This is a genomic window from Enterobacter sp. HMSC16D10, assembly GCF_001807145.1.
GTDB lineage: Bacteria > Pseudomonadota > Gammaproteobacteria > Enterobacterales > Enterobacteriaceae > Enterobacter > Enterobacter roggenkampii.
This window is the reverse complement of record NZ_KV787833.1, coordinates 1-41,879: the sequence shown is the minus strand read 5'-3', so window position 1 is coordinate 41,879 and position 41,879 is coordinate 1. Positions and strand designations below refer to the sequence as shown.

Sequence of the window (41,879 nt, the reverse complement as noted above, 5' to 3'; positions counted from 1 at the left end):
GGGTAAGGCGAAGCCGCCACCCGGCTTTTTTTATTCCGGTGTCCCCGAATAAATATCAAACCGGTGCCCTTTGGTGGTCACCGCGTTGGTCGTGGCAACGTCCGCCAGGGGCGGCGCATAGTCAGGGCGCTTCACCACCACCCGCTTCGTCGCCAGCTGACGAGCCGGTTCCAGCAGGCCATCCGCATCCAGATCAGGCCCCACCAGAGACTGAAACACCCGCATCTCTTTCTTCACCAGCGCGCTTTTCTGCTTGTGCGGGAACATCGGGTCGAGATAGACGACCTGCGGGCGCGGGGTGATATCGGTCAGCGCCGTCAGGCTCGAGGCATGAATCAGCTGCAAACGCTCCTGCAACCACGGGCCGATTTCCGGATCCGCGTAGCCACGCGTCAGACCATCATCCAGCAACGCGGCCACCACCGGATTACGCTCCAGCATCCGCACATGACAGCCGACAGACGCCAGCACAAACGCATCGCGCCCCAGCCCCGCCGTGGCATCCACCACGTCCGGCAGATAGCTTCCTTTAATCCCAACCGCTTTCGCCACCGCTTCGCCGCGACCGCCGCCGAACTTGCGCCGGTGCGCCATTGCCCCGCCGACAAAATCGACAAAAATCCCGCCGAGCTTCGGTTCGTCGCGCTTACGTAATTCGAGATGTTCTGGTGTCATCACCAGCGCCATCAGGTTATCTTCATCATGTTCCAGCCCCCAGCGGGCGGCCAGAACAGATAAGGCGCCGTCTCCGGCGCCTGTTTCATCCACTAAGCAGATCTTCACGTAACAATCAGCCTTTGATTCCGTAATGCTCAAGCATCGCGTCCAGCTGCGGCTCGCGCCCGCGGAAGCGTTTGAACAGCACCATTGGCTCTTCGGAACCGCCGCGGGTCAGGATGTTATCGAGGAACGACTGGCCGGTTTCGCGGTTAAAAATCCCCTCTTCTTCGAAACGAGAGAAGGCATCCGCCGCCAGCACGTCGGCCCACAGGTAGCTGTAGTACCCCGCCGCATAGCCGCCCGCGAAGATGTGGCTGAACGCGTGCGGGAAACGACCCCAGGTTGGCCCTGGAATAACCGCGACCTGCTTTTTAATCTCGGCCAGGGTTTCAAGGATTTTCGCTCCCTGCTCCGGGCTGAACTCGGCGTGCAGGCGGAAGTCGAACAGGCCGAACTCCAGCTGGCGCAGGATAAACATCGCCGCCTGGTAGTTCTTCGCCGCCAGCATTTTATCCAGCAGTTCTTTCGGCAGCGGTTCACCGGTCTCGTAGTGGCCGGAGATAAACGCCAGCGCGTCCGGCTCCCAGCACCAGTTTTCCATAAACTGGCTTGGCAGCTCGACCGCATCCCACGGTACACCGCTGATGCCTGCCACGCCTGCGGTTTCGATGCGGGTCAGCATATGGTGCAGACCGTGACCGAACTCGTGGAACAGGGTGATCACTTCGTCGTGGGTAAAGAGCGCAGGTTTGCCGTTCACCGGACGGTTGAAGTTACAGGTCAGGTAGGCGACCGGCTTCTGCAGGGAACCGTCTGCTTTACGCATCTGGCCCACGCAGTCGTCCATCCACGCCCCGCCGCGCTTGTTCTCACGCGCGTAGAGATCGAGGTAGAAGCTGCCGCGCAGTTCGTTTTTCTCGTCATACAGCTCGAAGAAGCGCACGTCCGGATGCCAGACGTCGATATCGGTACGCTCTTTGGCAGTGATGCCATAGATGCGCTTCACCACTTCAAACAGGCCGTTAACGGCTTTGTTTTCCGGGAAGTACGGGCGCAGCTGCTCGTCGCTGATGCTGTAGAGGTGCTGCTTCTGTTTTTCGCTGTAGTAAGCAATGTCCCACGGCTGCAGCTCGTCCACGCCGAACTCCGCTTTCGCGAAGGCGCGCAGCTGGGCCAGCTCTTTTTCACCCTGCGGACGGGCGCGTTTCGCCAGATCGGTCAGGAAGTCGAGCACCTGCTGCGGGTTTTCCGCCATTTTGGTGGCGAGAGATTTGTCGGCGTAGTTTTCAAAGCCCAGCAGCTGGGCCAGCTCGTGGCGCAGGGCGAGGATTTCCGCCATCACCGGGCTGTTGTCCCACTTACCGGCATTCGGCCCCTGATCGGAAGCGCGGGTGCTGTAGGCGCGGTACATCTCTTCGCGAAGCGCCTGGTTGTCGCAGTAGGTCATCACCGGCAGATAGCTTGGGATATCCAGGGTTAACAGGTAGCCGTCCTGCTCTTTCGCTTCGGCCTGCGCTTTTGCCGCCGCCAGCGCGCTTTCCGGCATACCCGCCAGCTCTGCTTCGTCGGTAATCAGCTTCGTCCAGCCCATGGTGGCGTCAAGGACGTTGTTGCTGTACTGGTTGCCCAGCTCGGACAGGCGCGCGGCGATTTCACCGTAGCGGGTCTGCTTCTCTTTTGGCAGGCCAATCCCGGACAGCTCAAAATCACGCAGGGCGTTATCGACCGATTTTTTCTGCGCGGTATTCAGCTCGGCGTAGTGATCGCCGTCGCGCAGGTCGCGGTAGGCTTTGTAGAGCCCTTCGTGCTGGCCGACCCAGGTGCTGTACTCAGAGAGCAGCGGCAGGGTTTGCTCGTAGGCTTCACGCAGCTCCGGGCTGTTTTTTACCGAGTTCAGGTGGCTCACCGGGGAGAAGATGCGCCCCAGCACGTCGTCCACTTCGGCCAGCGGCTGACACAGATTTTCCCAGGTGTACGGCCCGCCCTGCGCGACCACGCTTTCTACCGCCGCGCGGCAGTTGTCCAGCGATTGTGTAACCGCTGGAACCACATGCTCGGGGAGGATTTTAGAAAACGGTGGCAACGAAAAAGGCGTCAGTAATGGATTGGTCATAAACGCTGTCCTGTTGAAAGAGGTGAATGAAGCGCGCATCCGGCGCTGTGCATATGCGATCTAGAATGGGGTTAAGTGTAGAGGATTTCAATGCCAGACGTGGCGGAAAAGAGCCCGGTGGCGCTGCGCTTACCGGGCCTGCGGGTAATCTGCGCCGTTCTGCTGTAAACTGTGGCAAATCGTCAATTCAGCGGAATATCATTACCCATGCTCAGTTATCGCCACAGCTTCCACGCAGGCAACCACGCCGACGTCCTTAAACACACCGTTCAGAGCCTGATCATCGAATCGCTCAAAGAGAAAGAAAAGCCGTTTCTCTATCTGGACACGCACGCGGGCGCGGGCCGTTATCAGCTGAGCGGCGAGCATGCCGAGCGTACCGGTGAATATCTGGAAGGGATCGCCCGCATCTGGCAGCAGGACGACCTGCCTGCCGAGCTGGAGCCGTACATCGGCGTGGTGAACCACTTCAACCGCAACGGCCAGCTGCGTTACTACCCGGGATCCCCGCTGATTGCCCGCCAGCTGCTGCGCGAGCAGGACAGCATCCAGCTGACCGAGCTGCACCCGAGCGACTTCCCGCTGCTGCGTTCTGAATTCCAGAAAGACGGCCGCGCCCGCGTGGAAAAAGCCGACGGCTATCAGCAGCTGAAAGCCAAGCTGCCGCCGGTTTCCCGTCGTGGCCTGATACTGATCGACCCGCCGTACGAAATCAAAACCGACTATCAGGCGGTGGTGACGGGTATTCACGAAGGCTACAAACGCTTCGCCACCGGGACATACGCCCTGTGGTATCCGGTGGTGCTGCGCGCGCAAATCAAGCGCATGATCAAAGACCTGGAAGCCACCGGCATCCGCAAAATCCTGCAGATCGAGCTGGCCGTGCGTCCGGACAGTGACCAGCGCGGCATGACCGCCTCGGGCATGATCGTCATTAACCCGCCGTGGAAGCTCGAAGCGCAGATGAACAACGTGCTGCCGTGGCTGCACAAAACGCTGGTGCCAGCCGGTACGGGTCATACCTCCGTCAGTTGGATCGTGCCGGAGTAATCGCAGCCATCGGTGGAAACTATTGATTTCAGGTATACAATCGCGGCAATTCACGATTAAGGACAAAAGCTATGACTAAGCATTATGACTACATCGCCATCGGCGGTGGCAGCGGCGGCATCGCCTCCATCAACCGCGCGGCCATGTACGGCCAGAAGTGTGCGCTGATTGAAGCCAAAGCGCTGGGCGGCACCTGCGTGAACGTGGGTTGTGTACCGAAAAAGGTGATGTGGCATGCGGCGCAAATCCGTGAAGCTATCCATATGTATGGCCCGGACTACGGCTTTGACACCACCATCAACCACTTCGACTGGGACAAACTGATCGCCAGCCGTACCGCCTACATCGACCGTATTCACACCTCGTACGACAACGTGCTGGGCAAAAATAACGTCGACGTTATCCACGGTTTCGCCCGCTTTGTGGACGCGAAAACGATCGAAGTGAACGGTGAGACGATCACCGCCGATCACATCCTGATCGCCACCGGCGGCCGTCCGAGCCACCCGAACATCCCGGGCGTGGAATACGGCATCGACTCCGACGGTTTCTTCGAACTGCCTGCCCTGCCTAAGCGCGTTGCCGTGGTGGGCGCGGGTTACATCGCAGTGGAGCTGGCTGGCGTGATTAACGGTCTGGGCGCTGAGGCGCACCTGTTCGTGCGCAAACACGCGCCGCTGCGCAGCTTCGATCCGCTGATCGTTGATACGCTGGTTGAAGTGATGAACACCGAAGGCCCAACCCTGCATACCAACGCCGTGCCAAAAGCGGTCGTGAAAAATGCAGACGGCAGCCTGACGCTGGAGCTGGAGGATGGACGCAGCCAGACCGTCGATTGCCTGATCTGGGCGATTGGCCGTGAACCGGCGAACGATAACTTCAACCTGGGCGTGACCGGCGTGAAAATCGACGAAAAAGGCTATATCGTCGTCGATAAATTCCAGAACACCAGCGTACCGGGCATTTATGCGGTCGGCGATAACACCGGTGCCGTTGAGCTTACCCCGGTGGCCGTTGCGGCGGGCCGCCGTCTCTCCGAGCGCCTGTTCAATAACAAGCCGGACGAGCATCTGGACTACAGCAACATCCCGACCGTGGTCTTCAGCCACCCGCCAATCGGCACCGTCGGCTTAACCGAGCCGCAGGCGCGCGAGCAGTATGGCGACGACCAGGTGAAAGTGTATAAATCCGCGTTTACCGCGATGTATACCGCCGTTACCTCCCACCGTCAGCCGTGCCGCATGAAGCTGGTCTGCGTCGGCCCGGACGAGAAGATTGTCGGTATCCACGGCATTGGCTTCGGCATGGATGAAATCCTGCAGGGCTTTGCGGTAGCGCTGAAGATGGGCGCGACCAAGAAAGACTTCGACAACACCGTGGCGATCCACCCTACGGCGGCGGAAGAGTTTGTCACCATGCGTTAATGCATAAGCCCCTCTCCGGAGGGGCTTTTTTTATTCACATTCATAAATCGTTGCAAAACGAATGCTCCGAAAAGAGTGATCTACCGCACATATCCCTCCACATCTACCGAAGCGAATGTCTACGCTTATAAGACGCCCGGATAAACCTGTCTTTTGAACACACAACCGGAGGTCCCTATCACCATGTTCAACCAGAAACTACAGGCTACCGAGAACATCGAATTCGAGATTGCAGAAGAGCTGCGCTACGAGACCGATCCCTGCGAGTTGAAACTGGATGAAATGATTGAGGCGGAGCCGGAACCCGAGATGATCGAGGGGCTACCCGCCTCCGATGCACTGACGCCCGCAGACCGCTATCTTGAACTGTTTGAGCACGTGCAGTCCTCGCGCCTGTTCACGGACAGCAAAACCTTTCCCGACTGCGCGCCGAAGATGGATCCGCTGGATATCCTGATCCGCTACCGCAAGGTCAGACGCCACCGGGATTTCGACCTGCGCCAGTTTGTGGAAAACCACTTCTGGCTGCCGGAGACCTACAGTACGGAATATGTCTCCGACCCCGGTCTGTCCCTCAAAGAGCACATTGACAGCCTGTGGCCGGTGCTGACGCGCGAGCCGCAGGATCATATTCCCTGGTCTTCCCTGCTGGCGCTGCCCCAAGCCTATATCGTTCCCGGCGGACGATTCAGCGAGACCTACTACTGGGATTCCTATTTCTCCATGCTGGGGCTGGCGGAGAGCGGTCGTAACGATCTGCTGAAATGTATGGCGGATAACTTCGCCTGGCTGATTGAACGCTACGGGCATATTCCCAACGGCAACCGTACCTATTATCTCAGCCGCTCCCAGCCGCCGGTCTTTGCGCTGATGGTGGAATTGTTTGAGGAGGACGGCGTGCGCGGTGCGAAACGCTATCTGGAACACCTCAAAATGGAGTACGCCTTCTGGATGGACGGCGCGGAGTCGCTCCTGCTTAACCAGGCCTACCGCAGCGCCGTGCGTATGCCGGACGGCTCGTTGCTCAACCGCTACTGGGATGACCGTGATACCCCGCGCGATGAATCGTGGATTGAGGACGTGGAAACTGCCCGCCATTCGGGCCGTCCGCCAAACGAGGTGTATCGCGACCTGCGCGCCGGGGCGGCGTCCGGCTGGGACTATTCGTCCCGCTGGCTGCGCGATCCGTCGCGGCTCGCCAGCATCCGCACGACGCAGTTTATCCCCATCGATCTGAACGCCTTCCTGTACAAGCTGGAAAGCGCCATCGCCAACATCTCGGCGTCGAAAGGGGATAAAGAGACGGCCGACCTGTTCCGCCAGAAAGCCAGCGATCGCCGCGAGGCGGTGAACCGCTATCTGTGGGACGAGGAGAGCGGCTGTTACCGCGACTACGACTGGCGACGCGAAGAGCTGGCGCTGTTTTCTGCCGCCAGCATTGTGCCGCTGTATGTCGGCATGGCGACCCATGAGCAGGCCGAGCGCCTGTCGGATGCGGTCAAGGCGCGACTGCTGACGCCGGGCGGGATTCTGGCGACCGAGTACGAAACCGGCGAGCAGTGGGATAAACCCAACGGCTGGGCGCCGCTGCAGTGGATGGCGATCCAGGGGTTCAAGCAGTATGGCAACGACTCGCTGGGGGATGAAATCGCCTGGAGCTGGCTGCATACGGTGAACCATTTTTATCAGACGCATCATAAGCTGATTGAGAAGTACCACATCGCCAGCAGCACGCCGCGCGAAGGGGGCGGGGGTGAGTATCCGCTGCAGGATGGTTTCGGCTGGACGAACGGCGTGGTGCGGCGGCTGATTGGGTTGTATGGGGAGCCTTGAATAGGGTGCGGTCTGGTGCCCTCTCCCACGGGGAGAGGGAGGAGAAATCAGCGAATCACCTCATAAATGGCGCTCTGAATAGACTGCCATTTTTTGGTGGTGGCATCCGGCTGTGACTTCGCACGGCGTGTGGCCATGTCGAGATCGTGCTGCTGGCGTTTCACCACCGCTGGCACGGTGCAGAAAGCTTTGAGGTACTCTTTACGTACCGAGGTCAGAGACTCGCCGTTCGACATCGCGTGGCTGAGCGTGTTGATGAAGCGCCGACACGGCTTCTCCTCCACCATGTTTTGCCGGTAGCGTAGCATCAGCTCCAGCACGTCGTCATAGCCTGCCGACATCGCCTCTTCGGTCCAGGACAGCTTCCAGTCCATACCGCCCTGCAAAAAGAGCTGGGTCACGCGGGTGTCGTTGCGGTTAATGGCCGAGCGGAAATTATTCTCGTCCCAGGTCACTCCCATGCGCGTGAGCGTTTCGCGCGAGGAAGGCGTCTCACGCATTTCCTGTGGCGGCGCCGCTTCAGCTGCGCTGACGGCCGCAGGCTGCGGTTTACTGCTGGTCACCAGCCAGAAGCCTCCCGCCACGATGGCAATCACCATAACGCCAACCGCCCCCCATAACGCACCGGAAATGAGCTGCTCGCGTTGTTCGGGGGTGCGCGGCGCGCGCTGGGTCGGCTTTTCAATGGTGTCACGGACTTCAAACAGATCCCCACCGGTGACCCGATCCATTTTCTGCGCCTTTTCCCAGAAGGTATGCAGTTCGCTGGCATCTACCGCCATGAATCCCGCCGGATTGACGCGCGTTCTCCCCTCTTCAAACGCGCGTTGAACGGGCCGCGCGATCTGCGCGTAGTAGTTATCCAGCAGCTGGATTTGCGCCGAGCTTAACGTTTTCTGGACGGTGATGTTGTTGCGAATTTGCCGAATGTCATCGAGGAAGGTTTGCAGCGTTTTACGCGGTTCAACCAGCAGCGTCAGCATGGACGGGTCGCTGAACAGCGAAGCGTAATAGCGGCTGAACTCTTTTTTATCCACCAGCATTTGCGCCAGTTCGCTGAACATCATGCCGCTCAGGACATCGTTGATCTCGCCCAACTTCAGCCAGCGCCGTACGCGGTCGGCGTTAAACAAAGTCTTGAGATGGTTATTCAGCCTTACCTGATCGGGCCAGGCCTGCTGGATGAGCCCTTTTATCATGAGCTCTATCGCCCGCACCTGCTTATGCGCCTGCTGCTGCTGAAGTTCGCTGCCCGGAGCCAGCTCCGTGCTGTAGGTCAACAGCGGCTGCTGCAGGCGAAGGTGCTCCAGCGCGGTGACAAAGCGCATCGCCGCAATCAGCTGGTTTTCACTCACATCCTGTCCGCTTTCATACTGCGGCACGCGCTGCTGCAGCAGGCGCAGCTGGAGCGTAAATTCCGACATCTCGGCATCATTCAGGTTGAGTTTTTTCGCCACGGCTCCCCAGCCGCCCAGGGCTAATCGCGCGCTGTCCAGTTGTTCCAGAAACCAGCGTGGATCTTTGCCCTCAGAAGCATGTACATTCAGAAGAAGCAAAATTTCCACCGACGCATGGCGAATGACCGCCAGACAGTGTTCGAACTGTTCGCGAATATGATGTGATGTGCTGAGAGTCATTGTTTTCCTTAAGCGACAACGAAGACATCCGGATTGGCACGTAACGGCCTTTTTTCTTTTTATTTATACGCGGTTAACCATACCTGACTTTCTGTTGAAATAAAGTGACAACCCTAAAATCATTTAAAATGTTTCAGGAGAATCTGAATGCCGGTTTTAATTACCCCTCGCCTGAACTGCTCGCCTTTACGAGAAGAAGACTGGCCCTTTTTTCTGGCGCTACAGCAGCATCCCGACGTCATGCGCTTTGTGGCGGAAGACCGCCCCGTCGCGGCGATCCGCGAGGCGTTTGATTCGCGCCTGACGCCCTGGACGCCAGGGAGCGCGCACTGGCTGTGCCTCGTCGTGCGTGACGCCGCTTCCAGGGCTCCGTTGGGCGTCACCGGGTATATTCATCGGGAGGAGGATTGCGCTGAGGTCGGTTTTCTTTTCGCTCCCGAGGCGCAGGGGAAAGGTTACGGCTTTGAATCCCTGAAAGCGCTTTGCGATTACGCTTTTCATCAGGGCGGTATACGTCGACTTACCGCCACCGTCACCGCCGGGAATATCGCCTCACGACGTCTGCTGGAAAAAGCCCGCTTTTGCCTGGAGGGCGAATTACGCGAGAGCTATTACCTTGCGGGACGTTGGCATAATGACTGGTTATTTGGTTTATTGCGGCAGGAATATCTGAATAACAATCCCTGATCAATAGCCATTTGGCGGATATTTCTCGTACCTCATTTCCTCTACAGTGTCGCCATTAAGAGGAAATGAATATGAAAGAGCATGCGCTGAAAATATCTTCTGCCGCCATCGCGTTAATAAAGAAACATCAGGGTCTTTCTCTGGAAAAATATCGTGACGAAAAAGGATTATGGGTTATCGGCTATGGCCACGTTATCCGCGATCAGGAGCATTTTCACGGCCCTGTCACACCTCTGGAGGCTGAGACTTTGTTGCGCGAAGATATCCGGTTGTGTGAAGCGCTGCTGCGGGAAAATATGACACGTCCATTAACCCAACAGCAGCATGATGCGCTGGTGATGATGATATTCAGTTTCGGAGAGATAACGTCGCTCCCAAACGCGCTTTTTCAGGCCGTCGCCCGGGTATAATACATGGCTGCCTGCGTTCTGTTTTTCACGTCCAGCCGCCGGAAAAGCGCCTCGAGGTGCGCTTTTACCGTGGCCGCACTGATGTTCAGATTGCGGCCAATCTCTTTATTCGACTCCCCCGCCGCCAGCAATTTCAAGACTTCGCGCTGGCGCTCGCTCAAGGATAATAATGCCTGAGGCGACGTTCGCTCTCTGACCCACTCTCCGGGAAAACAGACCATCCCTCTGGATACCGAATCCAGTACGGCGGAAAACCGTTCGGGATTGGCGTTTCGGGGAACAATGGCCATGACGTTTCGCTGCCGCAGCTGCTCAGCACATTTGGCCTCTTTTTTCGCCAAAATCAGAATCACACGTATCGCCGGAAAGCGATGCAGGATCGCTTCCAGCAAAGTGCTCCCTTCGTCCTGAATTAAATTCCCATCAATCATGACGATAGCCGACGGTGAAGCAGAAATCTGAGTCCATAAATCTTCTGCCTGACAGGTCCCAGTTATATTTATTTCCGGAATCAACCTCTGAAGACTGTGTATCGCTCCGTGAATAAAGAGTGACTGCCTGTCAAACATGATTACTCGCATCGTTTTTTCCCCTCTGAGAATAGCGAAGGGGGATTCTACAGAGGCATTATTTAAGAAAAAACTCAACGAATGGATACGTTACAAATCCCCGGTGTTCTTTATATCTGTCAGTATTTAGACACATTTATCTTAAGGATTTACTCAAGCGCATACCTCACAGGAACATACCGCCTGATACTTCAATACGTTGCGCATTCATCCAGCCCAGTTTGTCGCTGAGCAGTGCCGCAATGGCATCGCCGATATCGTCAGGCAGCCCCACCCGCCCCAGCGCCGTCTGGGACGCCAGCATCTGGTTGAGCTCCGCGTTGTCGCGCACGTGTCCGCCGCCAAAGTCGGTTTCTATCGCACCAGGCGCAATGATATTGACGGAGATGCCGCGCGCGCCCAGCTCTTTCGCCTGATAACGCGTCAACACTTCCATTGCTCCTTTCATCGCCGCGTAGGTCGCCGATCCCGGCTGGGTAAAACGGGCCAGCCCGCTGGAGACGTTGAGGATCCGTCCGCCGTCGTTAAGCAGCGGCAGCAGGCGCTGCGTCAGGAAGAAAGGTCCTTTGAAATGAATGTTCAGCGCCTCGTCAAACTGGGCTTCCGTCGTGTCGGTATAAGGCGCATATAAACCCGTCCCGGCATTGTTCAATAAATAGTCAAACGTTTCACGCTGCCAGACGCTCTTAAGGGTCTCCTGAAGCTGTTGGGCAAAATGCTCAAAACTCGTGATATCCCCGACGTTGAGCTGCAATGCCGCCGCGTTGACGCCTTTTTCCTGAATTTCATGCACAACGTCCAGCGCTTCCTGCTGGCTGCGGTTGTAGGTCAGCACAATTCCCGTGCCGTCTGCCGCCAGCTTTAAGGCAGCGTTTTTACCCAAACCACGGCTACCACCCGTCACTAATGCGATACGTTCAGTCATCATAAACCTCGTTTTGGCTGTTATGGAGATTGAGTAAGAGCTTATTAGGTGATAGAAAATCAATAAAGATGAGTTAAAACGCTTCACTGTTTCAGCACAAACAACAATGAGCTACATCTATGGATAAAATTCACGCAATGCAGCTGTTTGTTCGCGTCGCGGAACTGGAGAGTTTTTCCCGCGCGGCAGAAACATTAACGTTGCCGAAAGGCAGCGTGTCACGACAGATTCAGGCCCTCGAAAACCGGCTTGGCACCCAGCTATTGCACCGCACCACCCGCCGCGTCAGCCTGACGCAGGACGGTATGGTCTATTACGAACGGGCAAAAGATCTGCTGGCAAACCTCGATGAGCTGGACGGTATGTTTCTGCACGATCCCTCCAGCATCAGCGGACGGCTCCGCGTGGATATGCCCGTCGCCGTAGCTCGAAATTTAGTCATCCCCAAACTCCCTGCTTTTCTGCAGCATTATCCGGGCATCGAGCTGGAGCTCAGCAGCAGCGATCGTCTGGTGGATGTGATCCGCGAAGGGTTTGACTGCGTGGTACGCGTCGGCACCCTGAAAGATTCAGGGCTTATTGCCCGACCGTTGGGCAAGCTGTCGGTGATTAACTGCGCCAGCCCGGATTATCTGGCGCGTTTTGGCTACCCGGAAACGCTGGACGATTTAGGCTCGCACGCCGTCATTCACTACACCGCTACGCTGGGAACTCGCCCACAGGGCTTTGAGTTTTATAACGGCAGTACGACGCATTGGATAAAAACGGGAGGGGTGTTAACTGTTAACAGCACCGAAACTTACCAGGCTGCCTGCCTCGCCGGGCTGGGCATCATTCAGGTTCCGCGGGTTGGGGTGCGAGATTTACTGCGCGCGAAGAAACTGATTGAAATTCTCCCGCAATACCGGGCCGAACCAATGCCTGTCTCCCTGATTTATCCCCACCGGCGCAACCTCTCCCGCCGGGTACATCTGTTCATGGAGTGGCTGACCGAACTCACAAAAGCTTACGTGGACTAGTCGCAAGCTATAATTCAGTAACATCCAGCCAAACGAAAAGGAAAAGACGCGTGACGCCGGAAAATAACCCGCAACGACCCACCCAACATTTAGAGTATGAACCCATCAAGAAGATGGAGACCGAGCCGGAAGAGACCAGGTCTCCGGGTACCGCCAGCAAAGCGCTGGGGACCGTCACCGGCATTATCGCCAGAATTCAGCAGTTTCCCATGATTGCGCATCTGATACGTGCGACCGAACGCTTTAATGACCGTATGGGTAACCAGTTTGGTGCCGCCATCACCTATTTTTCCTTCCTGTCGATGATCCCGATCCTGATGGTGTCGTTTGCGGCGGCCGGTTTTGTGCTCGCCTCGCACCCGACGCTGTTGCAGGATATCTTTAACAAAATCCTGAATAATGTCAGTGATCCAACCCTTGCCAGCACGCTCAAAAGCACCATCAATACCGCCGTCCAGCAGCGCACCACCGTCGGTATCGTCGGTTTGCTGATTGCCCTTTACTCCGGCGTTAACTGGATGGGCAACCTGCGCGAGGCCATTCGCGCCCAGTCGCGCGATGTCTGGGAGCGTAAGCCGCAGGATCAGGAGAAAATTTGGGTGAAGTATCTCCGCGACTTTGTTTCGCTGATTGGCCTGCTCGTCGCGCTCATCGTGACGCTGTCCATTACCTCCGTGGCGGGCTCGGCGCAGCAGATGATCATCTCCGCGCTCTACCTTGATTATATCGAATGGCTGAAGCCCGCCTGGCGCAGCATTGGGCTGGCCATTTCCATCTTCGCCAACTACCTGCTGTTCTTCTGGATCTTCTGGCGCTTGCCGCGCCATCGCCCGCGCAAGAAGGCGCTGATCAGAGGGACACTGATCGCGGCGATAGGCTTTGAGGTGATTAAAATCGTGATGACCTACACCCTGCCGTCGCTGGTGAAATCCCCTTCCGGCGCGGCGTTCGGCTCGGTGCTGGGGTTAATGGCGTTCTTCTACTTCTTTGCACGTTTAACCCTGTTCTGCGCCGCGTGGATCGCCACTGCCGAGTACAAAGACGACCCGCGAATGCCGGGCAAAACGCACCGTTAACGCCTCTCCCGGGCTGAAATTTCAGCCCGATTCATCATTTCAGCATATAAATCCAGTCCGTAACTTTTATTTAACCGAAAACCAGTTTTATTGACTGATATTTAAAATCTGTGAAGCATTTCATAGACGTGTTTTGGCTGGCCTGAAAATTATCCGCTTTTTGTTGCTTTTATCACCAGGTCGCGGCTTTGTTACAGATTGAAATGTCGCTTTTGCTGTGCGTAATATGGCCTTTCGTTCGACAAAAATAAGAAAATATTATGCAAGCAACCGCCACCACACTCGACTCAGAAACGGAAAACGTTCCGGTAAATTCGCGCAATAAAGTTGTCGTCGCCTCGCTGATTGGCACCGCCATCGAGTTCTTCGACTTTTACATTTACGCCACCGCGGCGGTCATTGTCTTCCCGCACATTTTCTTCCCGCAGGGCGATCCGACGGCGGCCACGCTGCAGTCCCTGGCGACCTTTGCTATCGCGTTTGTTGCGCGTCCGATTGGCTCCGCGCTGTTTGGACACTTTGGCGATCGCATCGGACGCAAAGTCACGCTGGTGGCCTCGCTGCTGACGATGGGGATCTCCACCGTGGCCATCGGCCTGCTGCCGACGTATGAGACCATCGGCATTCTGGCGCCGGTCCTGCTGGCGCTGGCGCGTTTTGGTCAGGGTCTGGGACTGGGTGGTGAATGGGGTGGCGCGGCGCTGCTGGCCACCGAGAACGCCCCGGCGCGCAAGCGCGCGCTGTATGGTTCTTTCCCGCAGCTTGGCGCACCGATTGGCTTCTTCTTCGCCAACGGGACGTTCCTGCTGCTCTCCTGGCTGCTGACGGATGAACAGTTCATGAGCTGGGGCTGGCGTATCCCGTTTGTCTTCTCAGCCGTGCTGGTGCTGATTGGCCTGTACGTGCGTGTTTCTCTGCATGAGACCCCTGTTTTCGCGAAAGTGGCCGCGGCGAACAAGCAGGTGAAAGTGCCGCTGGGCACGCTGCTGACCAAACACGTCCGCGTGACCGTACTGGGCACGTTCATCATGCTGGCCACCTATACGCTGTTCTACATCATGACCGTCTACTCCATGACCTTCAGTACCGCCGCCGCGCCGGTTGGGCTGGGTCTGCCGCGTAACGAAGTGCTGTGGATGCTGATGATGGCGGTGATCGGGTTTGGCGTGATGGTTCCGATTGCGGGCCTGCTCGCGGATAAGTTCGGTCGTCGCGCAAGCATGATCACCATCACCACGCTGATCGTTCTGTTTGCTCTGTTCGTCTTCCCGCCGCTGCTGGGTTCAGGCAGCCCGGCGCTGGTGATGGCCTACCTGCTGATTGGCCTGAGCCTGATGGGGTTGACCTTCGGCCCGATGGGTGCGCTGCTGCCGGAGCTGTTCCCGACGGAAGTGCGTTATACCGGCGCGTCGTTCTCCTACAACGTCTCGTCTATTCTGGGCGCCTCCGTTGCGCCGTATATCGCCACCTGGCTGCAGGCAAACTACGGCCTGTTCTATGTGGGTGTTTATCTGGCGGCCATGGCGGCACTGACGCTGATTGCGCTGCTGCTGACGCACGAGACGAAGCACCAGGCTCTGTAAGCTAATGCCGGGTGGCGGCTACGCCTTACCCGGCCTACGATTCAAATGCAGGCCGGGTAAGCGCAGCGCCACCCGGCAAAAACAGGCCGCACCTTACTTCTTCATCTGTGACAAAATGGTCCGGCACTGATTCGCCTCGCCTTCTGACGGCGAAATCAACGCCAGCAGCGCTGCGGCGGGGGTAACCAGCGTCGCGAGGGCTGCGGCCACCGCGCCACGCGCAATCAGCGGTCCGGGCTTCACGCCCGCCTGCGGATTTTTGAAGGTTCCACGCACGTACAGCGGCGAGCGCAGGGTGATGATACGGATCCCCTTACTTTCCGGATCGATGGTCAAATCCAGCTGTTCGGACGCCATGCTGGCGGTACCGGTCACGTTAATCACCGCATTTTCCGTGTCGAAGGCAAAAATCTGCGGACGCGCCACGCCGTTAACCAGATCCAGATTGGCCGCCGCGCAGTTCACCCGCACCTCATCATCACCGAAGATTTGCCCGATGATGTAGTTCCCGACGTTCAGGCCCAGGATTTCCATCAGGTTGCGGCTCACCAGCCCGTCGTTCATCAGCAGCTTCAGGTTGCCATTACCGCTGCCCAGCAGCGCCGCCACGGAGTTCCCCACGCCGCGAATGTCGGCATCGCCGTTCATCTCGCCGAGGGTTTTCTGCATCAGCTCGACGTTCGGCATCAGCGCTTTCAGCTTAAGCCTGCGCGCCTGAATCTCCGCCCGGCCCTGCATCGGCTTTTTATCGCCTTCCAGGTGAATGTTGGAGGAAATCGTCCCGCCCGCCATGCCAAACTTCAGCGGCTGCAGGCGCAGATCGGCATTTTTCAGGATGATATGCGTCGAGAGATCGCTCAGCGGCAACGTGCTGCCATGCTCAATTTTACGCCCTTTGAAGCGCACATCCGCATCCATCACGTTCCACTTATCGGTTTCAAAGCGATCGTAAGGCAGCACTTTTCCCGCAGGCTGAATGTCCTTTTTCCCCTCTTTTGACTTCGTACCTTTACCGGAATCCACGCCGATCAGCGGGCCGAGATCGGCCAGACGCAGCTGGCGGGACTCAACGTCCCCTTCCAGCTTCGGCCTCGGTTTTCCGGTGGTGTAGGTCAGCGAGCCGTGGATATCGCTGTCGCCGATGCGGCCGTTAAAATCACGGTAGTCAAAAACCGACGCTTTTTCGCTGTCGATTTTGGCGACCAGATGCCCGTCCGTTTCGAACGGCGGGGTATCCGGCAGCAGCACGCCGGTCAGCTCATACAGCTCGCCCAGCGAATCACCGGCAAATTTAAGCTGAAGATCGACGCCGCCCATGTTCATCGGGTCGTTAACCGTTCCCACGAACGCCACGCGGGTGTTACCGGAGCGGAAGTCCGCCTGCACCGGGAACGGCGTGCCTTCGCTCCGGAGCGCCAGCATGCCGCCTATTTTCCCTTTGCCGCTGAGCGGCTGGTCGTTGTAGCGTCCTTTTGCCGTCAGGCCGAAGACATAGTCGCCCACGCTTGCCGTGTCACCTTTGGCTTTCGTCCCCGTGACCTCGCTAAACGGCAGCGGCTTGCCCAGCGGATCGACCAGGATCTCCACGTCGGCCTTGCTGACCTTATCGTCGATGGCGATCCGCCCGCGATCGAAGAGAATATTGTCGAGACGGAATGACCAGGAGGAAGGCTGGGCATTCGGATCCTTTTCGCCATCGCTGGCAAGGTTAAACGTCCAGTTGTTGTTTTTTTCTGAGAGGCGGATCAGGCGCGCGTCGGGCTGCTGAAGTTTGATCCACGGCAGATAGACCGTTTTGGTCAGCAGCGCGAGCGGGGCCAGCGTGGCCTCAACGCGCGGCAGGTGGATCATGGTGACGTCCGGGATATCCGGCGGGTTACCGAGAATGATGTCGTCGGCGTGGACGTGCGGCCAGGGGATCCAGCTTCGCCAGCCGGGCTCCTCTTTCTGACGCTCCCACACGACCCCTAAATCACCGCGTATGGCGAAGGGGCGGTTTAGTTCGGTTGAGACTTTCTGGTTGATGGTCGGCTTAAGACGGTTCCAGTCAAACGTCGCGATAATGATGGCGACGACCACGATCAACAACAAGAAAATCCCTGCTGTCCAGGAGATTACCCTGGTTGTTCTTGTCATTTTTATCCCCTTTCCTGATGACCTGTCCTGTAAAACTATAGTCCAGACAAAGGGAAGCGGGCTTATCAGAGGGTAGTTATCACGCTATCGAGGCGATCCATGGGTACCGGTCGGGAGAGGAAATAGCCTTGCGCCGCCGCGGCAGGCGAGCTTTGCACATCGCGCCACTCTTCCAGCGTTTCCACACCTTCAACAATCACGCCCTGGCAATAGCGGTTCATCAGCTGTAATAACAGCGTAAACAGGTTCCGCCCTTCCGGGGTCTGACGCAGCATAATGAACAGATCGCGGGCCACTTTAATGTAGTCATAACGCACTTCACTCAGAGCCGAAAAGTTCGCCATGCCGGTGCCAAAGTCATCCAGCCACAGCGGGCCGTATTCGCATATGGAGGCAAACGAGGAGTCCTGCGGCAGGCGGACATGCTCCACCAGCTCAAAGCGCACCCACGGCAGGGTGGCGATCAGCGCCTGCAATTTCGCGTTCTGACGCAGCGCCAGCAGAGTGGGGCCATCAACATTCACTGAGGCGAGGATATCGTGCTGTTCGAAAAAGGGCTGCTTCGTTGCAAGCATACGGAGCTGCTCTTCCAGCACGTCAAGACGCTGGCGAACGGCCACTTCGGCAAAATAGCGATCCGGTGCGATGCGCTGGGAAGGGTTTGAGGGATGCGTCACGACGGTCAAAATTTCAATGGCCATCAGTCGACCGTCTGTTCGGTATATCGGCTGATAGGTATACGCACGCTCACATTGCAGCCAGTAGCGATGCTCCTGCAAGTTCTCAATACTTGCCTCAGGCGTGGTGCTCAGCCGCTGGATAACCTGCTCTGACTTCATTTCAGATGTCCTGTTGTTGGGATGGCCTTTCTGGACTCGTCACAGGATTATCGGCGCGACAATTGAGAACTTTATGTTCAATTCACCGGGAAAATGAAATTAAGATGACAGAAATGCGCAGGAACACGCGCTGGCTCAAATAAAATAATGGAACGTTGTTTTAATATAGTTGACCTGTTAATTCACTCAGCGCACACTGCTGATCATTCTTCTGTTCAGGTTCACGATTATGTCTAAAAAAATTGCCGTGATTGGCGAATGCATGATTGAGCTGTCACAAAAAGGCGCGGAAGTGAGCCGCGGATTTGGTGGCGATACGTTAAACACCTCCGTTTATATTGCCCGCCAGGTTGCGCCTGAGGCGCTCACCGTGAACTACGTTACCGCCCTGGGGACGGACAGCTTCAGCCAGCAGATGCTGGAGGCCTGGCAAAGTGAACATATTGATACCTCGCTGATCCAGCGTATGGAAAACCGCCTGCCGGGTTTGTATTACATTGAGACCGACGACACCGGCGAACGCACGTTTTATTACTGGCGTAACGAAGCCGCGGCCAAATTCTGGCTGGAGAGCGAGGATGCCGCGGCCATCTGCGAAGCGCTGTCGACCTTCGACTATCTCTATCTGAGCGGGATCAGCCTGGCGATCCTGAGCCCCACCAGCCGTGAAAAGCTGCTCTCGCTGCTGCGTGAATGCCGTGCCAACGGCGGCAAGGTCATTTTCGATAACAACTACCGCCCGCGCCTGTGGGCCAGCCGTGAAGAGACGCAGCAGGTCTATCAGCAGATGCTGCAATGCACCGACATCGCCTTCCTGACGCTCGATGATGAAGACGCCCTCTGGGGGGAGAAACCGGTAGAGGACGTGATTGCACGCACGCAGGCGGCTGGCGTGAGCGAAGTGGTGATTAAGCGCGGTGCGGAGTCGTGCCTGGTCGCGATTACGGGTGAAGCGGCGATTGAGGTTCCGGCGGTGAAGCTTGCCAAAGAGAAAGTGATTGATACCACGGCGGCGGGTGATTCATTCAGCGCGGGCTATCTGGCAGTACGCCTGACGGGCGGAACGCCGGAAGCGGCGGCACAGCGTGGACATCTGACGGCCAGCACGGTGATTCAGTATCGCGGGGCGATTATTCCGCGTGAGGCGATGCCTGTTTAAGTAGGGTGCGGGCTGATGCCCTAACCCTCTCCCACAGGGAGAGGGTTAGTCTACGCATTACTGCCCTTGCGGGATATCCGTCGCGTCCGGGTGTAAATCATCAGCCGTCGCGGCCTGCGTCGGCTGCGGCGCGGTCGCCATGATGGAATCCCAGGTCTTCTGAAGTTCCTTCATGTCATATTCCGGTTCGCCCTTCGGCTGCAGAAGGATCAACGCCATCTCCTGCGACAGCTGCTGACGGAGATCCTGGTTGAGCATTTCGACGGTCAGACCGTTCAGGAAATCCTGACGAAGCTTCTGGTACTGTTCCGGCGCAATATCCACCACCTGATTCTGCAGGGAACGAATACGCTGGCTGATCAGAATATCGGTATCGGCGCGCGCGTAGGTCGCAAACAGCTTCTGCAGCTCGAGTTTTTTCTGTGCCACAAGCGCGTTGAATTCCTCTTCGGAAAGCCCCTCTTTACGCACTTTTGCCAACTCTTTCGCGACGACACCCAGATTGGCATTCAGCTTATCGCCCGGTGATTCAACGTTAATGGCGCATTGCGCACGCTGGAACAGCACGCGGCAGTCAAAGCCAAGACCGATATTCTTCACGTTATTCTTACTGAGCGTCTGCTGAACGTGCCAGAACAGCGCTTCACGCGCCAGGTCAGCACGCCAGTAGCGCAACAGCGCGGCGGACTCACGGATGGGCTGCCAGGCGTTATCCCACATCACGGAGAGTCGGTCCTGACGCACGGTGTCCGTCATAATGCTGACTGGCTCTGCACGCAGCGGGGAGAGTGTCGGAACAGGGGCAGGCGATTCACGCTTGCCTTTCAGATCGCCAAACGCTTTGTTGATCTGCTCCACCACCGCGCGGCTGTCCACGTTACCCACCACGATCAGCGTCATCGCGTCCGGGGTGTACCACTTCTGGTAGAACGATTTCACCTGTTCGGCGTCCACCGGCTGTTTTAGCGGCTCGGCAGGGTCATGTCCCAGCAACGTCGAGCCTTTCAGGCGGTAACGCCACCAGCCCTCTTTGGTATCACCAGGCCAGGTCGCCACCATGTCGCTGTTGCTCAACGCATAGTTGACGGTGTCCGGCGTAATCGCCAGATTGCCGGAGGCATCGGAGAGATACGTCAGGGCTTCTTTAAGCAGATCGTTGCGGTTATTAGGCAGGCTCAGGTTAAACATGGTGTAGTCATACGAGACCACAGCCGGAGGAAGCGGGCGTTTCGGATCGATGGCCTGTTGCCAGAGCGAACGCACCTGAACCGCTTGCAGGCTGCCGCTCTGCGTGAGCGCCAGCCGGGGAATAAAGTGGCTGAAACCGGTTTGCTGAGTGCTTTCCGTAAGGGAACCGGTATTAACAGACAGACGGATTTCAATACGGTCACTGGGACGTTGCGGCGTGGCTAACACCTGCCACTGAAAACCGTTCGCTAGTGTCCCTTGTTGCCAGGCCGGGTCTGGCTGGAGCGCATCTGCCTGCACATAACTGGCTGCTGCCATCATCAGCAAACCGCCGGTTAAGAGTCGAATTTTTGTGCCCTGCATGTGAACCCCTGATCAACATTCCTGGTTAAAAAAGAGTGCCTCGCGACGCGCTTCACTCTTAAAGATGACGATGAAAACACGTCGATTAGACCGCGCGTTCGGCAAAACGTCACGGTCCGAAGTGAAATATACCCAAAAAAAATCTTGTCGAATTATGACAGGTATGAACAGTTATTATGCGCAGGAGCCCGCATCCCCACAAGGGAATACGGGCATTTGTGACAAGATTAAGAGGATAAGCCAGGATTTTTGCTGTCAGTTGAACGATTATTCAGAGTATCGTCGAGCTTTTTGTGATCCAGCTCTTTCACCCATTTCGCGACCACTACCGTTGCCACGCCGTTACCCACCAGGTTGGTTAACGCACGCGCCTCTGACATAAAGCGGTCAATACCGAGAATCAACGCCAGGCCCGCCACCGGCAGGTGCCCCACTGCAGAGATAGTGGCAGCCAGCACGATAAAGCCGCTGCCCGTTACGCCCGCCGCGCCTTTAGAGGAGAGCAGGAGCACCACCAGCAGGGTGATCTGATGGAAAATATCCATATGGCTGTTGGTCGCCTGTGCGATAAACACCGCCGCCATCGTCAGGTATATCGAGGTGCCGTCCAGGTTGAAGGAGTAGCCCGTCGGGATCACCAGCCCCACCACCGATTTACGACACCCGAGTTTCTCCATCTTATCGAGCATGCGCGGCAGCGCCGATTCTGACGAGGAGGTTCCCAGAACAATCAGCAGCTCTTCACGGATGTAACGGATAAATTTGAAGATGCTGAAACCGGTCGCGCGGGCGATGGAGCCCAGCACCACCACCACGAAAAGAATACAGGTGATATAGAAACAGATAATCAGCTGACCCAACTGGACCAGCGTACCGACGCCATACTTACCGATGGTGAAGGCCATCGCACCGAAGGCACCGATGGGCGCCAGGCGCATGATCATATTGATGATGCCGAAGATGACCTGCGAGAAGCTTTCGATCACGTTAAAGATCAGCTGGCCTTTGCTGCCCAGACGGTGCAGGGCGAAGCCAAACATCACGGCGAACAGCAGCACCTGGAGGATGTTTCCGCTGGCGAACGCGCCAATGACGCTGCCAGGAATGACGTCCAGCAGGAAGGCCACCACGCCCTGATCCTTCGCCTGTTCGGCATAGACCGCAACCGCTTTGGCATCAAGCGTCGAGGGATCGACGTTCATCCCCGCACCTGGCTGCACCACGTTAACGATGACCAGACCAATAATCAGCGCAAGGGTACTGACCACTTCAAAATAGAGAAGCGCCACTGCACCGGTACGGCCAACCGCCTTCATGCTTTCCATGCCAGCGATGCCCGTGACGACCGTACAGAAGATCACCGGAGCGATGACCATTTTGATGAGCTTAACGAACGCGTCGCCAAGCGGTTTCATTTGCGCGCCCAGTTCAGGGTAATAGTGACCCAGCAGAATACCGATGGCGATGGCTGTCAGGACCTGGAAATAAAGACTTTTGAAGAGTGAGGTTTTCATAGGGTGTCCTTGGGAAGAAAAACCACAGGCTTTGTAAGGTTATGGTTAACCTGCGGCTTTAAAATAACACCCGCATAACAGGACAGAAATAAACTCAGTTCAAATTTGAAACACAAATGTTAAGAAATTTGAGCTGGCTCGCACAAGCCAGCAACAAAATTACACTTTTGCGTTATTGTCAGCACCAGAAAGGTATCGTTCTTCAAAGACATCCGAAGGCACTGCGGGGGCAAACAGGAAACCCTGCCCGCTCTCCACGCCCGCCTCTGCCAGCCAGGCGCGTTGCGCGTCGGTTTCAATTCCCTCGGCAATAAGATGCAGGTCGAGGCTGCGCGCCATCTGGATAATCGCCTGCACCATGCTGCTGTCGTCCGGCAGACCGTCGACAAACGCTTTGTCAATTTTTAGTACATCCACCGGAAGCGTCTTCATGTGCTGAAGCTGGCGCAGCCCGGCGTAGCCCATGCCAAAATCGTCCAGGGCAATGCGAATGCCGGCATTGCGCAGCGGCTTCAGGATGGCAACCGCGTCGTTAGGATCGTCAATGCGTCGGCTCTCCGTCACTTCCAGCGTCAGCGTATCGGGCTTGATCCGGTAACGATGGATCAGCTCCAGCATCTCAGAAACCATGGTCGGGTGCATAAGCTGCATGGCAGACAAATTGACCGACAGCGGCAGCGTTATGCCGCGCTCCTGCCAGGCGGCAAGCTGACGACAGGACTCTTCGAGCACCCAGTAGCCGACGGTGACCATCAGGCCGCAGGACTCGATGCGCTCAATCAGCCCTTCCGGCAGCTCCCATGTGCCATCCGGCTGCTGCAGACGCAGCAGGGCCTCGGCGCTTTTTACCTCTCCCGTCCGCAGATCCACCTGCGGCTGCAGCCAGAGGGCAAACTGGCGGTTATCCAGCGCGGTCAGGATATCGCTCTCTTCCGTCAGGCGCTGCTGCGCCTTTTCCATCTGCGCCGGGTCGAAGAACTGGATTTGGTTTTTCCCTTTGCGCCGGGCGGTAAAGGCCGCCGAGAAGGCGCGGCGATAAAGCTGTTCCGCGGTCAGATCGCCATAGAACATGGCAATCCCGATACTGGCACTCGGGCGAAGCTGAATACCCTGAATCGGCAGCCGCTCATTAATGACAGTGAGTACTTGCTGACCTAACGTGATCGCATGCCAGGGTTCTTTTACGCCGTTGGCAATCACCACCAGGTCGTAACCGCTGACCTGGGTCAGCACCATGCGCGGGGCAAGGACAGATTTGATCTTTTCCACCAGGGTGAGCAGCAGCATTTCGCGCTGGCTTTCCTGAAGCACGCCAGCCGTGTCCTGCAGGGTTTCACAGGCAATGACCATCAGCGCGGTGGTTTGCTGGCGCTCAACGGTTTGCTCCAGCATCGCCATCAGGAACGCTTTATTGGGAAGCTCCGATACCGGAAAACGGGTGGCGCTACTGTTCATCTCATCCTGCTGACGCTGGATGCGCTGCTGGTTGAGGTTGTAGCTGCGCACCAGCATGCCGATCTCATCGTCATGATGCAGACGCGGCAGCTCAAGCTGATGTCCCATCTGATCCTGCGGCGCAAGCGTGTTCAGCTCGCGGGCGATACGGCGCAGGGGATGGACAATCAGCCGGTTAATGCACCAGGTCAGCGCAACGCTGAGAATAAGCGTCATAAGTAAGCAAGTGGTCACTAACGTAACCACCCAACTCATGACGAATTTATACATGCGGTAGGAGTCTGCCTGTAACACCAGGTAGGCCAGAGGCTGTGGATTCGCTGGGCGCTCAAGCGAATAAACGGGAAGCGAAATTTGCACCGGCAGCTCAAACAGGCGCATCACCATCATCGGGACGGGACGCTCCGGGATAAAGCTCATCCGCAGCGCCTGAAACTGATTGGGTAGCACGACGTCCGCCCGGCTCACAACACCGGCTGGCTGAATACGTTTCAGAATGGTTTCCGCTTCGGGGATATCCCCTTTCAGGATAGAGGCAGACAGCGGGCCGCGTACCGAGCGGGCGATACTTTCTAATTGCGAAGCCGTGTTATAGCGATTCTGCTGTACGGAATGAAACAGCAAAATTACGCAGAAGAGCAGGACAAACAGCATGGTGACGGCAGAGACCATCGCCATCTGTTTGATTGTTAAGGAACGGCTGACACGCAAAATGACTCTCCACAAAACTCGAAGCGCAGGGCGCGCCAGGGTGTAAACCTGGCGCGCCTGAGTATACCCGATTGCTGCGCTGTTAAGAGAGACTTACAAATGGATTAAGGAAAATCCGATTACCAGTCCGCGTAAGGGATGAGCGGTTGCGGCGGTAAGTCCATATCGCCCTGCCAGCCTGCAGCAGAGTAGCGCACATAGATCAGCGCATGGCTTGGGGTATAGTCTTTCGCTTCCTGAATGTCCACGCCCATGCCAACAAACCAGTTGGACGTAACCCGGCGCTCAATAATGGCCCGCGCGGTATAACCCGTGCCTGAGGAGCTGCTGCCGGTTTCCATCGCGCCCCGATCGGTATAGCGGTCTGGCTCATCGGTCGGGATCAGATTCTGGATCGGGTAGCGCAGCTCGTCTTTGGTTTTGGAGTGAGACCAGGAGACCGAGCCCCCCAGCTCCCAGGACCAGTTTTCCGTGCGCTTACGCCAGGTCACCGGCAAGGCGAAGGAGACATACTCCTGCGGGCTGTAATAGCCGCCCTGACCCAGGGTATAACCGCTCAGGTCTTTGTCGTAGTGCCAGAGCATGTTGGAGACGCCGACCGTCAGGCGCTCATTGTTTTTATTAATGAGCTTGTAGTAGTAACCCGTCATCCAGCGGACGCGCCAGTTATCCTCCACATTTTTACCCGTCAGCGTTTCCGCGTTCAGGCTTGACCAGACGCCGTTCGCTTCCCCTTTGTCATAGCTGATGCTGACGCCGCCACCGGTCGCGCGTACGCCGCCCCAGGTGGTGCCGGTGTTGGTGTCTTTTTGCCCGCCGAAGGCCAGCAGAGAGCTGGAGATTGGCCGACGATGGGCATTAACGGTATAGCCGATGGGCCCCAGATCGCTGCTGTAGCTGATGCCGCCCACCACGTCGACGACGTCAAAGCCCATCGGCGTGGTGCCAATATCCATCGCCCAAGTTTTATTCTGCCAGCCGACAGCGACGCTTGCGCCATTGTCTGACTGATGGGTGTTACCGCTACACGGCGTTTCGTAGCAGGTTCCCCATTTAGGGTCGTAAGTCCCGTTCCTGGTATCGAATGACCCGACGTCCATATTGACCAGATCGCTTCTGAAGAACATGCGCCCGTCAGAGAGCGGCGCATCCACCTGCAGCATGGTGGTATGCGCTTTCAGATCGGAATAGCCGCCCGTGCCGCTGGAGCCCCAGTAATCGTGCTGCAGCGTGACGTTAACATCCTGCTGGCGGTACAACTCACCGGCATCACTGCGCACGCCGCGCTTCAGCCAGTCGTCTTTTTCATCGTTACGCGTCAGACGGGTGAAACTGTCGTTATCAGCCGGACGCGTCGTGGTGATACCCGTCGATACCATCGCATCTTTATAGGTTTCCAGCGCCTGCTGAGGCTGCCCGTTCTGCGCCTGGAAACGCGCGGCATCACGCAGCACCAGCGCGTTTTCCATTGATCCGGGCTGCGATTTAGCCTGCGGAATGATTTTACTGAAGGTCTGTTCAGCCGCGGCGGAATCACCCAGCCCCGCCTGCGCCATCGCGATGCGGCGCTGCATATTGAGCGACAGCGGCTGGCCGTTCTGCGCGGCGGGCAGCTTCGCCAGCTCCGCGCGCGCGGCATCTTTGTTACCCTGGGCGCTGTAAATCTCGGTCAGGCCGAGGATGGCGTCTTCGTTCTGCGGCTCACGCTGCAGGACGGCGTTGTACGTCGTTTTCGCGGAGTTCAGATCGCCACGCTGCTGTGCCCAGTCCGCCAGCGTCAGGTCGATGCGGGTGGAGGTTGGCTGCTGGCGAAGAAGATTCTCTGCCTCCTGCTCTTTACCGCTGTCCCGCAGGCGGTTGGCGGTTTCCAGCACCTGATTGCTTTGCAGGCGGTCGGCAAGTTCCTGAATATTGCTGTTCCACTGGCTGCGCGGCAGCGTGTCCAGATGCGCCAGCGCGGCACGGTCCTGATCGTTTCCGGAAAGATAGAGCCCGCTGGCATAGACCTGATCCGGGTCGGACGGTTTCTGGCGGGCAAGCTGACGCATCAGGGTGTCCGCCTGGCTGCGCTGACCCGCGCTGTAGAGATCGCGCGACAGACGATAGGTTATCCACACGTCGCCAGGAGAGAGCGCCAGACGACGACGCTGGATTTCTGCTGCCTGGGCGTATTTCCCCTGATTTTCCAGCTGTTCGGCCTGGGCGGAGAGCTGCTCGTTGGTCAGACTACGCTCGATATCATCAATGCTCCGACGCTGGCTGGCGGAGAGCGACTGGATAAACTGCGAGGCTTTCTCCGGGGACTGCGCGCGGTAAATATTGGCCAGGCCGCGAACCGCGTTGCTGTTGCCGCTGTCCATTCGCAGCGCCTGACGGTAATAACGCTCCGCCGCGTCGTTATCTTTACGCGCCGCGGCGGCGTCGCCCAGCCCCAGCACCGCGTAGCTGTCGGTATTGTCGATGTTACGCGCCTGCTGATAGTAACGCTCTGCCTGCGCCGGGTTATTCGCCTTCAGCGCCGCATCGCCCTGCTGGATCAGCAGCCAGTAGCGGTTAACCTTCAGAAGACTGTCCCATTTACCCCGGTTATCGCTCTGCGGATCGAGGGCAATCGCCTTTTCAAACTGCGCTACCGCGCGGGCACGGTCGCCCTTCTGGGAATACGCCTGCCCCAGGGCACCCACCGCTTCACTGTCGGCATGGTTGGCGCTGACGGCTTTTTGCAGCTCGGCCACCGCCTTACTGCCCTGCCCGGCATCCACCGCCGCGAGCCCTTCCGCTTTCGCGCGGAACGCCGGATCGGCGAGCTGTTTTTGCTGCGCTTCAAGCTGGGCACGCGCCGCAGCGACGCTATCCCCGTCGCTGAATACGCTCAGATATTTTTGCAGCGCGCTGACGCTGGCGCTGCTGGCAGGCTGGTCTTTGATTTGGTCATACCACATATCAGACGCCTGGCTGCGGCCATTGGTGGATTTGGCCATCTCCTGCAGTACCGCAAAGCCTTCATCACGTCGTCCGCTCTGGAACAGAAGCTGGGCCAGCGTTGTCTGCAGCTGCGTATTCCCGGGGCTGCTGCTGTTAATTTTTTTCAGCTGGTTAATGGCCGCACCGCGCCGAGCTGGATCTTTCGCCACGACGTTCCAGTATTCCGTCGCCACGTCGCCACCCGGCGGGTTGCCGTCAAACAGCTTGTCATAGGCGGCAATCGCTTCCTGCGTGTGCCCCGTAGTGGCGAGCAGTCGCGCCTGCTGGAGCTGCTGTCGGCCATCCGGAGTAGAAAGCAGCATGGTGTTGCGTGAGGACTGGTAAGCGCTCGAACCCGGGGCGATCCCTTTCAGACGATCCAGCTCTTTTTGCGCGCCGGCGTTATCGCCCTGACGCAGCAGGTAGCGAAAGCGCGCGGCAATGACGTCAGGGTTGTTGGGGTCAATCAGCTCAAGGCGATAGAGCGACTGACGAACCAAATCCTCACGCTGTGTCGATTCGCCCAGCCTGACCTGCTCCAGCAGCTGTTTCTGCTGCGGAGAGTTGGCGGCCTGTGCCCACGGCATAAGCGCCAGGCCAAGCGATAAACTGAGTAGATTTACTGTGAACTTGCGCATTACTGGCCCCAATCCGGTATTAATTCACCTTTTGCGGTGAAGCGAAAACGATGCTGATCCCATCCTTGCCCAAAAAGCGTCAGCACATAGCTGTAATAGGCATTGTTATCGGGAAAATGGTCTGCAACGCGCTGGCGCTGAACCGCCTGGGCATCACGTTGTTGTAAAAACGGCAGCATAGCGGCAGAGAACCCGACCGGGCCGTCACCGGTACGTTTCCCCGTCGCCACATCCACTTTCTCCGGCGGCACACCCCGTTTTATGGTCTTTGCCGCCATCGGCTGGAAGCGCGTCAGGAGCCGGGCTTTCTGAGGATCTTTATCACTCATCATGCCCACCCAGAGATACACGCGGATGGCGTCGTAGCCGCCCACCAGCGCTTTCTCCTGCTGTAACCGCCAGCCTTTGTTTTTCTGATACTGCACCCAGTCCGGCGAAAAACCTTTCGGCGCACTCTCAAGCAGCAGGCGCAGGTTAGTTTCACGAAGCTGGGTCCACGGGGAACCAAAGCGCGTGAAATAAGCCGCTAGCTGCGGAGGAAGATAGCTGGGGTTAAAACGCCAGGCGTTCTCATCGGCAAAACCGACTTTACCGGGAAGCAGCATTGCGCCGAGCCCCGGGACGTTGACCACTTCCTCGCTGACAATGCGTTTCAGCAGCGCCTTACCCGTGCGGGTATAGTCCCGATCTTTCCACAGCCGACCCGCTTCGAGCAGTGACCAGGCGATCCAGACATCGGCATCAGAGGCGGAGTTGGTATCAATCACCGCCCAGGCGTCTTTATCTTTCTGACCCCATAGCCAGGCAGGCAGATGGGCGTTGAGATCGCCGCTGGCGAGATTATCGCGCGTCCACGTCAGCAGCAGGTCAAAGGCTTTGCGATCGTTCGCCGCCAGGGCAAAGAACAGGGCGTAGCTTTGCCCTTCCGAGGTCGTAATTTTGCGCGTGTCACTGGGATCAATGACGCGCCCGCCTTCACTGATGTAGTCCTTTTTAAACTGCTCCCAGGCAGGCCAGGTACAGGCGGCGCGAAGAGGAAGCGCCGCCAGCATCACCGCTGCTAATACACACCAGCGAAAGGCTTTCATCACATCTTACTCATCCGGGTTCAGACGACGACGGCTGATGATTCGCAGCAGACGCCACAGCACCCATGCCAGCAAGACCACGCTGACCGCAGCCAGGATAGCGAGCAGAACCGGATGGTTAGCCAGCGCATACCACAGGCGTTCGAACCACGGCAGATGGCCCACGTAGTACACATCCCCCACGCGCAGGCTATTGACGCCGGACTCACGGATCACCGACACGGAACCAAACATCGCGGCACGTTTACCGCTGTCGTTCATGGCCGTATTGAGCAGTTCATAGCCGCGCGGGCTGTCCGCGAGGAGAGCCACCACGCTGCGCTGTTCGTTGTAAGGCGACTGGAAGCCCACCACCGCGGCCATCGCCCCCTGAGACGTTACCGTCGTCTGCGCGCTGGCCTGACGATCGTTCACATCCGGCATAATGCTCGGGAACTCGGTCTGTCGCAGCGGCGTATTGACCCAGGACTGAGCCGCTTTCACCAGCAGATCGATACGTTTGTCATCCTTCAGCTTATCCGGGATGGTCCCGATCACCATGATGTCAGCATCTTTGTTCTGAATCTGGCTGCCATCGTCCGTCAACGTGACGTTAATGGCCGGTAATCCTGTTTGTCCTCCAACGGTCGCCATGGTGTCGAGCAGAGTCGTAACCTGACCTTCGTTTGGCGCTTTTGGCATTACCACAATGGACTCAGAGAGATCGGCCATACGGCTGAACGGGAAGCCCGCGTTAGCAAAGGCGCGCAGGTCCGGCATCGCAAGGAAGTGATAGTACTTCGAGAAGTCGATGGTCGACTCATCGCCAATCACCACGTGGTTCTGCACCGGCTGGAAGGTGATGCAGTTTTCCGCCGAGCCGCCAGGCATCGGGTTCATGTACTGGAAATCAAAGCGCAGCTGGTTTATCGCACCCAGCTTCAGTGCCGGAATAGAGACATCCGTTTTACCGTCCAGCAGCCCCTGCAGCACCGGCAGGCGAAGCATCAGGCGGTTCGTATCCTGCGTGCTTTGCAGGCTGAAGGATTGCAGGAACTGGTTGTTCAGGCTGATATCCATGCGCGAGCTGTCTTTGGTGGCTGGCGCGGTATAGCGGTAGTTCAGATTGATATCAATGCCGTTGGTACGCAGCAGGTACAGATCCGGCGGCAGATTCAGCGACAGGCTAATCGGCGCGGGCTCAAGCCCCGTCGCCTGCAGCTGTTCTTCATAGGTTTTCAGCTCGCCAAAGGTGACCGCACGGTCGGTACGTACCCAGTTTGGCGCATCATAAGGTTTACGCGCCAGCAGCGGTTTGACCTCATCTATCACGACGCTGTTGCCGCGGAAAAGGACGTTGCCCTGGGCAATGGCTTTTGCTGCCTGAACCAGATCTTTATCATCACGACCAAAGACCACCAGCAGCTTCACGTACGGGTTTTCCGGGTGGCTTATCATCTCAACGGTCGGCGCGTTGACGTCCGGATGATCGCGCAGGAAGGCCGGACGTTTTGCATTGGTGGCAAACACAATGGCATTTCTGTCCGGCAGTTTGTCATACATCGCCGGGAAGCTCTGACCGCGCCAGCCCGCGCGTGAACCAAACCAGGAGGCCACAATGGTGGCCGCCAGCTGCTCGGTCACGTCCGGGGACGATGCGAACACCATCGGCAGCGTGAGCGGGCGGTTATCACGCGGATCGAAGAACGGAACCGGGAAGGCCGAGAGATCGTTTTTCAGCGCCAGCGACTGGTAGGTCATCTGCAGCGAGGAGTTACGCCCGACGTCCATCCACAGCGTGTTGCTGGCCGGGTTTTCGCAGACATCGCGGTAGTGGCCGACAAACTCCAGGCGGATACGGTTAAAGTCGGTGATAAACAGCGGGTTGATCGGCACCTGCGCCTGCGTTTTCTTGCCGAGCTGCTCTTTCGTGACCGGCAGAACGTCCATCAGCTCGTCATTCAGATAGACCTTCAGCTGAGACTGGGTCGGCAGCAGCGACGGTGACGGCGTGTATTCGAGATTCAGCACCGCATTAGAGACGACCTCGTCGCTGCGCATACCAAATTCAATGCCGCCGTTAGGGTTGATGCCGCGCAGCACCATGCTGCCCGGAGGCGGCGCAATTTGCGCGAAGGTCAGCTTCACGTCACGCGACGGCGCATTGTCCGCAACGACGGGCGCATTCGCCCCCCGGACGCCCGGCATTACCTGCCCGATGACCTGGCCGTCTGCCGGCAGGGTGTTCCCCTCCGTTGGCTGGTTCGGCATGATGTTTTCAGTTTGACCCGGTGCCGCGGTGACAACCGGATCGGTTGCTTGCGCGACGACAGGTACGGTTGGCGCAGGCGTTGCCGCTGCGTTACCCGGGGCTGCGTTAGCCATTGTTGCGGGGATCGCATTCATCCCCATTGCCACTGCACATAACCAGGAAAGTTTTGTTTTCATCGCGTTATCATCATTGTTGAGCCATAACCGGGTCCGCCTGCTTCGCCTCATCCCGCTCAGGACGACGAGGAATGAACGACACGACCCAGGAAACCAGCGAAGTAAGTGACCGGAAAATTAATTTCACCGACGACGGGGCAAATTCTGCAAGGTGACGATAGCCACGGAACCCCAGCTTCAGAATATCCAGCAGGCTTTCCAGAGGCTTATCCTCCGGGAAGCTGTCCTGCCAGAGAGCCCACGTATCCGCGCGGGCAAACGTACACTGCACAAAATCGATATGTTGCTTTTTGGTCAACGGCATCAGCTGCAGGCCGACTTCATTGCCCACCACGCGAACGACCTGCGTCGGGAAGACATACTCCTGCTGGCCGCGCTTAAGCAGCAGGTTAACTTTTTGCCCTTCCAGCACCTTTGCCTGGCCGTTGATTTTGATCCCCAGACCGCCGTCAGAGAAGTCGTGCACGGTACAGGAGAAGAGATGGCCATCTTCACGGGCGATCGCCGCTGGCATGCAGATTTCCACGCGATGCGCGCGACGAACCTGTTTGCTCTCCACCGACACCGCCACCGCGCCGCCGAGGATAATCAGGTTGTAGAAGACCCAGGCCATACTGACGAAGACGGTCAGGATTTCGTTTTCCGGGCCGTAGAAGTAGCGCCAGATACCCGCAATGACGCCCACGATATTCAGCAGCACCAGGAAGATATACGGCCGGGAGATCACCCAGTCGACGTACTCCTCCTCCACCAGCCCGCCCTTTGCAGTGACGTTGAATTTCCCTTTATGCGGGTTAATCAGCGCCACCATCGTCGGCGGCGCGATGTACCAGGCCAGCACCGTTTCGTAGATTTCACTCCAGAAGGAGTGGCGGTATTTACCCTGTATCTTCGAGTTCGTCAGGCTCGCGTGGATCATGTGCGGCAGAACAAACAGCGCAATCATCAGCGCGGGAGCGTAGATGATATAAGCATGAAGAAGCAGGAACGCCAGCGGCGCGGTCAGGAAGATCAGCCGCGGAATGCCGGACAAGAAGTGGAACATGGCATTGACGTAGCAAAGACGCTGCGCCAGCTTGAGTCCTTTCCCGATCAGTGGGTTATCAAGACGGAAGATCTGCACCATGCCGCGCGCCCAGCGAATACGCTGACCAATGTGCGCCGACAGTGACTCGGTTGCCAGACCGGCTGCCTGCGGGATACGCATATAGGCAGAGGTATAGCCACGACGGTGCAGGCGCAGAGAGGTGTGCGCATCTTCAGTGACCGTTTCGACGGCGATACCGCCAATTTCATCCAGCGGCTTACGGCGGATAACGGCGCATGAGCCGCAGAAGAAGGTGGCGTCCCACATGTCGTTTCCGTCCTGTACCAGCCCATAGAACAGCGTGCCTTCGTTCGGGGTTTTGCGGAAGCGGCCAAGGTTACGTTCAAACGGGTCCGGCGAGAAGAAGTGGTGCGGCGTCTGCATCATCGCCAGCTCTTTCTCCTTCAGGAACCAGCCCATGGTCATCTGCAGGAACGAGCGCGTCGGCACGTGGTCGCACTCAAAAATCGAAACAAACTCCCCGGTGGCATACTTCAACGCGTTGTTGATGTTCCCCGCCTTAGCGTGTTCATGCGTCGGACGGGCGATGTACTCGACGCCAACCTCCTCCGCGAACTGGCGGAACGCCGGGCGGTTGCCGTCATCCAGGATCCAGACCTTGAGCTTATCTTTCGGCCAGTCGATGCCCAGCGCGGCATAGATAGTGTTCTTCACCACGCTCAGGTCTTCGTTGTAGGTCGGCACAAAGAGATCGACGGTTGGCCACTGGGTGGTGTCCTTTGGCAACGGAACCGGCTGGCGGTTGAGCGGCCAAATCACCTGGAAATAGCCCAGCACCAGCACAATCCAGGCATAGGTTTCAGCAAACAGCAGCACCAGGCCGCACACCAGACTCACCGGGTCGTCCCAGTTCAGCGTCGAGGTATAACGCCACCAGATGTAGCGGCAGGAGACGGTCAGCGACAACACGATCAGCATCAGCGCCGAGAAGCGACCCGGAATTCGGCGCACCAGCAGCGCCACGCCCCACAGCAGGATCAGGAAAGTGAACTGCGCCAGAGGGTTGAAAGGCTGCGTAATGCAGACCAGCGCCAGAATAAGCGAGAACACGACGATTACGCCGAGGATAAAACGCCGCAAGCCCGGGTGGAGATGCCCGAGCTCTTTATGGTTATCCAGATGGCTGGTCTTATCGCTTACGCTGTCGGGCAGTCTGTCCAGCCACTGATGATAGCGTTCACGTAACTGCTGCACGCGGGAGAAGCTCCGCCAGTGCGGCGTTTTTGTCTCCGTTCGGGAGGAGGTTGCCACCAGCCAGATGGCCTGAATGAGATAGCGCGCCGGATCCAGTGGACGCGGTCGGTCAGGATTAATGTGCGGATATAGCTCGCTGTGCCGGGCACGTATGCGCTGCCAGCGCGGGTGTTCAAGCGGTATAAACATCCAGGCCAGAATCATCCAGAAACAGCCGAGCGCGGCGCTAAATGCCGACGCACCGTGACGGCGAAAATGCCGGTAATGTTCGCTCAAACGCGAACTGACCGGTGGGATGAGTAACCAGCTGGCGAGACGACTCATACAGCACTCCCTGCATGCTCCGCCCTGTTGGCGAAGTTCAGCAGACACCAGTTAGCCAGCGTCAGGATCTCTTCTGCCGCCAGTGAATCGCTGCGGTATTCACCGAGCGGTTGCTTAGACGCAAGGCATTCCGCCATTCCCTCATCACGATGGATGACAATCGGAAGCAGGCGGCGCTGGCTTTGCAGCCAGACCTGATAGAGATCGTCCTGGATCTGGCTGCCAATGCGCAAATCGTTAATCAGGATATGGCCATTTTGAGGCAGTCCCTGCTGGTGCAGGCGGATATGGCAGTTCGCATCGACGTTAACGATCGAGAGGACATGATCGCACTGGGCGATAAGCTGTGGTGTCAGCGTGCCGGCACCGTGCGGCAGATCCAGCAGGATCCACTTGTAGTGCCCCTTTTCCCTCAGGCTCTGCAGCGCCAGCGTGAATTGTGAAAACAGGCGCTGGTACGCGGCTTCATTCTCGCGTTCCGTAGTGGTCAGTTGACCAAACGGCAGCAGGTCAAGAAGGGAGGTATAGCGCATACCTGCATCCTGCCAGTCTTTATCGTCAAGCAGCGCGCGGGCCCAGCCCTCTTCGCGAGTAAAGTCGACGTTAAACGACATACGCAGCAAATTATCGGCGCAGGCGTCAATAACCAGCACCGATTCACCTAAAAGCTGTAATGACCACGCCAGCGCCGCGGTAACAGATGTGGTACCCACACCCCCACGGACACCCTGTAATCCGAGTATGGCCATCAATGGCTCCCTTATTGTTGATGGGCGAATTCAGCTAATAACGGCCAGCGTTTAATAGCCGCAGCCAACTGTTCCCGCTGGGAAATATCGGTGTAATCTATTTCAGGTAAAGAAAAGGCCTGCGTCAGCGCCAGAAAATCGTTTTGGAATGTGTAACCCAGGGTCGAGTCGACTGGGGTTCCGGGTTCGTTATTATCCATTCTTTTTCCATCCCTTTGCGTAAAATCGCCAGTTCAGAAGTAGCGAGGCATCCTGCCCTATGAAATTTCATTTACATGCTAAATCTGATGTTCTTTAATTTCAATGTTAGGTTTATTTCTACGCTTTCGCTAGTAAACTGAGATACAGATAAATTAGACGAAAAGAGGGACACCGTGGACTCCATATTTTCTATTGGCATCCAGTCATTATGGGACGAATTGAGCCACATGCCAGTCGGAGGAGTCTGGTGGATTAATACGGACCGTAATGAAGATGCTATCAGTCTGGTAAACCAGACAATTGCTGCCCAGGATAAGGATTCCCGCGTGGCTGTCATTAGCATGGGCGAAGATCCGAAGAAAATTATCACGCTGGAAAACGATCGCGGCCCTCAGACGGTGCGATTATTTTCCATGACATCGGAAGCCGATAGTCTATACTTTTTGTCCCGCGACGTTCAGTGCACTATTGATCCGGATCACTATTTAGTGATTCTTAAATGTGCAAATAACGTCCTGCATAATATCCCTGCTGAAAAACTGCTGCCCTGGCTGGAAAAAATCAATAAATGGGCAAAATTTCAAAATTGCACGCTACTGATAGTCAATCCCGGCAGTAATAATGACAAGCTGTTCTCACTTTTAATGGGTGAATATCGTTCTCTGTTCGGTCTGGCAAGCGTTCGTGACCAGGTGGGCAGCTATCTCTACGATATTGCATTCTGGTGTAATGAAAAAGGCGTGAGCGCCAGACAACAACTTACGCTGAAACATATCGAGGGTAAGTGGCACCTGGCACAGCAGGAAGAAACCGTGGTGCAACCGCGCAGTGATGAAAAACGTATCCTGAGCCATATCGCGGTTTTAGAGGGGGCACCGGCCCTGTCGGAAAACTGGTCGCTGTTTGAATCTAACGAAGACCTTTTCCACGAAGCCCGCACAACCCAGGCGGCGACCCTTATTTTCTCATTGATGCAGAATAACCAGATTGAGACGCTGGCAAGGCAAATCCACACCCTGCGCCGCCAGCGCGGAAGCGCGTTAAAAATCATCGTGCGCGAAAACAATACCAGCCTGCGCGCCACCGATGAGCGCCTGCTTCTTGGCTGCGGGGCAAATATGGTTATTCCGTGGAATGCGCCGCTGTCACGCTGCCTGACGCTGATCGAAAGCGTTCAGGGCCAGCAGTTTAGCCGCCATGTACCGGAAGACATTTCCACACTGCTCTCTATGACGCAGCCGATGAAGCTGCGTGGATATCAAAAATGGGATACCTTCTGCGACGCCGTCGGCAATATGATGAGCAATACGCTTCTTCCTGCAGACGGAAAAGGGGTTATGGTTGCCCTGCGTCCTGTACCGGGTATCCGCGTTGAACAGGCGCTCACTTTGTGTCGCCCCAACCGTACGGGAGATATCATGACCATTGGCGACAATCGCCTGGTGCTGTTTTTGTCCTTCTGCCGGGTAAACGATCTCGATACGGCGCTAAACCATATCTTCCCCCTGCCTACCGGGGATATTTTCTCGAACCGTATGATTTGGTTCGAAGATAATACGATCAGCGCGGAGCTGGTACAGATGCGTGCGCTCCAGCCTGAACAATGGGCTAAACCGCTCGCAATTAAGAGCGATGCGAAACCGATCCTCAATGCCAGACATGATGGCCATATCTGGCGCCGGGTTCCGGAGCCCCTTCGCTTATTAACGGACAACGCGGAGAACGCACCATCATGAATATCAGCGATATCATCCAACTGGTTATATTCTGTGCGCTGATTTTTTTCCCGCTTGGCTACTATGCACGTCATTCCATACGTCGTATCCGTGATACGGCCAGAGTGCTGTTTATAAAACCTCGCTATGTAAAACCAGCCGGAACACTGACACGGGCATCACACGTCAAGGCAGACCGAAAACATGACTAATTCTACCTATACCGCTTCGTCACCCTCGCCGCTCTGGCAATACTGGCGCGGCCTTTCCGGCTGGAACTTCTACTTTCTCGTGAAGTTTGGTCTGCTGTGGGCAGGCTATCTGAATTTCCATCCTCTTCTCAACCTGGTGTTTATGGCCTTCCTGCTGATGCCCCTGCCGAACATCAGGCTGCATCGCTTGCGTCACTGGATAGCCATCCCTGTCGGCTTTGCGCTGTTCTGGCATGATACCTGGCTACCGGGGCCGGACAGCATTATGAGCCAGGGGTCGCAGGTCGCAGGCTTTAGCGCCAGCTATGTCCTCGATCTGACCGAGCGGTTTATTAACTGGCAGATGATTGGCGCGGTCTTTGTGCTGCTGGTTGCCTGGCTGTTCCTGTCACAGTGGATCCGCATCACGGTGTTTGTCGTCGCGATTATGATCTGGCTGAACGTGCTGACGCTGGCTGGTCCGGGCTTTTCGCTGTGGCCTGCTGGTCAACCGACCACCACGGTGACCACCACAGGGGGAAGCGCAGCAGCAACCGTTACCACGGCTGGCGATACGCCTGTAGTGGGCGATATCCCAACCCAGACCGCACCGCCGACCTCCACAAACCTGAACGCCTGGCTCTCCAGCTTCTACACTGCGGAAGACAAGCGACAGACTAAATTCCCGGACGCGCTGCCGGCGGATGCTCAGCCGTTTGAATTGCTGGTGATCAACATCTGCTCTCTCTCATGGGCCGACGTGGATGCAGCCGGTTTGATGTCCCATCCGCTGTGGTCGCATTTCGACATTCAGTTTAAAGATTTTAACTCTGCCACCTCGTACAGCGGCCCGGCAGCAATCCGCCTGCTGCGTGCAAGCTGCGGTCAGGCATCGCATAAGAATCTGTATCAGCCTGCCGGCAATCAGTGTTATCTGTTTGATAACCTCGCCAAACTGGGCTTTACGCAGCATCTGATGCTGGGACATAACGGCCAGTTCGGTAACTTCCTGAAAGAGGTGCGTGAACAGGGTGGTATGCAGGCACCGTTGATGGATCAAACTGGTCTTCCCGTTACTCTGCTGGGCTTCGACGGCTCGCCGGTTTATGACGATACCGCCGTGCTGCAGCGCTGGCTTCAGACCATCGAGAAAGACAGTAATCCGCGCAGTGCGACCTTCTTTAACACCCTGCCGCTCCACGACGGTAACCATTTCCCGGGCGTGAGCAAAACGGCAGATTATAAAGTGCGTGCGCAGAAATTCTTCGACGAGCTGGACGCGTTCTTCACGGAGCTGGAAAAATCAGGCCGTAAAGTGATGGTGGTTGTGGTACCTGAGCACGGCGGCGCGCTGAAAGGCGACAGAATGCAGGTGTCGGGTCTGCGTGATATCCCAAGCCCGTCCATCACCAACGTGCCTGCTGGCATTAAATTCTTTGGTATGAAAGCACCCCATCAGGGCGCACCGATTGAAATCACCCAGCCGACCAGCTATCTGGCGATCTCTGAACTGGTTGCCCGTGCCGTTGACGGGAAGCTGTTTGTGGAAGATAGCGTGAACTGGGATCAGCTCACCAGCAACCTGCCGCAAACGGCAGAAGTCTCTGAGAACGCCAACGCGGTCGTCATTCAGTATCAGAACAAACCGTACGTTCGCCTGAACGGCGGGGATTGGGTACCGTATCCGCAGTAACTGATTTACCCCTAACCCTCTCCCCATTAGGGAGAGGGGATAGTCAGTGCGTTGTTATTGCGCCGAAATCCACACCAGCATTTTCAGACTTGCCGAATAGTAGTCGTCTTTAGAGGTGATTTCGGGTTCTCCGGAAGACTGTCCCATCGTTAAATCGCGTACAGCCAACAGGCCGCCTTCCATCATGTAGGGCGCATATTCGTTGGTCGTGACGTTAACCCAGGCGGGCGTTTGTTCCCGGGGGAACTGACCAAACCAGGCTTTCCACGGCGTCAGCAGCGGGCTTTGCTTATCAGACCAGGCAAGATACAGCGGAATACGAATCGCGTCATAGCTCATCCGCGGCGGCCAGCCTTTGGCCGGTTCCAGCTTGCCATCTGATGCCAGCGAGACCCAGTCAGCGGGCAGATCCGCTTTACCCGAGCCCATTTTTCCCAGCAGGCGCTTCCCGTCCTTAATCAAATCGCGCCAGACAGGCAAATGACTGCGTCCGGCGAAGGCCTGCCAGGCCGGAAACACGAAGTAGGAAGGATTAAGGATCGCTTCACCGTCAAGCTTAAATCCCTGGACGCCGGGCAGCATCACGCGGTAACCCGCATAGCGGATGACGCTATGGGCAACCAGCGCTTTTGTAATGGCATCCGATGCGGCACCGTAGCGTTTGTCATGCCAGCGGGCATCGGCTTTAAGCAGCGCCCAGGCAATCAGCACATCGCCATCGGCGGCATTGTTTTTGTCAGCGACCGGGTTGGACTCTGCGGGGTTATAGCGCCAGTAAAACAGACCGTTCTCTTTGTTCTTCAGCTCACGGTTTGTCCATTGCCAGAGCTTATCGAACGTGGCCTTATCGTCGTTGGCCACTGCCATCAGCATGGCAAATCCCTGACCTTCCGTATGCGACACGCCGCCATTGCCGGTATCGACAATGCGGCCTTCCGGTTCGAAAAAGCGTGCCTTATAACTCTCCCAGGCCTGACCCGCCTGAGAGAGGGGTGAGAACAACACGCTCATCATGACGGCCAGCGTCGCGCAGACGGTTTTTCGCATCATTCACTCCATCCGGTTATTCGGCACTCCGCAGGGAAATCTCACCGCCCATCCAGGGTTTGATCACGCCATCCTGCTCCAGGAGCAGCGCGCCCTGAGCGTCAATACCGCGGGAAGTGCCGTAGATCTCTTTATCCCCAATCAGCAATTTCACCGGGCGGTTGATGAAGTTATCCAGTTTTTCCCAACGAGACAGGAACGGTGCCAGCCCTTCCTGCTCAAAAAGCGTGAGCGAGCTGCGCAGCTCTTTAATCATACGTACGGCAAGGGTGTTACGATCGATGACGATCCCCGCCTCCTGGAGGTTAGTCCAGGCCTGATTCACCACATCATTCTGGACATTGCGCATCACCATATTGAGGCCCGCGCCGATGACGATTTGCGCCGCATCGCCCGTTTTGCCCGTCAGTTCGACCAGAATGCCGGCAAGTTTACGATCGTTGAGGTACAGATCGTTAGGCCATTTAACACGCACTTGATCCGCACCCAGATCGTGCAGCACCTCTGCCATAACGATACCGATGACCAGACTCAGGCCAATGGCAGCAGCCGGGCCCTGATCGAGTCGCCAGTACATAGACAGATAGAGGTTGGCACCAAAGGGGGAAAACCACTTGCGGCCACGACGACCGCGGCCGGCCTGCTGATACTCAGCAACGCAGGCATCGCCGGATTTCAGCTCAGACAGACGATCCAGCAGATACTGGTTCGTCGAATCAATAACAGGCAGCACCGCCACATTACCGTGTCCAATCTGGCTGCGGATCGTGTCTTCATTCAATAATTGTATCGGCTCCGGCAGGCTGTACCCTTTTCCGGGAACCGTGAACACATCAACCCCCCAGTCGCGAAGCGTCTGGATATGTTTATTAATGGCGGCGCGGCTCATGCCGAGCTGTTCACCCAGTTGCTCGCCGGAATGGAATTCACCATCCGCCAGGATACCAATCAGGGTTAACGGGACCGTATTGTCCTTCATGCGATAGTCTCCACGGCGTTGACTTCACCTGTGCGACCAATGAAGCGGACTTCTGGCTCCAGCCAGACGTTAAATTTTTCGCCCACACGCTGACGAACATAATGAGCCAGCTGTACCACATCGTCGCTGGTTGCATCGCGCTGGTTAATCAGCACCAGAGCCTGCTGTCGGTGAACGGCTGCCCCGCCGACTGAAGTGCCTTTTAGCTGGCATTGATCGATAAGCCATCCTGCTGCCAGCTTCACGCTGCCATCCGCCTGAGGGTAATGTGGCGCGGTTGGCCACTCCTCCAGAAAACGTCGGGCATTTTCGCCGCCGATCACCGGGTTTTTGAAGAAGCTTCCTGCATTTCCGTTAACTTTGGGATCGGGAAGCTTGGTCATCCGCATATGGCAAACCGAGTCAAAAACGTCGCGGGCGGTAACGGTAGCCGGATCGAGACGCGTTAAATCCCCGTAGGTCAAAACAGGCTGCCAGTTCTTCGACAGACGCAGGCCCACGGCGACAATCACGTAGCGATCCTGATATTCATGCTTGAAGATACTGTCACGATAGCCAAAACGGCACTGTTCTGCCGTTAAACGCGTGGCCGTTCCGGTCGCCAGCTCGATGCAGTCGACATAGTCACAGACGTGCTTCAGCTCGATGCCGTAGGCACCGATGTTCTGAATGGGTGACGATCCAGCGCAGCCTGGGATAAGCGCAAGGTTTTCAAGACCCGCCATCCCTTGTTCGAGGGTAAATTGCACCAGGTGATGCCAGTTTTCTCCGGCACCCACGTGCAGATGCCAGCTATCGGCATGCTCTTCCACATCAATTCCCATGATGCGGTTAACGATCACCGTTCCCGCAAAATCGTCGAGAAACAGGACATTACTTCCTTCGCCCAAAATCAGTACGGGTTCGTTATTTTCTGTTGCGCTTTGCCATGCATCCAGCAGCTGCTGTGCAGTATCGGCACGTACAATTTGATTAGCATTGCGTTGAATGCCAAAGGTATTCCAGGGCTTAAGGGAGTGGTTCATAGACGCTATCCTGATGCAAAAACGCAGGTAGTTTACCGTATAAGCAGGGCGTTGGGGGATTAGTTTGTGCAGCGCATAAACGCAAAAAGGCCATCCTTTCGGATGGCCTCTTCACTTGTTTGATG

The 41,879-nt window shown here is 56.9% G+C and carries 31 protein-coding genes; 12 read left to right on the top strand and 19 right to left on the bottom strand.

What is annotated here, in order from left to right; genetic code table 11:
• Nucleotides 1–30: 30 nt before the first annotated feature.
• Nucleotides 31–783 (bottom strand): 16S rRNA (guanine(1516)-N(2))-methyltransferase RsmJ, encoded by a 753-nt coding sequence (gene rsmJ / locus HMPREF3143_RS03120; protein ID WP_021242153.1) that lies wholly within the window; start codon nt 781–783, stop codon nt 31–33.
• A gap of 7 nt (nt 784–790) precedes the next feature.
• Nucleotides 791–2,833: an oligopeptidase A gene (prlC, locus tag HMPREF3143_RS03115; RefSeq protein ID WP_039025254.1), complete on the bottom strand. Its 2,043-nt coding sequence runs from the start codon at nt 2,831–2,833 to the stop codon at nt 791–793.
• Nucleotides 2,834–3,040: 207 nt separating this feature from the next.
• Here prlC and HMPREF3143_RS03110 point away from each other — a divergent pair, with 207 nt between their 5' ends.
• The 3 genes from HMPREF3143_RS03110 (at nt 3,041) to HMPREF3143_RS03100 (ending at nt 7,140) form a co-directional block, all read left to right on the top strand.
• Entirely contained in the window at nt 3,041–3,883 is an 843-nt protein-coding gene (locus HMPREF3143_RS03110; RefSeq protein WP_070531742.1) for a 23S rRNA (adenine(2030)-N(6))-methyltransferase RlmJ, read from the top strand.
• 71 nt (nt 3,884–3,954) lie between these two features.
• On the top strand, nt 3,955–5,307 hold the full coding sequence (gorA, locus tag HMPREF3143_RS03105) for a glutathione-disulfide reductase (protein ID WP_046092611.1): 1,353 nt from the start codon (nt 3,955–3,957) through the stop codon (nt 5,305–5,307).
• Between the two features lie 183 nt (nt 5,308–5,490).
• Entirely contained in the window at nt 5,491–7,140 is a 1,650-nt protein-coding gene (locus HMPREF3143_RS03100; protein ID WP_008503121.1) for an alpha,alpha-trehalase, read from the top strand.
• Nucleotides 7,141–7,187: 47 nt separating this feature from the next.
• Here the strand turns inward: HMPREF3143_RS03100 and HMPREF3143_RS03095 are convergent, their stop codons facing one another.
• A complete protein-coding gene (locus HMPREF3143_RS03095) occupies nt 7,188–8,777 on the bottom strand; it encodes an STY4199 family HEPN domain-containing protein (protein WP_008503122.1) in 1,590 nt (529 codons plus the stop codon).
• A 147-nt stretch (nt 8,778–8,924) separates the two neighbouring features.
• Between HMPREF3143_RS03095 and HMPREF3143_RS03090 the strand changes: the two genes are divergently transcribed.
• Both HMPREF3143_RS03090 and HMPREF3143_RS03085 read left to right on the top strand, forming a co-directional pair.
• A complete protein-coding gene (locus HMPREF3143_RS03090; protein WP_070531739.1) occupies nt 8,925–9,464 on the top strand; it encodes a GNAT family N-acetyltransferase in 540 nt (179 codons plus the stop codon).
• Nucleotides 9,465–9,535: 71 nt separating this feature from the next.
• Nucleotides 9,536–9,874 (top strand): lysozyme, encoded by a 339-nt coding sequence (locus HMPREF3143_RS03085; RefSeq protein ID WP_008503124.1) that lies wholly within the window; start codon nt 9,536–9,538, stop codon nt 9,872–9,874.
• Here HMPREF3143_RS03085 and HMPREF3143_RS03080 read toward each other — a convergent pair.
• Nucleotides 9,853–10,455 carry a response regulator transcription factor gene (locus tag HMPREF3143_RS03080; RefSeq protein ID WP_070531737.1) on the bottom strand — a complete coding sequence of 201 codons (603 nt, stop codon included), beginning with the start codon at nt 10,453–10,455 and terminating at the stop codon, nt 9,853–9,855. The genes HMPREF3143_RS03085 and HMPREF3143_RS03080 overlap by 22 nt on opposite strands.
• A gap of 154 nt (nt 10,456–10,609) precedes the next feature.
• A complete protein-coding gene (locus tag HMPREF3143_RS03075) occupies nt 10,610–11,368 on the bottom strand; it encodes an SDR family NAD(P)-dependent oxidoreductase (RefSeq protein WP_063436645.1) in 759 nt (252 codons plus the stop codon).
• Nucleotides 11,369–11,487: 119 nt separating this feature from the next.
• Between HMPREF3143_RS03075 and HMPREF3143_RS03070 the strand changes: the two genes are divergently transcribed.
• The 3 genes from HMPREF3143_RS03070 to HMPREF3143_RS03060 all read left to right on the top strand — a co-directional run bounded on the left by HMPREF3143_RS03070 (nt 11,488) and on the right by HMPREF3143_RS03060 (nt 15,046).
• The gene (locus tag HMPREF3143_RS03070; protein WP_070531735.1) at nt 11,488–12,387 is read left to right on the top strand and encodes a LysR family transcriptional regulator; all 900 of its coding nucleotides are present in this window, start codon (nt 11,488–11,490) and stop codon (nt 12,385–12,387) included.
• 50 nt (nt 12,388–12,437) lie between these two features.
• Nucleotides 12,438–13,463, top strand: a complete 1,026-nt coding sequence (yhjD, locus tag HMPREF3143_RS03065; RefSeq protein ID WP_008503128.1) for an inner membrane protein YhjD — start codon at nt 12,438–12,440, stop codon at nt 13,461–13,463.
• A gap of 260 nt (nt 13,464–13,723) precedes the next feature.
• Nucleotides 13,724–15,046, top strand: coding sequence for an MFS transporter (locus HMPREF3143_RS03060; protein WP_008503129.1), 1,323 nt, complete (start codon nt 13,724–13,726; stop codon nt 15,044–15,046).
• Between the two features lie 93 nt (nt 15,047–15,139).
• Here HMPREF3143_RS03060 and HMPREF3143_RS03055 read toward each other — a convergent pair whose 3' ends face one another.
• Entirely contained in the window at nt 15,140–17,182 is a 2,043-nt protein-coding gene (locus HMPREF3143_RS03055; RefSeq protein WP_070531728.1) for an AsmA family protein, read from the bottom strand.
• 65 nt (nt 17,183–17,247) lie between these two features.
• Nucleotides 17,248–18,021 carry a cyclic-guanylate-specific phosphodiesterase gene (gene pdeH / locus HMPREF3143_RS03050; RefSeq protein ID WP_021242143.1) on the bottom strand — a complete coding sequence of 258 codons (774 nt, stop codon included), beginning with the start codon at nt 18,019–18,021 and terminating at the stop codon, nt 17,248–17,250.
• A 229-nt stretch (nt 18,022–18,250) separates the two neighbouring features.
• On the opposite strand from pdeH, the gene HMPREF3143_RS03045 reads away from it, so the two are divergent.
• On the top strand, nt 18,251–19,180 hold the full coding sequence (locus HMPREF3143_RS03045; protein ID WP_049120453.1) for a 2-dehydro-3-deoxygluconokinase: 930 nt from the start codon (nt 18,251–18,253) through the stop codon (nt 19,178–19,180).
• A 57-nt stretch (nt 19,181–19,237) separates the two neighbouring features.
• On the opposite strand, the gene HMPREF3143_RS03040 is transcribed toward HMPREF3143_RS03045, so the two are convergent.
• The 9 genes from HMPREF3143_RS03040 to bcsR form a co-directional block, all read right to left on the bottom strand.
• Nucleotides 19,238–20,731, bottom strand: a complete 1,494-nt coding sequence (locus tag HMPREF3143_RS03040) for a M16 family metallopeptidase (RefSeq protein WP_008503229.1) — start codon at nt 20,729–20,731, stop codon at nt 19,238–19,240.
• Nucleotides 20,732–20,958: 227 nt separating this feature from the next.
• The gene (locus HMPREF3143_RS03035; RefSeq protein ID WP_021242141.1) at nt 20,959–22,245 is read right to left on the bottom strand and encodes a dicarboxylate/amino acid:cation symporter; all 1,287 of its coding nucleotides are present in this window, start codon (nt 22,243–22,245) and stop codon (nt 20,959–20,961) included.
• A 159-nt stretch (nt 22,246–22,404) separates the two neighbouring features.
• Complete coding sequence (gene hmsP / locus HMPREF3143_RS03030; protein WP_070531725.1) at nt 22,405–24,411, bottom strand: biofilm formation regulator HmsP; 2,007 nt, start codon at nt 24,409–24,411, stop codon at nt 22,405–22,407.
• A 119-nt stretch (nt 24,412–24,530) separates the two neighbouring features.
• Nucleotides 24,531–28,013, bottom strand: a complete 3,483-nt coding sequence (bcsC, locus tag HMPREF3143_RS03025) for a cellulose synthase complex outer membrane protein BcsC (protein WP_046092607.1) — start codon at nt 28,011–28,013, stop codon at nt 24,531–24,533.
• A complete protein-coding gene (gene bcsZ / locus HMPREF3143_RS03020; protein WP_070531722.1) occupies nt 28,013–29,101 on the bottom strand; it encodes a cellulose synthase complex periplasmic endoglucanase BcsZ in 1,089 nt (362 codons plus the stop codon). Before bcsZ ends, bcsC begins: the two co-directional genes overlap by 1 nt.
• Before the next feature lie 6 nt (nt 29,102–29,107).
• Nucleotides 29,108–31,528 (bottom strand): cellulose biosynthesis cyclic di-GMP-binding regulatory protein BcsB, encoded by a 2,421-nt coding sequence (bcsB, locus tag HMPREF3143_RS03015; protein WP_045353332.1) that lies wholly within the window; start codon nt 31,526–31,528, stop codon nt 29,108–29,110.
• Nucleotides 31,529–31,538: 10 nt separating this feature from the next.
• Nucleotides 31,539–34,154 carry a UDP-forming cellulose synthase catalytic subunit gene (bcsA, locus tag HMPREF3143_RS03010; protein WP_070531719.1) on the bottom strand — a complete coding sequence of 872 codons (2,616 nt, stop codon included), beginning with the start codon at nt 34,152–34,154 and terminating at the stop codon, nt 31,539–31,541.
• Nucleotides 34,151–34,903 (bottom strand): cellulose biosynthesis protein BcsQ, encoded by a 753-nt coding sequence (bcsQ, locus tag HMPREF3143_RS03005; RefSeq protein ID WP_070531716.1) that lies wholly within the window; start codon nt 34,901–34,903, stop codon nt 34,151–34,153. Before bcsQ ends, bcsA begins: the two co-directional genes overlap by 4 nt.
• Before the next feature lie 11 nt (nt 34,904–34,914).
• The gene (gene bcsR, locus HMPREF3143_RS03000) at nt 34,915–35,103 is read right to left on the bottom strand and encodes a cellulose biosynthesis protein BcsR (protein ID WP_008503237.1); all 189 of its coding nucleotides are present in this window, start codon (nt 35,101–35,103) and stop codon (nt 34,915–34,917) included.
• A gap of 174 nt (nt 35,104–35,277) precedes the next feature.
• Here bcsR and bcsE point away from each other — a divergent pair, with 174 nt between their 5' ends.
• Genes bcsE through bcsG form a run of 3 tightly spaced genes read left to right on the top strand, consistent with a single transcriptional unit; the run spans nt 35,278 to nt 38,703 of the window.
• Nucleotides 35,278–36,840, top strand: a complete 1,563-nt coding sequence (gene bcsE / locus HMPREF3143_RS02995; protein WP_070531713.1) for a cellulose biosynthesis c-di-GMP-binding protein BcsE — start codon at nt 35,278–35,280, stop codon at nt 36,838–36,840.
• Complete coding sequence (bcsF, locus tag HMPREF3143_RS02990) at nt 36,834–37,031, top strand: cellulose biosynthesis protein BcsF (protein ID WP_024908822.1); 198 nt, start codon at nt 36,834–36,836, stop codon at nt 37,029–37,031. The genes bcsE and bcsF overlap by 7 nt, the downstream gene beginning before the upstream one ends.
• On the top strand, nt 37,024–38,703 hold the full coding sequence (gene bcsG, locus HMPREF3143_RS02985) for a cellulose biosynthesis protein BcsG (RefSeq protein WP_008503239.1): 1,680 nt from the start codon (nt 37,024–37,026) through the stop codon (nt 38,701–38,703). Before bcsF ends, bcsG begins: the two co-directional genes overlap by 8 nt.
• A 54-nt stretch (nt 38,704–38,757) precedes the next feature.
• Here the strand turns inward: bcsG and HMPREF3143_RS02980 are convergent, their stop codons facing one another.
• The 3 genes from HMPREF3143_RS02980 to murB are packed head-to-tail and all read right to left on the bottom strand — an operon-like array spanning nt 38,758 to nt 41,754.
• Nucleotides 38,758–39,750, bottom strand: coding sequence for a family 8 glycosyl hydrolase (locus HMPREF3143_RS02980; protein WP_070531711.1), 993 nt, complete (start codon nt 39,748–39,750; stop codon nt 38,758–38,760).
• A 16-nt stretch (nt 39,751–39,766) separates the two neighbouring features.
• Nucleotides 39,767–40,729, bottom strand: a complete 963-nt coding sequence (birA, locus tag HMPREF3143_RS02975; RefSeq protein ID WP_070531709.1) for a bifunctional biotin--[acetyl-CoA-carboxylase] ligase/biotin operon repressor BirA — start codon at nt 40,727–40,729, stop codon at nt 39,767–39,769.
• Complete coding sequence (gene murB, locus HMPREF3143_RS02970) at nt 40,726–41,754, bottom strand: UDP-N-acetylmuramate dehydrogenase (protein ID WP_070531706.1); 1,029 nt, start codon at nt 41,752–41,754, stop codon at nt 40,726–40,728. Before murB ends, birA begins: the two co-directional genes overlap by 4 nt.
• Nucleotides 41,755–41,879 lie beyond the last annotated feature (125 nt).

Bases quoted from the DNA above. Each gene is read 5' to 3' on its own strand.
- HMPREF3143_RS03035 (WP_021242141.1), bottom strand. From the start codon at position 22,245: ATGAAAACCTCACTCTTCAAAAGTCTTTATTTCCAGGTCCTGACAGCC.
- gorA (WP_046092611.1), top strand. From the start codon at position 3,955: ATGACTAAGCATTATGACTACATCGCCATCGGCGGTGGCAGCGGCGGC.
- bcsQ (WP_070531716.1), bottom strand. From the start codon at position 34,903: ATGGCCATACTCGGATTACAGGGTGTCCGTGGGGGTGTGGGTACCACA.
- HMPREF3143_RS03060 (WP_008503129.1), top strand. From the start codon at position 13,724: ATGCAAGCAACCGCCACCACACTCGACTCAGAAACGGAAAACGTTCCG.
- HMPREF3143_RS02980 (WP_070531711.1), bottom strand. From the start codon at position 39,750: ATGCGAAAAACCGTCTGCGCGACGCTGGCCGTCATGATGAGCGTGTTG.
- HMPREF3143_RS03070 (WP_070531735.1), top strand. From the start codon at position 11,488: ATGGATAAAATTCACGCAATGCAGCTGTTTGTTCGCGTCGCGGAACTG.
- HMPREF3143_RS03095 (WP_008503122.1), bottom strand. From the start codon at position 8,777: ATGACTCTCAGCACATCACATCATATTCGCGAACAGTTCGAACACTGT.
- HMPREF3143_RS03085 (WP_008503124.1), top strand. From the start codon at position 9,536: ATGAAAGAGCATGCGCTGAAAATATCTTCTGCCGCCATCGCGTTAATA.
- murB (WP_070531706.1), bottom strand. From the start codon at position 41,754: ATGAACCACTCCCTTAAGCCCTGGAATACCTTTGGCATTCAACGCAAT.
- prlC (WP_039025254.1), bottom strand. From the start codon at position 2,833: ATGACCAATCCATTACTGACGCCTTTTTCGTTGCCACCGTTTTCTAAA.
- HMPREF3143_RS03055 (WP_070531728.1), bottom strand. From the start codon at position 17,182: ATGACAAGAACAACCAGGGTAATCTCCTGGACAGCAGGGATTTTCTTG.
- pdeH (WP_021242143.1), bottom strand. From the start codon at position 18,021: ATGAAGTCAGAGCAGGTTATCCAGCGGCTGAGCACCACGCCTGAGGCA.
- HMPREF3143_RS03080 (WP_070531737.1), bottom strand. From the start codon at position 10,455: ATGCGAGTAATCATGTTTGACAGGCAGTCACTCTTTATTCACGGAGCG.
- HMPREF3143_RS03040 (WP_008503229.1), bottom strand. From the start codon at position 20,731: ATGCAGGGCACAAAAATTCGACTCTTAACCGGCGGTTTGCTGATGATG.
- bcsZ (WP_070531722.1), bottom strand. From the start codon at position 29,101: ATGAAAGCCTTTCGCTGGTGTGTATTAGCAGCGGTGATGCTGGCGGCG.
- bcsG (WP_008503239.1), top strand. From the start codon at position 37,024: ATGACTAATTCTACCTATACCGCTTCGTCACCCTCGCCGCTCTGGCAA.
- bcsR (WP_008503237.1), bottom strand. From the start codon at position 35,103: ATGGATAATAACGAACCCGGAACCCCAGTCGACTCGACCCTGGGTTAC.
- HMPREF3143_RS03075 (WP_063436645.1), bottom strand. From the start codon at position 11,368: ATGACTGAACGTATCGCATTAGTGACGGGTGGTAGCCGTGGTTTGGGT.
- bcsB (WP_045353332.1), bottom strand. From the start codon at position 31,528: ATGAAAACAAAACTTTCCTGGTTATGTGCAGTGGCAATGGGGATGAAT.
- HMPREF3143_RS03100 (WP_008503121.1), top strand. From the start codon at position 5,491: ATGTTCAACCAGAAACTACAGGCTACCGAGAACATCGAATTCGAGATT.
- birA (WP_070531709.1), bottom strand. From the start codon at position 40,729: ATGAAGGACAATACGGTCCCGTTAACCCTGATTGGTATCCTGGCGGAT.
- HMPREF3143_RS03045 (WP_049120453.1), top strand. From the start codon at position 18,251: ATGTCTAAAAAAATTGCCGTGATTGGCGAATGCATGATTGAGCTGTCA.
- bcsA (WP_070531719.1), bottom strand. From the start codon at position 34,154: ATGAGTCGTCTCGCCAGCTGGTTACTCATCCCACCGGTCAGTTCGCGT.
- bcsC (WP_046092607.1), bottom strand. From the start codon at position 28,013: ATGCGCAAGTTCACAGTAAATCTACTCAGTTTATCGCTTGGCCTGGCG.
- HMPREF3143_RS03110 (WP_070531742.1), top strand. From the start codon at position 3,041: ATGCTCAGTTATCGCCACAGCTTCCACGCAGGCAACCACGCCGACGTC.
- HMPREF3143_RS03090 (WP_070531739.1), top strand. From the start codon at position 8,925: ATGCCGGTTTTAATTACCCCTCGCCTGAACTGCTCGCCTTTACGAGAA.